This window comes from Sphingomicrobium sp., from assembly GCA_036563485.1.
Taxonomy (GTDB): Bacteria; Pseudomonadota; Alphaproteobacteria; order Sphingomonadales; family Sphingomonadaceae; genus Sphingomicrobium.
Map to the genome: position 1 here is coordinate 1,453,675 of DATCMI010000001.1, position 57,671 is coordinate 1,511,345.

Consider the following 57,671-nt stretch of genomic DNA (forward strand, 5'->3'; position numbering starts at 1 on the left):
TGATCTCGCCATTGGCGTTGATCGCGGGCGAGCCCGACGAGCCGCCGATCGTGTCGGTCGACGCGGCGACGTCGAGGATCGTCGCCGGCGGGATCTTGCCCTTGGCTGCGGCGAGGCGTGGCGGAAGGTCGAACGGCGGAGCGCCGCTTGCGCGGTCCCACAGGCCCGCGAAATTGGTCGAATAAGGAACGGTGCGCCCGTTGTAGGTCCAGCCCTTGAGGCGGCCGTAGGTCAGGCGCAGCGTGCCGGTGGCGTCTGGATAGAGGCTCGTGCCATAGACGGCGAAGCGGCCGCGGGCGAGGCGCTCGCTGGCCTTGTCGGTGACCGACTGCACCTTGGCTTCATATTCGGTGCGCGTAGCGCGCGCGACCGGCTCGAACGTGCGGACAAAGCGGATCAGCGGGTCGTTGGACGCGTCGACCGCCTCCAAGCCGCCGGCCCATAGGGCCTTGCGAAAGGCCGGATCGCCGAGCTTGGTGCCGTGGGCGAGACGCTTGGCGAGCGCTTCGGGCGATTCCTTCCCGAGCACGGCGCGGACGCGCGGGTCGTCGACGGTCAGGATCTCGCGCAGCTTCGACAGCCACCAGGCGAGCTGGACTTCGTCGACATTGGGATAGACCGGGCGGTCGGCGCCGAGGGCGTTTTCGATCCCCGGCAGGCGGGCCTCGCCGAATTCGGGCAGCCGCTCGGCATTGGGCTTGGCGCGTTCGAGGGCGCCGCGGACCAGCAATCCGGCATAGTTGAACAATTGCGAGCCGCCGCCGCTGCGCGCTTCGAGCAGGAAATAGCCCGGGTAGAGCGCGCGCATGGTCGGCTGGATGGCGGCGAGGTCCGCCCACGGGTCGCCGATCTCGGCGGCGAGCTTCGGGTCGGCGGCGACGCGGCGTCGGAAGTCCTGCTCGGCGCGGGTGCGCTCGGCCATGAACTTCGCGTCGATCAACGCTTGCTGGCGGCCGTAACCGCGCTTGTAGCTGTTCTCGAGACCATAGAGCGGCCCCTGCGCCTGGAAGGCGTTGGCTTTGCTCTGCTCGCTAAACTGCAGGAGGCGGCCGCGAAGCTCGCTCATCAGCAGCTGGTCGAGCGGCAGGGTGACGTCGGCGACGGTGCGCAGCTGGTCCTGAGTCATCAGCCGCAGCGTCGCGCCGGGGCTTCCCGACAGGAACACCGGCTGGTTCTCCTGCGGCGGCGCGGCGTTCCACTTCAGATAATTGGGCGTCGCGGCGGGCTTGCCGTCTTCATAGGCGCGAAGGAAGGCGCCATCGATGGCGAAACGCGGGAAGCTGAAATTGTCGAGGTCTCCGCCGAACGCGGACGCGCGATGTTCCGGCGCGAAGACCAGGCGGACATCGGTGTAGCGGCGATAGTCATAAAGCTTGAACTGGCCGCCGCGGTAGAGGGTCACGACTTGGCAGCGACGCTTGGGATCCGAGCCGCAGGCTTCGGCCTCGATCTTCGAGGCCTCGGCGGCGCGGGCCTTGGTGAAGGCTTCGCCTTCGAGGCCGCGGCCGGCCGCCTGCATGCGCGCGGTGACGTCGGTGATGTTGGTCAGAACTTCGGCGGTCGTGCCGGGACATTTGGCTTCGCCGGCGCGGCTGGCGGGGGTGAAGCCGGTCTCGGTATAGTTGCGCTTGGGCGTCGAAATGTCCTCGACGCAGCCCGAGGCGACATGTTCGTTGGTGAAGATCAGGCCTTCGGGCGAGACCAGCCCGCCCGATGCGCCGCCGATGCGGACCGAGGCGAGGCGGACGCGGTCGAGCCACGCCTGGTCGATGTTAGTGCCGAGCGCCTGGTTGGCGCGGGCGATTGGGAAATTGTCGAAGGTCCACATGCCTTCTTCGGCGGACGCCGCGGCGGGAACGAAGGCGAGGACGGCGCAACTTACACAAAGGCGGCTCAGGCGCATGACGACTCCGGCTGATGGTTCGTGAAAAGGGATAGCGGGGAGGGGAGCGGCGAACAAATGGCGAGCGGCTAGTCGCGATAGGCGGGGAGCGACCAGCCGCGCTGGATTGCGGCGCCGCGAAGGATGAAGCCGGCGGCGGATGCGAGAAGGGCCGCGCCCCAGCCGACGAAGCCGAACAAAGCGAAGCCGACGAAGATGCCGGACGCGAGCGCGGCGGCGGTGACGTAAAGTTCGGGGCGCATCAGGATCGACGGCTCGCCGGCGAGGACGTCGCGGATGATGCCGCCGACGCAGGCGGTCAGCACGCCCATCGCGAATGCCGGGACGGGGGCAACGCCGAAGGCGAGCGCCTTGGCGGCGCCATAGGTCGCGTACGCCGCCATGCCGGCGGCGTCGAACCACAGGAGCGCACCGCCCGGGATCCAGCGGCGGCCGACCGCCCAGACGAGCAGCGCCGCGGCAATGCAGATGAGCAAGGTCGCGTTGGTGTGGACCCAGAAGACGGGCGCGCGGATCAGCAGGTCGCGCAACGTGCCGCCGCCGACTCCCGTGACCACCGCGAAGAAGAAGAAGGTGACGAGGGTCTGGCGCTTTTCGGCAGCGAGCAGGGCGCCCGAAACGGCGAACACGGCAATGCCGAAATAGTCGAGCAGGACGAGCGGGGAGGGGATGGCTGCCGAGTCCACGGAACCGTCATTGCGAGGTGCGGCGCGACGAAGCAATCCGCCTGCGCGATGGATCGCTTCCCCCGGCTCGTTGGCCGGGGTCGCAATGACGCGTAAGGGGAAGGGATGACCGACACGAAAAGCGCAAGCGCGATCCCGACGCTGGAAGACTGGCAGCATTGGACGCTGGTGATGGGCCGCGCGCAGCAGATGCTGATGGAATATTGGGCGAACAGCGCGAACAAGGACCAGCCATTCCCCGCATGGGACCCGAGCGCATTCGGGTTCGGGACCACGCCGGCCGCGGGCGATCCGATGGCGCTCATGAATGCAGGCGCGCAGGCCTGGGCCAAGGGGCTCGAAAGCTGGGGCAAGATGCTCGGCGGCGTGCCGGTCGGCGGCGCTGACGAGCCGGACCGCAAGGACCGCCGGTTCGCGGCGCCGGAGTGGCGCGACAACCCGGTCTTCGACATGATCCGCAAGACCTATTTGCAGATCTCCGACCAGCTGCTCGGAACGGTCGAGAAGATCGACGGGCTGGACGCGGCCGCCCAAGAGAAATTGCGGTTCGCCACGCGCAGCTTCGTCGATGCGATGAGCCCGTCCAACTTCGCCCTGACCAACCCGCAAGTGCTCAAACGGACGCTGGAGACGCGCGGCGAGAATTTGCTGAAGGGCCTCGCCAACATGCTCAAGGACATTGCGTCGGGGCAGCTGACGCAAACCAAGCAAGGCGTGTTCGAGGTCGGGCGGAATATCGCGACGACGCCGGGCAAGGTCGTCAAGCAGACGCCGCTTTATCAGCTGATCCAGTACACGCCGACGACCGACAAGGTGATGAAGACGCCGGTCGTGATCTTCCCGCCGTGGATCAACCGCTTCTACATCCTCGACCTCGCGCCGGAGAAAAGCTTCGTGAAGTGGTGCGTTGAAAACGGCGTCACTTTGTTCATGGTGAGCTGGAAGTCGGCCGACGAGAGCATCGCCGACACGACGCTCGACGATTATGTGCTCAAAGGTCAGGTCGATGCGATCGAGACGGTGCGCGACCTTCTGGGGGTCGGACAAGTCCACACCATCGGCTATTGCGTTGCGGGCACCACGCTGGCGGCGACGCTCGCTTATCTCGAGAGCAAAGGTGAGGCGGACAAGGTCAAGTCGGCGACCTTCCTGACGGCGCAAGTGGACTTCAGCGAAGCCGGCGACCTCAAGCTTTTTACCGGGCCGGAGACGATGGGCCTGCTCGAGCAGCTGACGGCGGAAAAGGGCTATCTCGACGGCCGCTACATGGCGGCGACTTTCAACCTGCTCCGCGGCCGTGACCTGATCTGGAACTATGTCGTCAACAATTACCTGCTCGGCGACGAGCCGGCGCCGTTCGACCTGCTCTACTGGAACTCGGATACGACCAACCTGCCGGCCGGCTGGCACCGCGCCTACCTTGAGGACCTCTACAAGGGGAACAAGCTGGCGGAATGCGGTGCGATCAAGGTCAAGGGAACGCCGGTCGACATCAGGCGCGTGAAGACGCCTTCTTATGTGCAGGCCGGGCGCGAAGATCATATCGCGCCGCCGCAGAGCGTGTGGAAGATCATGGACCATTTCCAGGGCGAGAAGAGGTTCGTGCTGGCCGGGTCCGGGCATATCGCGGGCGTCGTCAATCCGCCGGCAGCGCAGAAGTACCAATATTGGGTCAACGACCAGCCGTGCGGGACGCTCGACAGCTTCGTCGAAGGCGCGACCGAGCATAAGGGCAGCTGGTGGCCCGATTGGCTGGCGTGGCTGAAGAAACAGGATGGCGCGACAGTGAAGGCCGACGGCGCCCGGGTGCCCGGCGCGGGCAAGCTCAAGGCGATCGAGGATGCGCCGGGGAGCTATGTCAAATCGCGCTGACGGCGTGACGCTGCGCACCGCGCGGCTCGACGAGCGCGAACAGCTGGAGGACCTGCAGCGGCGCGCATCCCTCGCGCTGCCGGACTATCGCGAGCAATTGCTCGCTCATCCGGACGCCATCGACCTGCCCGAGGATCAGATTGCGAAGGGGCAGGTGATCGTCGCCGAACTCGGCGGCCGCGTCGCGGGCTTTGCGGCCGTGGTGGACGGCGAGCTTGACGGGCTGTTCGTCGAGCCGGAGTTTTGGAAGCGCGGCATTGGCCGATTGTTGGTCGACGCGGCAACACACGACGCGCGGCGCAAAGGGCTGGCGCTCAGCGTAGTCGCAAACCCGAGCTCTCGCACATTCTACGAACGCTGCGGCTTCAGCCTGGAAGGCGAAGAGCAGACGCGGTTCGGACCGGCGCTGCGGATGACGCGCTAGGACTCAGCACTTTTCATATTTCCAGTTCCGCCGCTTGCCTTCGCTTAGCCATTCGACGGCGGTGGCGATGCGCTTGGCTCTCGTGGCGTCCTGCTTCGCCTCCGCGATCCATTCGAGATATTCGCGGCGGCAGGACGGCGGGAAGGCATCGAAGGTCGCTTTCGCTTGGGGAGCGTCGGCGAGCGCGGCGGCGAATTGCGAGTGCATCTCTGGTGCCGGCTTGGCAGCCTTCGGCTTGCGCGGCGCCGGGGCGGACTTCGCGAGGTCCGCGGCTTCGCGGATCAGCTGGTCGAGATCGGCATCGGGCGGCAGGTCGTCGAGGGATTTGAGCTTGCCGAACTGGCCCATGGCGCCGGGCTTTGCAGCGCCATCGCCAATCTCCTGCCCGCGCCAGAAGTTGAGCGCGGCATGGGCTTTGAACGCGGCTGTCATGACGACGATCTTTCCGCCAAAGGTGTAGGCGGGCATGCCCCACTTCACCGTCTCTTCGGCGTCAGGAAGCGCGGCGTGCACGCGCGCCCGAACCTTCTCGAGGATCGGCTGGGCGAACGGCTGCGCCTTGGCGATATAGGCGTCGATGCGCGGGTCGGTGGCCATGCTCGCCTTCTACCATCATCCGCGCTGCGACGCGCGCTTGGTCTTGAGGGTCGGGGCGGCGCTTGCCGGATCGTCCGGCCAAGGGTGCTTGGGATAGCGGCCGCGCATGTCCTTGGCGACCTCGCGCCAGCTTCCCGCCCAGAAGCGGGGCAGGTCCTTGGTGGTCTGGATCGGCCGGCCGGCGGGCGAGGTGATGGCGAGCGTCAGGGGGACGGCGCCATTGGCCAGCATCGGGTGCTGGGCGAGGCCGAACAACGCCTGGGCGCGGACTTCCACAATCGGGCCGCCGGGCGCGGCGTAATCGATTACGTGGCGACTTCCGGCGGGGCTGGCGAATTCGGCGGGTGCGAGGCGGTCGAGCTTTCGTGCGGCGTCGTAGCCGAGCAGGGTTTCGAGCGCGGAGGCGAGCGCGTGCGGCGGGATGTCTGACAGGCGGCGCTTGCCGGTGAGGAGCGGGGCCAGCCATTCGTCGGCGCGGTCGAGCAGCGTTTCCTCGTCGAGCGCCGGGATGCTGTCGTCGAAGCGGTGCGCGAAGGCGGCGCGGTGGCGGAGCTGGGTCGCGCGTTCGTCCCATGGCAGCAGGTGTAGCCCATGGTCGCGGAGGCCTTCGAGGAGGGCAGCGGCAATTGCTTCGAGATCAGGCTCTGGGTCGGGTCCCGACGACAGGCGGATTGCGCCAAGGCGGCGGCTGCGCGTCGGGGTGACCGAGCCGGTCGCAGGGTCGAAGTCGCCGTCCTGGCGGATCTCGATCCGGTCGGCGAAGAGGTCGAGCACGTCTTTCTCGTCGATCGCCGCGGCGGAGAGGATGCGGGCACCCGATGCGGCACCTGCTACTTCGCCGACAGCGAGCCACTGGCTGCTTGCCAGCGGGGAGGCGGGGTCGAGGCGAAAGCCGCGGCCGCCCACTGACTGCCAGCTTTCGCCCGAGGCGTCGCGACGGCGGGAGACGCGATCGGGGAAAGCGAGCGCGAGAGCTGCGGCGATATATTCTCCCCCTCCCGCTGGGCGGGAGGGGGTCGGGGGGAGGGAGTGTCTGTCGCGCTGAACAGGCCCTCCCCCAGCCCCCCCCGCAAGCGAGAGGGGAGTCCTGTGCAGCCAATTGGCCGCCATCTTTCTGGCCGCCTCGGCACGGGGCGAGTGGTCGTTCTGCCAACGGCGCCAACGCAGTTCGAGGTCCGGGTCGTTGCCGCCGAGGCCCCGCTCGGTGAGCAATGCGGCGACGTCCGCGGCGGCGGCGCCAATGCCGAGCGCGCTCGCATCCATGAGCATGTGGGCGAGGCGCGGCTCTAGCGGCAGCGCGGCAATGGCGCGGCCGTGGTCGGTGATGCGGCCGTCTTCGTCGATGGCGCCGAGGGTCGTCAGGCGCTTGCGCGCTTCGTCGAGCGCGGCGGCCGGCGGCGGGTCTATGAAGGGCAGGCGGCGCGGGTCGGCTTCCCCCCACAAAAGGGAGCTGAGAAGGAGCGCAGAGAGGTCGGCTTCAAGGATTTCGGGCGGGTCGTGGGCCGGCATCGAAGCGGTTGCGGCTTCTTCCCACAGCCGGATGGCGACGCCGGGCGCCTGACGCGCCGAGCGGCCCGCGCGCTGGGTGGCGGCGGCGCGACTTGCCCGTTCGGTGACGAGGCGAGTGAGGCCGGCGCCGCGGTCGTAGCGCGGGCGGCGGGCGAGGCCGCTGTCGATGACGATGCGCACGTCCTGCAGCGTGACGCTGGTTTCCGCGATGCTGGTGGCAAGGACCAGCTTGCGCCTGCCCGGGGGCGGCGGTGCGAGGGCGGCGCGCTGGGCCGCCGGGTCGATGCCGCCGTGGAGCTTATGCAGGTCGACATCGACCGCCAGCGATCCGAGCGCGTCGGCGGTACGCTCGATCTCGGCGACGCCGGGCAGGAAAGCGAGCAGCGAGCCTTCATGCTCGCCGAGCGCGCTTCGGATAGCGGACGCCATTTGCGGCTCGATCCGCGCGGCGGCGTCGCGGCCGATGTGGCGGATCTCGAGCGGGAAGCTCTTGCCCTCGCTGGTGATGACAGGCGGCTCACCGAGCAGGCGGCGGAAGCGGTCGGCATCGAGTGTCGCCGACATGGCGAGGAGCTTCAGGTCGGGACGGAGCGCGCTTGCGGCGTCCAGCGCGAAAGCGAGCGCCAGGTCATTGTCGAGGCTGCGTTCGTGGACTTCGTCGAACAGGACGGCGGAGACGCCGGCGAGTTCCGGGTCGGCTTCGATGCGCGCCAGGAAGACGCCGTGCGTCATGGCGATGACGCGGGTCGCCTTACCGACCTTGCTGTCGAGGCGGGTTGCGTAGCCGATCGTTTCGCCGGGCTTTTGCCCGAGCGCCGCGGCCATGAACTCGGCGGCTGCGCGGGCGGCGAGGCGGCGCGGGACGAGCAGCAGGATCTGGCCGCCGCACCAGGGCTGATCGAGAAGCGCGGGCGCGACCTTGGTGGTCTTGCCGGCGCCCGGCGGGGCGATCAGCAGCGCTCGATCGTGCTCGCGCAATGAGGCAAGCAGTTCGGGGAGGACTTCGTCGATCGGCAGGCGCATTGGCGCGCGCGCTAGTAAGCGCGGGCGACCGCGAATTCGGCGGCTTCGGTCAGCGCCGACTTGGCCTTGCTCGCGGGGAACATGGCGAGCGCGTCGATGGCCCGGCGGGCATATTGGCGCGCGCGCTCGACCGTGTCGGCAAGCGCGTCCGTCGAATTCAGGAGGCCGGTCGCATGGGCGAGGTCCTCGTCCGAGATGCGCTCGCCGCCGATCGCCGCGCGCCAGAAGCTGCGGTCCTCATCGCTGCCGCGCGCGTAGGCGAGGATCACCGGAAGCGTCATTTTGCCGTCGCGGAAGTCGTCGCCGACGCCCTTGCCCATGGTGGCGGCGTCGGATGCATAATCGATGACGTCGTCGGTCAGCTGGAAAGCGATGCCGAGATTGCGGCCATAGGCATCGAGCGCAAGCTCGGCGGCTTCGCTGGCCTCGGCGACCACCGGTGAAACGCGGCAGGCGGCGGCGAACAAAGCGGCGGTCTTGGCGCTGATGATGTGGAGATAATGGTCTTCGTCGGTGTCGACCTGCCGCTGGGCGGTGAGCTGGTCGACCTCGCCTTCCGCGATCACGGCGGAGGCGTGGCTGAGGATCTTCAGCACCTTGAGGCTGCCGTCCTCGACCATCAGTTCGAAGGCGCGGGAGAAGAGGAAGTCGCCGACCAGGACGCTGGCCGGATTGCCCCAGATGAGGTTGGCGGTGCGCTTGCCGCGACGCATGCCCGAGCCGTCGACGACATCGTCGTGGAGGAGCGTCGCGGTATGGATGAATTCGACGGCGGCGGCGAGCTTGTGGTGGCGGGTGCCGGGGTAGCCGAGCAGGGTGCCGCTCGCGAGGGTCAGCATCGGCCGCATGCGCTTGCCGCCGCCGGCGATCAGGTGGCCGGCAAGCTCCGGGATCAGCGCGACCTTGCTCTGCATGCGCTCGAGGATGACGGCGTTGACGCCGTTCATGTCGGCGGCGGTGAGCGCCATCAGCGCGTCGAGCGAGGGCGGACGCTGGCCGGTCAGCGGGTGGACGGTGGCGGACACGGCGCCGCCCTAGCCGGGCAGCGCCGTTTTTCCTAGCCGCCTACCAGACGTGGACGCGCTGCTCCGGCGGCAGATAGAGCTTGTCGCCGGGCTGCACGTTGAACGCCTTGTACCAGGCGTCCATGTTCCGGACGACGCCGTTGACCCGGTACTTGGACGGCGAGTGCGGGTCGCTGAGCAGCTGGGCACGGACCGCGCCTTCCCGGAACTTGCTTTCCCAGCTGTAGCCGTAGGCGATGAAGAAGCGCTGGTCGCCGGTTAGGCCGTCGATGACCGGCGGCTCGCCATGTTCGGCGACGTAGCGGCGGTAGGCAGCATAAGCGATTTCCAGGCCGCCGAGGTCGCCCAAATTCTCGCCGAGCGTCAGCTGTCCCTTGATGCGGACGCCCGGGATCGGCTCATACTCGTCATACTGCTTCACGAGCGCCTGCGCCTGCTTGTTGTAGGCATTGGCGCTGGCCGGGGTCCACCAGTCGCGCAGGCGCCCTTGCGCGTCGTAAAGCCTTCCCTGGTCGTCGAAACCGTGGCCGATCTCATGACCGATAGTCGCGCCGATGCTGCCGTAGTTCGACGCCGGATCGGCGTTCGGGTCGAAATAAGGCGGCTGCAGGATCGCGGCGGGGAAGGTGATCTGGTTGGTCGACGGATTGTAATAAGCGTTGTTGGTCTGCGGGAGCATGTCCCAGAGCGATTTGTCGACCGGCTTCTTCATCCGCTCGACGAGCAGGTTCCAGTCGAAGTCGGACGAGCGGATGACGTTGCCGAGCAGGTCGTCGCGGCGCACGTCGAGCGACGAATAGTCGATATATTCCTTCGGGTGGCCGGTGCGCGGGTCGAAGCTGGCGAGCTTCTCAAGCGCCTGCTTTCGGGTCGGCTCGTCCATCCAGCTGTTGGTCTTGATCTTCTCTTCGAGCGCGGCGCGGATGTTGGCGATGAGCTCGCCCATCTGGCGGTCGCTTTCCGGCGGATAATGTTCGTCGACGTAGAATTTGCCGACGCCTTCGCCGAGCGCGCCGTTGACGATGTCGACGCCGCGCTTCCAGCGGTCGCGCTGCACCGGCACGTCGCGCAGCGTCTTCGAATAGAAGTTGAACCGCGCTTCATCGAACGCGGCAGGCAGATATTGCGCATGGTCGCTGACGAAGCGGTAGGCGAGCCAGTCTTTCCAGGTCGACAGCGGCGTCGAGGCGACCAGCCTGGCTTCGTCGCGGATGGCGCTCTTCTGCGCGACGACGACCCGCTTCTCGTCGGCGAGCTTCAGCTCCTTGAGGAACGGCGTCCAGGCGAAGCTCGGCGCGTACGCGCGAAGCTGCGCCAGTGTCATCGGATTATCGGTCGCCTTGGCGTCGCGGCTCTGCTCGGGCGTCCACATCACCTTCGCAATGGCGGTTTCAAGCGCCATGATGCGGTCGGCCTTGGCGGCCGCATCGGGAATGCCAGCGAGTTCCTGAACCTTCGTCACATAGGCGCGATAGGCGGCGCGGAACGCGTCATATTTGGCGCCCTTGAGCAGATAATAATCGCGTCCGGGCATGCCGAGGCCGCCCTGGTAGAGGGTGACGACATAACGGGTCGGATCGTCGTTGGCCGGCTGGATGTAGGGATTGATCGGCGACGCGAACCCGGCGGCGCCGAACAGCCGCGCAAGCTCCGTCTTGGTGCGGACATCGGCGATCTGCTTGAAGTAAGGCTGGAGCGGTCTGGTGCCGAGCTGCTCGATTGCCTGCGTGTCCATCCAGCTGCCGTAGAAATCGCCGATCTGCTGGCCGAGCTTGCCCGACGTCTGCGGGTCCCTGGCCTTGGCTTCGATGATCGAGCGGACGTCCTTTTCGATCTGGTCGTTGAGCACGGAATCGATGCCGACAAAGGTGCGGTCGGGCGCAATCTCCGTGCGCGCCGCCCACGCGCCGTTCACGTAGTTCCAGAAGTCGTCGCCGGGCTTCACGGCCCGGTCCATGGCCGCTGCGTCATAGCCCCAGCTGCCGAACTTCGGCGGCGCCGCGTCAGCCGTCGCACCGATCGCCAACAAGCTCGCGGCCGCGAGCGCCAAAACCCTGAACTTCATCGATAAACTCCTACCCCGGTGTGGCCGGCAGAATGGCGGCAGCGCGATGGTTCGTCAAAAGGCCGTTCGACGAACGGCGGTGGCGCTTAGCCGGCGGGCAGCGTCAGGCGGGCAAGGAGCCCGCCCAGGTCTTCACTCTCCTCGAGCGAGATCCGGCCGCCGTAGATTTCGGCGACGTCGCGGACGATCGCGAGGCCGAGGCCGGTGCCGGGCTTGCCGGTCGTGTCCAGACGCGCGCCGCGGGTGAAGAGCTCGCCGCGGCGCTCTTCGGGGATGCCGGGTCCATCGTCCTCAATGACGATATCGACGAACTTGCCCTGCGGCTCGACCGTCACGAACAGGCGCCCACCACCATATTTGGCGGCGTTTTCGATGAGGTTGCCAAGCATTTCGTCGAGGTCCTGGCGCTCGACGCGAACCTCGGCCTCGCGGGCGCCGGCAATGTCGATCGTCACATGTTCGTAGAGGCGGTCAACCGCGCGCTGCACCGCCTGGACGCTGTCCCAGACGCGGCTGCGCGCCTGGGCCGCGGCTCGGCGGCCGATGGCGCGGGCGCGCGCGAGATGGTGGTCGACCTGGCGGCGCATCACCACCGCTTCGCGGCAGACGGTGTCGGCGAGGTCCGGCGAGCGCGCCGTCGCGGCATTGGTGATGACGGTCAACGGCGTCTTCAGCGCATGGGCGAGGTTGCCGGCGTGGCGGCGCGCTTCCTCGGCCTGGTCTTCGCTGTGACTGAGCAGCTGGTTGATTTCTTCGGTCAGCGGGCGGATTTCGGCCGGGAAATTGTCGCCCACCCGAGTCTTTTCGCCGGAGCGGATCGCGGCGACTTCGCGGCGGACGCGGCGCAGCGGCCAGAGGCCGTACACGGTCTGCAAGGCGGCGAGGATCAGGAGGCCGAAGCCGAGCGCGGCGAAGCTCCAGAACAAGGTGGCGCGAAGGCGGCTCATCTGCTGGTCGATGGTGTCGCGCGACTGGGCCACCTGATAGCGCCACCAGACGTCCGAGCCCGGCAGCCGCACGTCGCGCTCGGCGATCCGCAGCGGCTCGGCGTGGCCGGCGGTCGAGAATTCGTCGCTGTTGTAGAGATGCGGGTCGACGTCCTTGTGACCGCCCGAGACTTCGAGCCGCCGGTCCCACAGCGACCGGGACGGGAAGGTTTCGACGCCGGTGCCGCTGATCTGGAAGTAGAGGCCGGAATAAGGTTCGACGAAGCGCTGGTCGGCGGGCGGGCGGTTGAACCGCACTTCGCCGTCGGGGCCGATCTCCGACGACGCGACCATCGAGTTGAGGATGAAGAGGATCTGGTTGTCGAAGCTGTCGACAATCGAACGCGACAGCACGCGGTCCAGTGCATAGCCGCCGGTCAGCAGCAGTGCCGCGATCCACAATGCGGCGACGCCGATCATACGACGGGTTAGCGAGCCGATGCGCGGACGCCTCGGCTTGGCTGCGGCAGGCTCCGCCTCCGCCGCTACAGGTGCGGCGGATAAGCGGTTCAAGAGGCCGGCTCTTCCAGGCTGTAGCCGAGGCCGCGGATGGTGGTGATCACGTCAGCGCCCAGCTTCTTGCGGATGCGCGTCACGAATACTTCGATGGTGTTGGAGTCGCGGTCGAAATCCTGGTCGTAGATATGCTCGATCAGCTCCGTGCGGCTGACCACCTTGCCTTTGTGGTGCATCAAATAGGACAGGAGCTTGTATTCCTGCGCCGTCAGCTTCACCGGCTCGCCGGCCTTGGTGACCTTGCCCGAGCGGGTATCGAGGCGGATGTCGCCCGCGATCAGCTCGCTGGACGCATTGCCGGACGAGCGGCGGATCAGCGCGCGAAGCCGCGCGATCAATTCCTCGGTCTGGAAAGGTTTGGCGAGATAGTCGTCGGCCCCCGCGTCAAGGCCCGCCACCTTGTCCGACCAGCTGTCGCGCGCGGTCAGGACGAGGACCGGCATCTTGCGGCCTTCCTTGCGCCAGCGGTCGAGGACGGTGAGTCCGTCGACTTCGGGGAGCCCGAGATCGAGGATCACAGCGTCGTAATTCTCGGTGGAGCCGAGATAATGGCCGTCTTCGCCATCGGTGGCGAGATCGACCGCATAGCCGGCGCCTTCGAGCGTCGAGCGCAGCTGGCGGCCGAGATTGGGTTCGTCTTCGACGATGAGAACGCGCATCAATGCTCCCCGGAGCTGTTCAGGTTCATGGCCCCAACACGCGTTGCGGCGAGAGGTTGCTTTAACGAAACAACTGGGAACGGCGGCGGAAAAGTCAATGCGCTGCCGGAACGAGCCTTCAGGGCGCGGAGCGACGGATGATCCGGCCGGTCTGGGGATCGACATCGACCCAGATCACGCGGCCATCCTGGATGAACTTCATGCGGTAGGTGCCGCCGTTGAGCTCCGGCCCGAGATAGTCCGCACCGCCCATGAACGGGATTACGCGGCGCTCGAGCTGCGGCAGCGGCATGGAGCGGCCCTGCAGGCGTCCCTTGAAGGCCTGCTGCGATTCGCGCGGGGGATCGGCCAGCGCCGGAGCGCTGGTCAGGCCGGCAGCAAGAACGCCGGCAACGAGAAGGGTACGCAAAAGGTTCATCACTCGACTCAAGCTGTCGAAGTCCTTTCTACCAGCGGCCATTGAATTGACTATGAACACAGGACCTTGGGCCCGTTCAGGTGCCGGGCGTTGCCGATCCGCCACATAAGGGTTCACGACAGCGTTGGTCCTTCGCTAGGGCGGCGCCATGGCCGCGCCGATCCTTACCTATGAAGACCTTGGATTGATCCAGGGTGAAGGCTGGCTGTTCCGCGGCCTCAACCTGTACGTCGGCGAGCGCGACCGGCTGGCGCTGATCGGCCGCAACGGGGCCGGCAAGACGACGCTGCTGAAGTGCCTTGCCGGGCTCATCGACACCGACGAAGGGCGGCGCACCATCGTGCCGGGCACGAAGGTCGTGCTTCTGGAGCAGGACCCGAAGATGGACGGCTTCGAAACGTTGCACGATTGGGTGGTCGGCGGCGACGGAGCGCCGGAAGCGCATGAGGCGGCCGCGATCGCGGACCAGCTCGGCATCGACCTGTCACGCCCGACGTCCACGGCAAGCGGCGGCGAACGGCGGCGCGCGGCGATCACGCGGGCGCTGGCCCAGGATCCCGACGTCCTGCTGCTCGACGAGCCCACCAACCATCTCGACCTCGGCGCCATCGAGTGGCTCGAGGACTGGCTGAAGCGCTTCAGGGGCGCGTTCATCGTCATCAGCCACGACCGCACCTTCCTGACGCGGCTGACGCGCAGCTGCATCTGGCTCGACCGTGGCGACCTGCGGCGGGCGGAGATCGGGTTTGGCGGTTTCGACGCATGGACCGAGCGGGTTTACGAGAAAGAGGCGCGTGCCGCCGAGAAGCTGGATGCGAAGCTGAAGATCGAGCTTCACTGGCTGCAGCGGGGAGTCACGGCCCGCCGGCGGCGCAACCAGGGACGGCTGGCGAAGCTCAACGAGATGCGCGCGCAGCGGGCGGCGATGCTTGGCGCGGTCGGCGCGGCGAAGCTGGCGCTGGCCAAGGACGACGTTCGGTCGAAGACGGTGATCGACGCGGAGAATGTGTCGAAGTCGTTCCCCGCATCTGTTCGGGCTGAGCCTGTCGAAGCCCTGTCCGTTAACTCTCAAAAAGAAATCAGCCCTTCGACAAGCTCAGGGCGAACGGACTTGGAAGAGCGGGTCATCATCCGCGATTTCTCCCTGCGGGTGCAGCGGGGGGACCGGATCGGCGTCGTGGGGCCGAACGGCGCGGGGAAGACGACGCTGCTGAAGCTGCTCACCGGCGAAATGGAGCCGGACAGCGGGACGGTGACGCTGGCGAAGACGCTGCAGGGAATCATCATCGACCAGCAGCGCAAGCTGATGGACCCGTCCAAGCGGGTTAAGGACGTGCTGGCTAACGGCGGCGACTGGATCGAGGTCCGCGGCACCAAGAAGCACATCAAGGGCTATTTGAAGGAATTCCTGTTCGACCCGGCGATTGCCGACGCGCCGATCGGCTCCCTGTCGGGCGGCGAGCGGTCGCGCCTGCTGCTTGCCCGCGAATTCGCGCGGGCGGCGAACCTGCTGGTCCTCGACGAGCCGACCAACGACCTCGACCTCGAGACGCTCGACCTGCTGCAGGAAGTGATTGCCGAATATGAAGGCACGGTGTTGCTGGTCAGCCACGATCGCGATTTCCTCGATCGGACGGTGACGATCACGCTGGGCCTCGACGGGTCAGGCAGGATCGATGTGGTTGCCGGCGGCTATGAGGATTGGGTGCGGCAGCGGACCGAGGCGCGTCCTGCACTCCCATTCAGGGGAGGGGCAGCTCGCGTTAGCGAGCGGGGTGGGGGCGACGCTAAGAACAGCCCCACCCCTGCCCCTCCCCTGAAGGGGAGGGGAAAGCTCAGCTACAAGGACCAGCGCGACCTCGATCGCCTTCCCGCCGAGATCGAGCGGCTGCAGGGGGAGATCGCCAAGGCCGAAGCGGCACTGGCCGACCCGGACCTCTATGCGCGCGAGCCGAAGCGCTTCGCCGAACTTACGGGCGCCATCGCCCGCCACCGCGCCGAAATCGAAGCCATGGAGCTGCGCTGGCTCGAGGTGGCGGAGATGGCGGAAGGGCTGGGCTAGGCCCTATTTGGCGGCGCTCGCTTTAAGCGCGTCGGCGACCAGCATGTTGAGCTGGTTCTCACAGCCCTTTTCGATCAGCAGCTGGGCGAGCGCGACCGGATCCTTGGGCACTGCCGCGAGCGTGACGACTTCCAGCTTGCTCTTGTCAGCGCCGTTCGCCGGAGCGATCTCGAATTGAGCACCGGTCGACACCGGCATCGCGGTCGGCCAGGCCGCGAGCGCCTTGCCGGCGGCCCACTTCAGCTGCTGCGGGGTTCCGTCGGCGGTGCGGATCTCTACCGTCGCAGCAGCTTCGCTGTCGGGCCGCCACAGCTGGACCTTCTTCGCATCCGCGACGCACACCTTGCCGCTTTGCGTGACATCGATGTCCCACAGGCTGGGGCTGCGCGCGGTATCGCCGGTGCGAAGCGCGCCGAAGCGGCCGCGTTGAGCGGCGGCGCTGTTGAGGCTCACCTGGGTCGTGTCGAAGCTCCCCGGGCCACGCAAGGTGCGCGCCGAACCGGGGCCGAGGATGGTCACCACGTCGCCGCCCTTCAGCGTGATCTTGGTGCTCGCCGAGAGAGTCTTCCCCGGTGGGTAGGCCTTTGCCGAGGGACCGAGCGACTTCACGACGACGACGGCGGCAACGGCTCCGGTCGAAGCCAGGCCAAGGGCAGCAGCTGCGGCATAGATGAGCGGCTTCATTCGCATGACTTGGACCTTCCTCATTGCGCGTTCGCGACATTGTACTTGAAAGCTTCCTCGCGCGTCAGGCACCGCCGGCTCGACGTGTCACCGCTGCCGCCGGAAACGGCTTTCTGCTGGTACATGACTTCCGTCAGCAGCTTGCGGGAGACGCCCATCCTGATGAGGAAATCATTGTCTTCGCTGGCGAGCAGCGCAGAATCCTGTTCGACCTCGCCGATCATCCCGATCGCATGGTCGGCGCCCTTCTTGAGCTCGGAACGCACGGCATCCTTGTCGCCGACGTGGGTGAACATGTGGACCACGAAGTGGGCGCCGGGATCAACGAAGCGGATCGCGCCGCCCATGAACATGAAGTTGCAAGCCGAGAAGCAGGCCCAGCCCGGTGGGATGCGCGTCGGGATCATCGAACTGCGAATGACCTTGCCCGCGGCATTGCCGGCGCGGGCGTTGCCGCCGGGCGAGCGAAGCCAGATTTCCTGCGGGTCCTCTGCCTTGATCGCTTCTTCGAGGCGAAGCGCAACATCCTCGTCGATCTGCCCCTCGGCCTTGAGCACGCGGACGCCGTCAATCGTCTCGGTGGAGAATTTCATCTCCGGATAAGTCGACCAGTTGAGCGACTTCGGACAGCTCGGGTTGGCAGGATCCATCGGGTCTGCTGCCGACAGGTTCAGCAGCAGCAAAGGTGCGGCGAGCAGCGCCTTCAACCAGTCGGCGAGCATGCTCAGGCCTTGGCGAAAGCGCTTGCGCCCTTGGCCCGGCACATCTTCTTCGGGACCGTCGTTTCCTCGCCATCGACGATGACGACATCGGTGACCGTCAGGCAGGTGCCGCCGTCGGCGAGCTGTTCCTGGCCCGTGACCCTGGACACGCCCGACACGTTGGCGCGGCTTTCGCTTGTCCAGCTGACTTCGGTTCCGACGCCGCCGCGGACCGCGTCCTCCGTGGCTTTGGCGGCCTGCTGCTGTTCCTTGCAGTCCAGCATCTTCAACAGCTCATCGCCGAGATAGGAGGTGACCGGGGCCGCGAGCGAGATGACTTGGCTGGGCGCGCCGACGCGGCCGAGCACGCTGTTGCCGATGTTGCCGAGCAAGCTGCCGAACATCGAGCGCTTCGCTTTCTGTACCGGATTGTCGCACTTGCCGGTCGACTGGGCCGCGGCGGGAGCCGCGGAAAGGAAAGCAACAGGTGCAAGGGCAATACCCCCCGCAAGCAACAGGATACGCAGCATCTGAAAAACACCCCCTTGAGCCGGCGGCCCTAAGCCACTGACATCCCATCCGATACCACAGACGGGGCGGCTTGCCATGCCCCAGATTGCAAAGCTGCCCGGTCAGGCCTGCAGCTGGTATTGCTTCAACAGGTCGTAGAGGGTCGGTCGACTGATGCCGAGCAGCTTGGCGGCGCCGGAGATGTTGTTGTCGGTGCGGCTCATCGCCTGGCGAATCGCCTTGCGGTCGGCGACCTCGCGCGCGGCGCGGAGATTGATCGGCAAATGATCGTCGGCGCGGGCGGATGAGGGCAGGTCCAGGTCGGCGACGGTCAGGCTCTTGCCGTCGGCCATGATGATCGCGCGCTTGATGCGGTTCTCGAGCTCGCGGACGTTGCCGGGCCAGGCGTAGCCTTCGATTGCCTCGATGGCGTCGGGGCTGAGCGACTGGACGGTCGGGTTGAGCTCGCGGGCGAAGCGATTGACGAAATGGCGGGCCAGCAGGACCGCGTCGCCCGAGCGCTCGGCCAGGGCGGGGATCGTCACGACGATTTCGGCGAGGCGGTAATAGAGGTCCTCGCGGAAGCGGCCCTCGGCGATCATCGCGTCGAGGTCCTGGTGAGTCGCGCAGACGATGCGCGTGTCGACGGCGATCGGCTGGCGGCCGCCGATGCGCTCTATCACCCGCTCCTGGAGGAAGCGCAGCAGCTTGACCTGGAGCGGGAGCGGAATGTCGCCGACCTCGTCGAGGAACAGGGTGCCGCCCTGGGCCAGCTCGACCTTGCCGACGGTCGACTTGACCGCGCCCGTGAAGGCGCCGCGTTCGTAGCCGAACAGCTCGGCCTCGAGCAGGTTTTCGGGGATCGCGGCGCAGTTGATGGCGATGAACTCGCCCTTGCGCCCGCTCTTGTCGTGGACGGCGCGGGCGAGCAGTTCCTTGCCGGTGCCGCTGGCGCCCAGGAGCATGACGGAAACGTCGGCGGACGCGACGCGCTCGATAGTGCGCGCGACCTTCAGCAATTCGGGGGCGGCGGTGATGATCGAGCCGAGCACGGCTGCGCCGCTGCCGCTTTCCAGCCGGCGCTTCTCTTCCTCGATCGCATGGAGATGGAACGCGCGGGCGACGATCAGACCGAGCTCGTCGATGTCCACCGGCTTTTTGTAGAAGTCGTACGCGCCCATGGCGATGGCGCGGATCGCGGATTCGCGAGCGCCGTGGCCAGTCGCGACGACGACCTTGGTATCGGGCTTCAGGCGCAGGATCTCGGCCAAAGCAGCGAAGCCTTCGTCGGTGCCGTCCGGATCGGGCGGAAGGCCGAGATCGAGCGTGACGACGGCGGGCTCGTGCGTGCGGAGCGCCTCGATGGCCTGGGCCCGGTTGCTCGCGCAGACCACCTGATAGCCGTCATAGGCCCACTTGAGCTGGCGCTGCAGTCCTTCGTCATCCTCGACGACGAGAAGCACTTTGGGTTCGTCACTCATGCGATCTTCCGTTCGGGTTCGGCGGCCATCTCGGCGGCCGGCAAGGTGATGGTGAAGGTGGTGCCCTGGCCGGGGCGGCTGTCGACGCCGAGGCGCCCGCCCATCGCCGCGATCAGGGAGCGCGCCTCGAATGCGCCGATGCCGAAGCCGCTCGGCTTGGTCGATGCGAACGGCTGAAACAGGCGGTTGCGGATGAACTCGCCATCCATGCCGACGCCCTGGTCGGCGATGGCGATGCTGACGCTGTCGTTGGCGGCGGAGACGCGGACGACGACCGGCGTGCCGCTGCTGGCGTCGAGCGCATTCTGGAGCAGATGGCCGACCGCCTGCTCGAGCGCGGGCGCGTCGAGGAGGGCGCAGGCGCCCGCGTCGCCGAGCAGCTGAACGTCGCGCTGGCGGCGCTTGGCGGCGATTGCCGCGGAGAGGATCGGCCGCAGCGGCCGCGCCTCGACGCGCTGCACGCGCGCCGAATTGTGCGGCGCAAGGCGCGCGAGCAGGTCGTTCATCTTGCCGACCGAGGATTGCAGCGTCGCGACCATGTCGGCGCGGAATTCGGGATTGTCCGCGTGGCGCTCGGCGTTGCGCGCAAGCAGCGACAGCTGGCTGACCAGATTCTTGATGTCGTGGAGGATGAAGGCGAAGCGGCGGTTGAACTCCTCGAAGCGCTGGGCAGTGGCGAGCGCTTCCTGGCCAAGCGCTTCGGCAAGCGAGCTGGCGGCCTGATTGCCTGCCGTCTTGAGGAGATCGAAATCCTCCCAGTCGAGCGGGCGGCGATAGTCGGGCGCGGCGAGGATCACGAGGCCGATCAGCCGCTGCTGGTGGAGAAGCGGGACGGCGGCCCAGGCAGCTTGCTCCCCAAGGAGCCATTCGGGGACGGACAGCTTCTTGTCGGCCGTGGACGCCCAGCCGTGCCGCAGCGCGTCAAACTCGACGATGCGCCCGGACGCTTCGACGTCGCTCCACAGCTGCGCGGTGTCGGCCGAGATCTCGGTAGGAAAGCCGTCACCGGGCCAATCGGAGGAGGCGGCGAGCGCGACGCCTCCGCCGTCATTGGTGAGCAGGACGCCGCCGGGCGCATCGATGATGTCGGCGAACGCCTTGACGATCCGCTCCCCGAGCGGCGGCGCGTCGAGCCCTTCGCGGCCGAGCGTTTCGGTGAAGCGAAGCCATTCGCTGCGATAGTCGTAGCGATGCTCGAACAAATGCTTGGCGACCTTGACCTTGGCCCAGCTGCGGGCGCGCGGGCTCGGCAGCAGGACCATGGCGGTGACCGTCATCGCGGCGAGCGCCGCGATCATTAGGCCGGTCGACCAGTCGGCGCTTGCGCCGCGAAGGGCGGTGGCGAGGATCGCCATCAGCGCGAAGTAAGCGCAGATCGCCAGCAGCGAGAGGGACTGGAAGGTGGCGGCGCGCGACAGGCGAATGCGCCAGCCGCTGTCGCCCCGGGTCGCAAGCATGAACAAGGGTGCGGCGAATGCCATCGCCAGCCCGCGCCACTCGAGCAGCCAGTACGGATTGCCCGACCCGAGATAGAGCATGGTGTAGAGGTTGAGGTCGTACATCCACATCGCCGCGAGCCCGAGCATCGCCGAGCGGATGTGCGATCGGCTCGCCGGCGCCGCCTGACCGTAGACGTTGTGGACGAGGACCAGCGCGCCGGCCGCGGCGGTAGTGCGGAGGATCAGGCCCGTCTGCGCAAGGGCCGCCGTCGGCGCGAACAGCTCAAGCGTGTCGCCGATGAAGGAGAGGCCCACGACGGCGGCGACGGCGCCATAGACGAGCTTCAGCCCATGCTCACGGTCTTCGCCGGCAGCCGAGAGGCTGTAGAGCATGCTGATCCACAGCAGGTTGCGGGCGCTCTCGGCGTAGCTGGTGACGGTGTCGCCAGGAGTGACGCCCGACAGCCAAGCCCAGCAGGCGGTTAGCGCGAACGCGGCGGCGAGCAGTCGCTGCGCGGGCTGCCGCGCGGCATCGCGCAGCCGCCACAGCGTCAAGGCGCCGAACAGCGCCGCAGCCAGCGCGTGGCTCCAGAAGTTGATGAGGCCGTTCACTCGGCCCTCACTGTCAAACCCGCCGACATGCGGACGGGTGTCGCTAAACTTTACAAAGAAGTAGTGAACGGCCGCGTTTTACTAGGCGGCGGGGACCAGCTCCATCACGTCCACCTGGGACTCGAAACGGGGCTCCGGCATGACCAGCCGCCAGCGCCGATCGCCGATCCGCTCGAGATGGCCGGCGACGTCGCGCGTCGAATCCTGGCCATATTGCATCGCCCGCGTCTCGTCGCCGAGCACGAGCGTGCCAAGGAACACCTGGCGCACCGCATCGCCGGGGAAGATTAGACCCACGTAGCGTTGGGAGCCGGTCAGCTTGTCGAGCCGCTGCAGCTGGCGGTCGGCGCTGATCCGGCAGCGGAAGGCCGGATAAGCGACATAGTCGAGCATGCCTTGCGTTTTGGCGCCGAGCTTTATGACGCGGCAGCGATAATCGCCATTCGGGATCGCGGGCGAATTCAGCGCCGCATCGGGGTCGAGCAGCGCGCCTTCGCGGGCGATGTCCTGGGCGTGGCCGCTCTTCTTCGCGGCCGCGACCGCTTTGACGAAGGTCGAGCGCCAGCCGGCGAGCCGCTGGCGGTCAACGGGCGCGGCCACTTCGCGCCACGCGCTCGTCCAGCGCGGGATCAGCCCGGACGGCTGCTCGAGCACATTGCAGCCGGAGCAGACGAAGAGGGCGGAAAGCAGGAGGGGCATGCGCATCGCCGGTAAGCCTAAGCAGCGGTCCAGCCGCCGTCCATGCTGACGTTGGTGCCGGTGATCGAGGCAGCCTCGTCGCGGCACAGGAAGAGCGCCAGCGCCGCGACCTCCTCGGGCGTGACGAAGCGCTTGGTCGGCTGGCCCGCGAGGAGCACGTCGTTCATCACCTGCTCGCGCGTCATGTTCCGCGCCTTCATCGTGTCGGGGATCTGCTTTTCGACGAGCGGCGTCCAGACATAGCCCGGCGAAATGCAGTTCACGGTGATGCCGCTCGTCGCCACTTCGAGCGCGACCGTCTTGGTGAAGCCGGCAATCCCATGCTTGGCCGCGACATAAGCGCTCTTGAAGGGCGACGCGACGAGGCTGTGGGCGCTCGCGGTGTTGATGATCCGGCCCCACTTCTTCTGCTTCATCGCCGGCACGGCGAGGCGGGTCGTGTGGAACGCCGACGACAGGTTGATCGCCAGGATCGCGTCCCATTTCTCAGGCAGGAAATCCTCGACGGGCGACACGTGCTGGATGCCGGCATTGTTGACGAGGATGTCGGGGCCGCCGAGCTCGTCGGCGCAGCGGCGCATCATGCGCTCGATTTCGTCGGGTTTCGACATGTCGGCGCCGTCGTGGATCGCACCGAGCTCCGCGCACAATCGTTCGATCTCCGCAGGATCTCCGAAGCCGTTGATCATCAGCTTCGCGCCTTCGCCGGCGAGCGTTTTGGCGATCGCCAGTCCGATGCCGGACGTGGACCCGGTGACGAGCGCGACTTTGCCTTGAAGAGTCATGGCTGCTCCAATGACGGCGTAGGTCGGAAATGCAACCGCTCCGCCGCCTGCGCATTACGCAAGCGCAACAGGAGGCATGCGATGCGGCTAGGTGGCGGCGGCGACAAGGACTTTTTCGACATGACGGGCCGCAGCGGCGGCGGCGGATTCGGCGGCGGCGGCGGCAACATGCTCGGCTGCCTGCTGCCGCTGATCGCCAGCCGCTTCGGCATGGTCGGAGTCCTGATTTTGCTGCTCGGCTATTGCGCGCTTCAGTCGTTCGGCGGCGGCGGCGGCGGCGGGATCCTTCCCGGCGGCACCGGCTCGCAGCCGACCCAGTCGGGATCAGCCGGCCAGTCCCGGCTCGATCCGGAAACGGCGCGGTTCCTGCCCGCGGTGCTGTCGAACACGGACGCGGTGTGGACCGACCTGTTCCGCCGCAGCGGGCAGACCTACCGCGAACCGCAGATGGTCGCCTATACGTCGGGCACGCAGACCGGCTGCGGCTTCGGTCAGGCGGCGATGGGGCCGTTCTACTGCCCGAACGACAGCCGCATCTACCTCGACCCGACCTTCTTCAACGAGCTTCAGAACCGCTTCGGCGCGTCGGGCGATTTCGCCCGCGCTTATGTGATTGCGCACGAGGTCGGGCACCATGTCCAGAACCTCGAAGGCACGCTCGACCAGGCGCACAATTCGCAGGCGCGCGCCAGCAAGGCCGAAGGCAATGCGATTCAGGTCGGCGTCGAGCTCCAGGCCGATTGCTATGCCGGCGTATGGGCGGCGCGCGCCAAGGCGCCGGACGGCACGTCGGCGCTCGAGCCCGGCGACGTCGAAGAGGGCATGAGGGCGGCCGAAGCGATCGGCGACGATACGCTTCAGCGCCAGTCGCAGGGCCGCGTGGTGCCGGAGAGCTTCACGCACGGCACGTCGGCGCAGCGGATGGCCGCGCTCCGGACAGGGCTGCAGACCGGCGACCCCGCCGCCTGCAAGTTCAACCGCTAGACGCGCACCAGCATCTTGCCGGTGTTCTCGCCGGTGAAGAGCCCGAGGAAGGCGTCGGGCGCCTGCTCCAGGCCCTGCTTGACGGTGTGCTTCGGCTTGACCGCGCCGCTAGCGACCCAAGCGCCCATGTCGCGGTAGAATTCGCCGAGGCGGCTGACATAGTCGCCGTAGAGGAAGCCCTTGATGGTGATCCGCATGGCAATGGTGCGGATGATGTAGCGGAAGGCCGCGGGCTCGCTGCTGTTGTAGCCGTCGATCATGCCACACAAAGCGAAGCGGGCGTGCAGCCGGGCCCGGGCGAATGCGGCGTCGAGATGGTCGCCGCCGACATTGTCGAAATAGACGTCGACGCCGTCGGGCGCGGCATCCTTGAGCGACTTGATGATCGGTCCGGCGGTATAGTCTATGGCCTGGTCGGCGCCGAGCGAACGGACGAAGTCGCATTTTTCCTGCCCGCGCGCCGAGCCGATGACCGTCATGCCCTTCGCCTTGGCGATCTGCACGACGGCCGAGCCGACCGCGCCGGCGGCGGCGGACACGAACACGATGTCGCCTTCCTTCGCCGCGGCGGCATCGAGGAGGCCGAAGTAAGCGGTGGCGCCCGGCATGCCGAGAACGCCGAGGAATGTTTCCGGCGGTGCGCCGACGTCCGGGATCTTCTGGACGCCCTTGGTCGGGATCACCGCTTCGTCGCGCCAGCCGGCCATGTGAACGACGAGGTCGCCGGCTGCGAAGCCGTCCGCCTTGCTCTCAAGGACTTCGCCGACCGCGCCCCCTTCCATCGGCGCATCGATCTGGAACGGCGGGATGTAGGACTTGGACTCGTTCATGCGGCCGCGCATGTACGGGTCGACGGACAGGAAGCTGTTGCGGACGCGGATCATGCCGTCGGCAAGCTCCGGCAAAGCATAATCCTTGAGCTCGAAATTATCGGCCGTCGGCATGCCCTGCGGCCTGCTCTTGAGGTGCCACGCTCTTGCCATCCGCTGTCTCCTTCAGCTCGCTGCTAGGGGCGGAGCGCGGGCATGAAAAGGCCCGGCGGCGAAGGGGACGCGCCGCCGGGCCCGAGGGAGCCTCCTGGTCGAGGCTAAGCGTTACCGGTCGCGATCGCGGGTGCGGTCGCGGCCACGTTCACGGTCGTGGTCGTGGTCGCGGCCATGCTCGCGGCCGCGCTCGCCGTAAGTGCCGGAGAAGCTGCGTTCGAGGATGTGCGGCCCGTCGCCGCCACGGTCCTCGTGGCGCTCGAACAAGGCGCGGCCCCGTTCCTCGTCGCGCCACCGATTACGGGCGTCGCGCGCCGAACAGTCGAGGATCACGCGCTCGCCTTCGACGCGGTCGATGGTCGAGCAGCCGATCGAATGATGATGCCCGCCGGCGTCGCGGTCGGACTTGGTCAGGATGATGCGGTCGCCCGCGACCTTGTCCACGGTGCCGACATGCTCGCCGTCGCTGCCGACGACTTCCATATGCTCGCGGATGCGGCCGAGAAGCCCGCGCTTCTCCTCGCGCTTTCCGCGCCAGCCGGAAAAGTCGTTTTCGAAGCGCGACTGATGTTCACGGCGATAATCGTGATAGTCGCGATCGATCTCGCTCATGTGGCGCTCGCGCCAGTCGCGATAATTGGGATCGAAGTCGCGATCGTCCTTGCGCGAGCCGGCGAAGCTGGTGCGGCGATATTCGTCGCGGCTCCACGGCCCCTCCGACCGGTCGGATTCGCGGCGGAAATCGCCGAAGCCGCGTTCGCGGTCGCGATCACGGTCATTGCCGCGGTCGTGGCCGCCGAAGCTGCGCTGGCCGACGCCGCTGGCGGCGAAGAATTGGCGCGATTCGTGGTCGCTGCCGCGGCCATAGTCGCCGGCCATCGGGCGATATTCCCGCTCTTCGCGCGAGCGGCCCTGCTCGCGACCGCGACCATGCTCTTCCTGGCTACGGTAGCGGCGCTCATCGTCACGCTCGCCGCCGCCCCAGATGTTGCGGCGCCAGCTGCTGTTATAATCGCTTTCGCTCGATCCGCCGCGGCTGAACACGCCGCGGTTCTCGTTGAAGTTCCGGTCGGAACCGCGATGGCGATCGCTCATCTGCGAACGTTCGCGGTCGTAGCCGCGGTCGCGCCCATGCTCGCGTTCGCCGCGCCACATGCCGCGTTCTTCGCGATGATCGTCGCGGCCGTGCCGGTCGCGGTCGCTGCCGCCGCCGAACCAGGACGAAATCTCCTCGCCGGCCCGTTCGAAGAAGCCGCGTTCGTCGCGGTCATGGTGCGACCGGTGGGGGCGGTCGTGCCGGTCGCGGCCGCCGAACCATTCGCTTTCGGAACGCTCGTCGCGCCGGTCGCGCTCGTGCTCCCTGTCGTAGCGGTCGTAAGCCATCGGGGTGTCCTCCTTTTGCATGCGTCAGTCGGCCGGCGGCAGCCGGCTTGAATTGTCAGCAGGGAGAACGAAGGTCGGGCAGGCGACGTTCCTGCGCGAGCGCTTGGAACGGCCGTAGAATCGGCGGGCCGAATGTCCTGTGGGACAAGCGTTGCAAGGGGAAAAACAAGCGGCTAGGGGAGCCGCTCTTTCCGTGACCCGTCCCATCGGGTCCGAAGGCCGGCTGAAGGCGCGGGGCTGTAGCTCAGATGGGAGAGCGCTGCAATCGCACTGCAGAGGTCAGGGGTTCGATTCCCCTCAGCTCCACCAGCCGCCGGCGTTGTAAATCAATGACTTACCTTGTCAGGCGGCCAGCGGCTGGTCTTGCTGCGTATCGCCAGCGTATCGCAAGTGGACCTTCGTGCGCTTCGACAGCTCGTCGAAGAACGCATCGATCTCGGCGACTGCTTCCTGCAGATAATCGGGTGACAGGTGCTCGTAGTTGCGCGCCGTGGTCCCCTGGGGACTGTGGCCGGCAAGCTTTTGCCGTTGTTCGGAGGGAACCCCGCGTTCGGCCAACCAGGTTAGCATCGTGTGCCGAAGTGTTTTCGGTGTGGCTCCTTGAACGCCTGCGTCATCGCAGACGCTGTTCCAACTCGTCTTGATGCTTGAAGTGTCGCGCTCGAAGTGCGTCGGACCGCCGGGGATGCGGTTCTTCTCGGCGATCGGCACCTTGTATTTGATTAGTTTGCCCTGGATCCCCTCGACCCACGGCCGCACGGCCTTAGCGATTGGGACGATGGCGCGGCGCTTCCGCGCATGCACCTTGCCCGGCTGACGGGGATCGATCAGGTTCCGCTTAAGGTCGATGTTGGCGTCGGTGAGCTCCAATACGGCTTCCGGCCTACCGGCGGTTCCAAGCTCCAAGACAATGAAGCGGATGACATGCTCTCGTTCCGGCTTCCCCGCACACTGGTCCATAATGGCCGCGACCTCGTCGATCGAGAGGACACGATCCCGCGGAGGTGCCTTCTGGTGCGTGGGAACACTCGCGATGAAAGGCGGGTGATCGATGCGCTGGACCTTCCAAGCCCAGGACAGCGCGCCGCGGAGTGCAGCAAGGTCACGATCGATTGTGTGCCCACCGACGCCCGATGAAGCGCGCCAAGTGCGAAAGCGCGCTTGGAGGTCAGGCGTAAGCTCAGTGACCGTCGGCGCCTTAATGCGGCCGTGCCTGCGTTCTTCTTCAAAGAAGACAATCCACTGATCCACGGAATAGATATACCGATCGGGAGCAGCGAGGTTGGAAACATGGTGCTTGAGCCACTCGGCCATGAGCGCCTCCACCAGCGCTTCTTCCTTCGTCTGCTTCTTCGGTTGGGTGTATGCGATATGGTGAGCCGCGAGCGCGTCTAGAGCTTCTTGCGGCGGCGCATCAGGGCTGCCTCCTCGCGCAGAACTAGCGAGGCGCCTCGTGACGCCGCGTCCATTGGAATCACATTCGAGCCAGCAGATGTTCCAGGTGCCGCTGTCCGGCCGCTGCCAGAGCCAGAAGTCTCCAACCTGATGTCGTTGTCGTTGACGGTTACGGCGTCGCATGCGGCTCTCATCTCCTTTGCTTCCATTGCGCTGATCACGCCGTAGACCTCCTCCGACAGCAGAAGCCGCACATGCTCCGGCTCCAGGTGGAGCTTGCGGCCGGTGCGAGCGGCACTACGCAGTCGCTCCGTGAACCCAAAGATCGGGTGGGAGAGATTAGGCTTACTGGGCCTTTCGTGAGGGGTTGCCGGTGTCATCACGATTGTGTATACTCGCACAACCATGACAAATCAAGTGCGAGATACCATGCACTCACTAACAGGCGACTATCCTCTGCAGGGCACGCGGGCGCAGGTCATGCTCGAGACTGCTATGAAGGCTGCGCAGGCGGCAGGACGCTCCCAACGGGATGTAGCAAGCCAGCTCGGCTACAAATCATCCGTTGTGTTAAGCCACATGACTGTTGGGCGTGTGCCAATCCCGATTGATCGGGCGAAGGACATCGCCAAAGCACTCGATCTCGACCCAAACAACTTGTTGCTCGCGGTTCTGGAGCAGCGCTTCCCTGAAGTCGACTTCACGACGCTCTTCAACATCTCCTACTCGTCCGAGAAGACTGTGCGCCGGCTGGAGTCGATCGCCGGATGCTCGCTTGACGAGCTACCATCGGACACTCGCGCTGTCCTCGAAGAGGTAGTTGCTGCTCGCAACCCGCGTCGGCGCTGGCTCGCACCAGCCGAGCTGACGACGGTCGAGCTTGTCCGTGACCTCCGGCCGGACAGCGCTGTCAGCGGCCTCGCGGATGAAGATCGGCGTTCGATCGAGAAGGCCCTGCGCCGGTGATCGAGCAGCTGGCTTCCCCGATGTCTACCGTCTCTAGGAGGAGAGGCTTGGTGGAGTGGGCAATGACAAGCTCCACCCACTCGATCGATCTCGCGCCAAACCGGCACGACGCTATCACTCCGTTGATTTTGCAGCGTATGCTCGCCGGCTTCTGCCTCGGAATCGATCGGTATGTATTACAATGCAAGCATGTGCACTTGCGGAACTCGCATGATCGGCTCCGCCTGATCGCGTTCCCAGAGAAGCTGGACACGAACCCCCACCTGCATTGCTTCGCTGATCTGTCGGATGAATATCTTGGTGAGCGCCGGATGTTGCCGTGGGAGCGCAAGTTGGAGGACATCTGGCGCTCGGTTGCTGGGCAGTCTGCAAGCCTGGCCATTGATGCCAATCCTGACGACGGCAAGGCGTGGTATTCCACCAAGGAAGCCTACCGCCGAGACCATTATTACCTACACTCTTGGGACTTCCACCGCAGCGACAAGCTCGTGAAGCGTCCCTCCGCCGCCTGCTTGCAGCGGACGCCCGCGCGCCGAAAACCTCGGACGCACTAAATAGCCATCGGCATCGATGCGTCCCCGATCGTCGCGCGGACGCGGAGCCCCGGCACGAGTGAATCTTGTGATCACAAGATGCTCGCGACGAACTCCCGGTCCGTCAGGTCGGACGCTGCGGCGAAGAGCGGCGCGGTGATCCTGAACCGTGGAAGACTACAGGGAGTAGGTGCTCCTTCCATGAAGCAAGTGTCGTAAGAAGAATAGGCGAGCGCCGCAGCGAAGCGAAGGTGCCGCCTGGTAGCGGCCAGCGGCCGCTACCGACTGCGACAGAACCCAAGCGAAGCCAACTAGAAGCCGCCCGCTTCCATGAGAGCGCAGGGTTACGATGACCTCATCGTCAACAAACCACTGAGGTCTTATACCATGAGGTTATTCTTCTGCTCCACGGGTGTGGGGTGCTTTGAGTTCCTATTCACGAGCGACCATCAACGAGCGACGGAGCTCCTGGGCATCTACATCGTCCTGGCAAAGCTCAGTCCCTCCAAGCTTTGGCTCACGGAGCTCACTCTAGACACCGTGAGTCCCCCACACCGGCAGCACCTACGGGAAGCCCTATCCTGGGGTCTTGAGGGCTTCGCGTCTTACGAAGACGGTAAAGGCTGGGTCATTCGTCCTGTCCAAGATGAGTTCGATGAGCTGGTAGCCAATGCGAGCGCGGGGGTGTCGGCGTGATGCGCATCTTCCAGATGAGGGATCTCGGTGAGATCGAGGCGTTCGTCCTGGCTGTCGATTACGACCGAGCCTCGGCGATCTTCGAGGGTCACCTGCTTGCCCACGGTGGCGATCCTGATGCCGTCCTCTATCGTGAGGTGGAGCTGCAGCACCTGGAGGAGCCCGCGAACGACGCGGTTTACGACGCGCTGGAGCTTGACCGCGAGGGCGTGGTCACTTGCGACGCCAGTGGGCAGTGGGCGTTCGTTGGTCGTCTCTGCGATCACGGGAACGGCAAAGGGTAGCTCGGCACGGAGCGCTGGCAGCCATAGGGCGTGTCGGCGCTCCCGACTACCACTTGGTGCAGCCCGCAACATTCACTGACGAAAACGCGCTTTTCGCGAATAGCCAGTCACAGCGGGTGCGATTTTGTTGCAGTTTTCCGCCATTTCTGCCTGTAACATTTTTTCGCGCATGGTTGACGACAATAAGCGTTTCATGGCGGTTGTTCTTCGTTTGTGCTATAATCACTCCATGTCGCAAGCACCCCGAAAATCGATCACGAACGAGCAATGGGACGAAGCCGCAGCGTCGTATGAACTCGGCTACCGCAACGGCGCTCAGATCGCGCGAGATCTCGGCGTTTCGCCGGCTACCGTATGCCGCGAGTTCAGGCGCCGAGGTGCTCGCAAGGGCTGCCGAGTGGGCGAGGTCGTCGCGGAGCTCGTCGCTAAGCTCGATGCCGAAGCGGCGGATCGGCAAGCGGCAGCCGAAGCGAAAGCCGCTTCCATTAGCGCCTTAATGGGTGAGCTGATCGATACAGTATTTGCCGCCAATGAGGCTGCTGATCTGACGCTGGCCAATCCCGACATCAGGAGGATCGAGAGGGCCCTACGCCAGTTGACCAACCCATTAGTTTAGAAGCCGAGCAAAGCTATGCGCCTCTGCATCGGTGCTTTTGATGAGTTCGTAAGTCATGCCTGACGCAACGGCCATCTGCTCAGCGAATTCCCGTTTCGCTTGCACCAGGGGCGTATCCACCTGATAGTCGGCTTTGACCTCGACGATGACCATTTTTCCATCGTCCTTCTCAAAAAGGAAGTCTGGATAGTAGGTCCGCACGGTCTTCGAGTCAGGGTCGATATATTGGATAAAAAAGTCTGACTGGCCATGGGTGAGCATGCCAGTGAAATAGAGCTTTCGGACCTTGGCCTCGCGGATGAGGTCCCAGAATAGGGTCTGCTCCGGCTTGGAATCGAAGCAATAGGTCTCCAAGTGGAAGCTTTTGTGAGCGAGGGGCTGTGCAGCGGCATCCGTCTGCCGCACCACCTTATCCTTGGCGGCCGTGACTCGATAAAATCCTTCCGCAGGAATCTTGACGAGTTCGACCTCGTGTTCCTCAGCCTCTTCGGTGGGATTCAGACTGTAGAGATGCCCGAAAAGCCTTGGGATGATTAGGTCGTATAGCAATTCGTTATAGGCATTCACCGCGTCAACCGTGGCCGCGAGACCTTGCTTCGATGAAGCCAAAAGCGACTCCATCTCCAGTGGACTGCGGTTGAGATAACGCGCAACCTCGGAAGCGATCATCAGAGGCGAGTAGGTCAACTTCGCTCTTTTCGATGTTAGGTCGGTAACCCGATCAGTGGCCTTGGCCGGCCCTAATTCGGTCCGCTGAATTGCAAGCAGCCGGTAGCGATCGGTCAGATCCGCCCAGGCAGCCTTGTCAGCCATGTTGAATCCAAGATCCGCTTCTTCAACAACAGCCTTTTCCTCCAGATGAAAGCTGCGACGAACGCGCTTGATCTTGATTTTGACCGGATCGTTGACGCGGATCTGAATGGTCTCGGTGTCTTTCCCAGCGCTCTTCAGATCCTCAACCGTCATGCGGAAGTTCTGCTCGAGCTCATTGTCGAGGACCGCGAGATTGGCTTCAGAGAGATAGATGTGCCCGGTGTGCTGAGCATCACCGATTGCGCGCAGACAGCGCATCGAAGCTTGGAGGACGAAGACTTTGGAAGTGGGCTGCCGATAGAGCGCCACGCCAAAGAGCGAGCGGCAGTTCCACCCCTCTCGCCCTTTGTTAACGAGAATGACGAACTGCTTATCGCATTCGGGATAGTCGAGCCTTCGGAAGGCTCGCTCGTCGTCGTTCGTGGTGTAGTTTGCGTCGCCCACATTCACGAGGATGCGGGTGGTCGGGATCCCTCGATCGATCAGTGCCTTTTCGACTGCCGGCTTCAGTTCGTTCACAGCCTCGTCAATGGTAGCGGCGAAGAAAGCCATTTTGGGGCTCAGACCCTCCGGCTGCAGCCCGTCAGTCTTGTCGCAAAAATCGTCCACCGCGATCTTTACGAATTCGGCCGAGCGCGCGTTCGTGTAACCCTGGAGATCGACCTTCTTGAGGTATTGATTGCTGATCGCCTCCTTTAGGCCATAGGCGTAGACGACCTCCGGCAAGACCACTCGGCCGACATACGGTGTGCCGGTGTAGTTGAAGCAGGCCACCACCTGGGTGCCCGCCGATTTCAGTTTGGCGGCGAGCTTGTCGATAGTAGTGCGAAGGCTCGTGTCCGTAGGCTTGGCGCCAATACCCATGTCCTTGGCCAGGTCCTTGCCGAAAGCGTGGTGCGCTTCATCGACATAGATGCCCAGCTGTTCAAGGCGAGTCAGCTTCTCGAAGCGCTGGTTGGTAGTTAGCTCCGCTTCATCCTCCGGCTGATCAAAGCCGTAAAGATCGGCGGCTTCACCATAGACGCTGCCTGCGTCCTTGAAGACCTCGGGCGTGGCCCGAAACAGCGTGTCAATCGCGGTATCTTGCTTGTGCCTCTTCTTGAGGATGATCTTCTGCACATTGGACACAATGACATTGAAGCGTGACTGGTCGAGAGTATCCAGTGAGGTTCCCGCCTCCTCAAGGTAATGGAAACGGATGTGCGTCGTGAGGAAGTTCACATACTCGGGCGGGACGACGCGTTCGAGAGGGAAAGACTCCAGCTCTCGTAGGGATTGAAGGACGGTCTTGTCCGGCGAGCAAACAAGCGCGTTGTGGCAGTATTTTTGGTCCTTTGGCCATTTGTTGGCAAGAATGAATTCGTAGAATATGCAGGTCGCCATGAGGATGGTTTTGCCGGTCCCCATGGTCAGCGCGAAAATGTAGTTCGGGTAGGTGCGCCGGTTGCGCTTCATCATCTCGAACACGAGTTTGTATTGTTCGCGCGTTACTTCTTCGAAGAGGGACACCTGTCCTTGCGTGTTGCCGACGCCGCCTTCCGCTCGGTCGGCGAACTTTCCTGCACGGTCGAACCAATCTTTGAAGATTTGCTCGACGCGAGAGTTGTCGAGAAATTCCTTCAGAAAGACATAGATCTCAAGCGCCTCGAACTGTGGAGTGCGAAGAAACGCTTTCGGGTTGTGATCCGGGTCATTGAAGTCGAGGAACTTCTTAGTGAGATCGCGATAGTCACGGCGGATCGCACGGCGGTTCTGGCGGTAAAAAGTCCAGAGAAAGTTGAAAAAAGCAAATTCCCCGAGCACCGCCTGCTGCGTGTTGGCCTTGCTTGCCTTAGCCATCGATCTCGCCCTCCCAGCTTTCGGAGAGCAGGTCGGTAATCTTCACGCGGATGGTGCCCGCGTCAGCCGGGACTTGGTAGCGGCCCAAAACGAGATCATTCTCGTCCGGCACATCAACAACGGCCGGCTGCAGCACAGCACCGTCGTAATTCCAGTCAACCATTATACTGTCTACGAGCTCACGCCATTCGCCAACCTGCTCCTGCTGGATGGATAGTTTTTGGAGAAGGTTCATCGGGTAGAACTGCTCGACGATCAGCTCGCCGTTTACGATTGCAAGCTTCGCTTCGGAATCTCGTTTGAACTCGAGCTGGGACCGATCACGGAGGATGTCCACCACCTCCACATCGATCCTAAATGGTTTAGCTTGAAGTTCTAATTCAGCTTTCAAGTCTGGCTCATGCCCCATGCAAACGAGCAAGATCTTTTCGACGGGCTGGTTCGGTCGCTCATCCTGCCGGCGTTGAAAGACGCGCTGGTCGAAACCAGAAATGAGGTCGCCCAAGTCAGCCTTGGTTGCGATACGGTTGACCGGCATGATTTTGACCATGCGGCCGTCCTTCTCCCCATCGTAAAGTGCGTTCGAAATGGGTTGCACCTCAAGAGCCTCAATCAGTAGGCTTCTGGCCTCCACGGGGTTTCGGAACAGATCATAATTATTCACAGAATACAGCTCGAACCCGGCACCACGGAAATCCTCGTCGCCTTCGCGAACCTCCGGCAGGTTACTCAATCGTTTTGAGGTGAGATTGATAGCGCCCAAATTGATATCTGCACCTATGAACCTTCTTCCGAGCTTCTGCGCTGCAGCCTGCGTTGTTCCAGAGCCGCAAAAGAAGTCCGCCACAATGCTGTCTTGCTTAGACGAGGCCAGTATCATCCTCTCAATGAGTTTTTCCGGCTTTTGGGTGGGATATCCAAGCCGCTCGGGGTCGCGAGAACCCAGGAGTTGGATGTCCCACACCGAACCGCAAGGTTGTCCAAGCGGATTCAGGTAGGTTCTTCCACCACCGGACTGCGCTTTGTAGCGCCGGCCCTCCTCATCGACGCGATTATACTGTGCTTCGCTGTCAGGCGTGTGCGGAACCCTTACGGCATCGCCGTTGAAGAAGTGCTCCGATGATTTCCGCGCAAAGAATATGTTATTGTGCTTACGGGCAAACCATTCAGAAGCCATCGTGCGGCTGTTGAAGGACCAGATGATCTCATTGATGACATTGGAGGGGCCGAAAACTTCATCAAGAATAAGCCGCAAATGCGCACTCGTCCTCCAGTCACAATGTAGATAAAAACTACCTTCTGGCGAAAGCAGCTCTCTGATGAGAACAATCCTCTCAAACATGAACTGAAGGTATTCGTCGTTATTCCAGATATCAGTATACTGCTTTTCTTCAAAGTTTGACCGGGATGTCGAAGAAGTTCTTCCCCTTACGGAAATAGTTTGAAGATAATCAGCCTTACTGTCGAAAGGAGGGTCTATGTATATTAGATCTATCTTTCCGCGAAACTCCTTAAGCAAGTGGCTCATCACTTGCAGATTATCTCCCCAGTATATTTTGTTGCGCCAACCATTAACTTCTTCTCCGTGAACTTCTTTAAGTTGAGCGGGATAGAAGTGCGTAGAGCTAAACGGACGCTTCCCGCGCCAGTGGAGCATTGGGTAGCCCTTGATGGGCTCAAACTTGTATCCTTCGACTGATCCTCGGCCGACATGTTCAAGCTGTAAGCTGTCCTGACTCTCGTCCACTCGCAATCACCCCTCCAAAAACTTCCAATTCTTCATGTCGCAATAGAACCGAGCGTCGCAGTCCTCGCACCTCTTCCCCGGCCGCGATTTCATCCGGTAATCCCGAGCCTCAATTCGCCCGACAATTCGGTCGAAGTCCGCGATGGTCCGGTCGATCGCCTTGCTGTCCTTGTCCCAGCTGATGAACGGGTTACCGCTCTCTTCGCCGGTATAGTAGAGGTGGGTGCGACTGACTGTCTGGCCTGTCCGTTCCTCCACCAGGTGCGCATAGACCTCTAGCTGTTTTCGATATTGCTGAAGTCGTTCTCGGTCGCGCACGAGGTCCGGCTTCTTTTCGGCCTTAAAGTCGATAAGCTCGACCGTATCCCCTTCACCTCGGATCAGGTCTACCGATCCGCTGAGGATGTATGTGTCCTTGACCATGGAGATATCGACCTCGGCTTCTTTGAGCCGATCAAAATGCCGCCTTTCCCGTTTCACATAGCGCTCGACATGGCGTAGCGCGGCGTCCTTCGCGAGCTGGTTCAGATACTGGCGCTCACGCCGAGACAGGTAATGGTAATTCGTCTCGAACCATTCCTGCACCTGGTTGCTGGTGACAATGTGTTCCTCGCCGCGGAGAACGGCCTTGTGAACATCCTCGATCGTCTGGTGGACGAGCGTGCCGAACAGCTGCGCGCTGGCACGAACCGGCGTGAATTCGAGCTCGCGAAAAAACCGATATTGTTCCGCGCAGGTTTCGAACAGCGCAATATGGGAAGTGAAGCTGTATTGCCGCTTGAGGAGGATCTCCTTCACCGGCTCGAAGTCGATCCGCTCCGGGTGGAAGGTAGGGTCGCGCCAGCTGGGCAATGCGGTCCAGATGGGAGCGAAATACTTCGAGGGTGACCGTCCGTGTCCATCCCTCTCTTCGGTGGCCAGAACAAGTAGGTTCTGGGCTCGCGAGAACGCGGTATAAAAGAGGCGACGGAAGTCGAAGTTCTTTATCCGGTCAAGCGGCTCGAACGGTGGCTTTGCAAGGTATGGCTCCATCGCGACATCGATGTCCGTCCATTGCTTGCGCGGAACCGCCTCGAGTGAACCGCAAACCACGACCGGGAATTCGAGGCCCTTGGACTGATGGATCGTGAGGAACGAGACACATCCGCTCGGCGCGTATTCACTATCGTCCTCATACTCATCAATGCCGCCGTCGTAGAGGAACCGGAGGAATTGATTGAAGAGGTTGAGGAGGTCGCGCTCGATGTAGTCGGGGTTCAAAACGGTGATGAAGTGGAGGTATTCAAACTTCGTCAGTAGCTGGGAGAGTAGCGCCAGGTTCCGAGAGGCGCGACCCTTGTCCACGCCGTTCATGACTTCTTCGTCAAGAAAGCGGCTGAAGAGTGGGAATTGGAGTAACTGATAGAAGAGCCCGGTGAAGCCGTAGTCGGCCGGTTCGGTCAACCCGATGTGGCGCTTGGCGGCGCGACGAACAAACGCCAAGAGACCCGCATTTTCAGGTTTCCGCAGCTCGTTGGCAAAAGCTTGGAAGCACTGATGATCGTAATAGTCCCAGATCTGCAGCTCCATGCCTTCGCGAGTTTGGCGGATGTCCGGAAACTGGGGGAAGAGGAACACGAGCGCCCCGATCATAAGGCACACCTCCTCCCGCTCGAAAAAGAGATTTGAGCGCGGCGAATAGACAGGGATGCCACTCGCTTCGAGATGACGCGCAAGGCTGAGAACCCTCTCGTTCTTTACGGACCGAAAGAGGAAGGCGACTTGGTTCCAGTCGGTGAGCCCATTGTCCCGAAGCGCATGGAGGAAGGCTACTACCTCGTCATGAAAGTCGCGTTCGTCACCCTGACTGAGCTTCAGGACCGATCGCGTTTCGGGGAACTGCCCGTCCCGCGCCATGATCGTTTTGTCGAAACGGAAGGACTTACCTCGATGCTTCCAGTCTTCCTCGGCGATCCATCGATTGTAGAAATCGATGATCTCTGGCGTGGAGCGATAGTTGATTGTTAGTCGCGCTTGCTTGCACCGGCCGGGGCCAAAGGGATTTGGGAACTCAAGGATGTTGCGGATCGTCGCGCCGCGAAAGCGATAGAGTCCCTGATCGTCGTCACCGACCACACAGATGTTTTCGTCATCCGCTGCCAGCAGTAGGAGCAGCCGCTCCTGGATCGTGTTCGTGTCCTGATACTCATCCACCATCAGGTGCGTCAGGCGCTCTCGAACTTGCGCGAGAACCTCAGGATTGTCCTCCAAAAGCCGTAAGGCTTCAGCCTGGATGCCCGAGAAATCGAGCGCGTTGTGCTCAAGCATTAGGTCCTGGTAGACTTCCGCCGCTTGAGCGAGGGCCACGATTGCCGGCTCTTTGGCGCTCCGTAGAGCAGACACATCGAGCGCTTCCTCAGCTACCTTATTCAGCCACTTCATCAGCTGGGTGGCCCGGTTCCACCGGCCGGATTGCTCGTTGCCGATGACGAATTCGATGTCTGGGATCCGGTCGAACTTGTTGAGCCGCTGATACAGAAAATACTGCTGGTCGAATTGATCGAAGAGCGAGAAGTTACGCTTGAGGCGGGTGAACTCCCGGTGGTCCTTCAACAACCGCAGACAGATTGAATGGAATGTGCCGATATACATCTCATTGATGTTGAATGAGATGCTGAGCTCAAGAAGCCGGTTAGAGACGCGGGTGATTAGCTCGCGGGCAGCCTTTTCGGTGAAAGTTACGACGAGCAGCTGCTCCGGTTTCTTATTCTCGTGCTGGATGAGGCGAACGATCCGTTCAACGAGCGTGAAGGTCTTACCGGATCCCGGACCAGCAATGATTAGAACCGGCCCTTCGGTCGCTTCGATAGCCGATTGCTGATTTGGATTCGCCGCCGCCATGCGAGCAACCATAGATAGCCACTCGCCACCGAGCCAACCCACATTGCAGCGTCGCGAGCGGGGAATTTCGGAACGGACGCAGAAGCTTGTGCAGATCTAGCTTACCAAAAGTAGCTGGTGCGAAACCGGTAAGCCTGAACGGGGCAAGCTTCCGGAGGTCCTAGAGCTGAATCAGTCACCGCACCCGGATGGCGCCAATCAGGCGGGACGGAATTCGCTTGTGCCATCCACTTCCTAGAACTCGATCACTGCTGCTTGCCAAATCTAGTCTGCTCTGCGTCCGACGGAGATGAAAGGCAGTGCCCTCCATAGTCATATACCCACGCTTCGAGTGGGTTCGCCCCATGGTCGAGGAAAGAGACAGTCGCAAATCCGCCGTTGGACATCGGCGAAAGCAATGCTGGAGCTTGGACAAGCTCTTCAAGCGGCAAAGGGGAACGCAATCGAAAGAATGTCTCGTCGGGGAGCCTTCGGCAACTGAGAACATGCCACTCGTCCTCTTGTCGCACGCGGTCAACGACGATCGGTGTCCAATCATCAGTTTTCCACGCGGGCGGGGGCCTTGTCCCTCGATCTGCCGGCTGGCGCTTAGCTACTCGACCAACCGAAAGCGGGGTGTTGTCAGTGCAAGGATGTTTCGGCCACGGAGGGCCAAGATCATCGAAGTATACGCGGCCGCCGTATGGGGATTGGTAAAAGAACACCGATGCTCCGCAAACAGGGCACGCCGTATTCGGAACCGTGAAACTCTTATAAGTCCACCGAACGGACCACGACCGGACCCGGGCTGGTGGTGCCGAGCGCGAGTTATGGTTCCCCCAGCCGCCGATGCACCAGCCGCATGTGCAATTGGAATAATGATTGTGGCCGGTCACGAATGTGACAATTCGTGCGCGAATCTAGACCGAACCTGACCTCTGCCGAGTAGCTTGCTGAAACGGCGAAAATCGCGGTGTTCGCGCTGCCAGCGACCCGCGACCACGGACGGGTGGACTCCCGCTTCCTCAGCGACGTCCATGACTGCCGCTATCGAGGCGAACTCGTCCAATCCAGCCTTGTCCCAGGTTTCAGTTGGAATGAGCGCAACACTTGCAAGCCTGTCAGCTTCCTCTTCGAGATCAGACGCGCCGTGGACATCCAAGTCGTCGATGATGATGTCATGACCGTTCAAATGTTTCTCGACATGCGCGAGCTCGTGCATGAGAGTGAACCAGAAGTTGTCGATGCGGTCATGTCTAAGAGTAAGGCCGACGACGGGCACATTGTCATGGCGTTTCAGGGCAGCACCATCGAGATGCGTTCCTTGAAAGTGAGGCATCACCACGAAACAAATTCCTAGCTCCGCGAGAGCGGGCTGCACCTGATCGATACCGTCAGCGTGGGCGCTTAATTGTGCAATTGAACGCGCGACATTCAAGGTGATCTTTTTCCGCTTAGCAACCTTCTGCGCCTTCGATTTGAGCAAGACTGCCGCGCACCACGCTTGAAGTGCGGCTGCATCGAACTTCGCAGTGCGCTCAGTCCTTGTCTTCCGAAGCATCGCATGTGCCGGCGTTCCGCAGAAGGCTCGACCGAGGAACGCCCCAAAATCCTCGGACGGATTCATGAGTGAGCATCGCATCAAGGATCGGACGACGGCTGGGGTCGGCTGCAAGCGCTGTCCCTCGCTATGCTCTTCTTCTTGAATGAGCACGCTAGCGGGAATGCCCAAGTGAGTGTGTAGCGCCCGAACCATGTCCATGGACAATGACCTAGCGCCTGACAGAACTTCCGACACACGGGACCGAGAGCCGAGCAAAGGCTCCAGATCACGAGGGGTCAGACCTTGTTGTTCCATTCGGAAGCGGATCGCAGCCACAGGCGTAGGTGCGGCTACCGGAAACGCCTTGCTCTCATACTGGCCGACCAAGGCGGCGAGCACCTCGAGTTCGTCGCCTTCCGGCGTCCCTTCCTTTGCATCAATCAGCTCCTCGATGCGCTCAACTGCAGCTTCGTAGTCGCCTTCGGTCCTGATCGGCCTGATCATCGTCTCGCTCTTCGTCATCTCGATGCTCCCCCTCCGACAGTTGCAGCGTCGATCTCATCATACTCGGCATGAGTGCCGATGAACTTCACGAGAACGACACCGATCTCGTAGTTCACATGAACAATGAGCCGGTATTTGTTGCCGCAGATATTGAAGATCACGCGACGGTCCGCGACGAAGCTCGCGCTCCGATAGCGCGACTTGATGTCGTTCGGGGACTTCCATTTCGCCGCACAAGCTTCCGCGAACCACGCCTTCAGCGGCTGTTCGGCATCGCCGCAGCCGGGCCGTTCCCAGAATTCCTGAAGCTTCCGCCTCGTGATCACATGCACTCCCTACACATACAAAGTGGCGCCGTCAAAAGAATGTTCCCGAAATGGGAACAATCATATTGCCGAAGCGGTTTTGATCAGGCATCTGGTTGTGCAGGCGAATCGAATCGGAAGGACTTGGCGATGGCCGACAAGGAAAAGGGCGAGGGCAAGGAACTCCACATCTTCGTGAACAGGAGGAAGTTCGGCACGGAGGATGGCGTGACAGCCTCAATGACGGGCGCGGCTATTGCTGCCCTTGTCGAGGTGGCGGCTGACAATGCCGTCATCAGGGAAGGAAATAACGAGAACGGAACGGAGATCGCCCCTGGAGATCCGGTCACGGTGAAAAACGGGGCCCACTTTTTGGTCACGCGCAGGATCGTCGACGGAGGCTGATTAATGTCCGACGACGCTGAGAAGCGCGTAAGAGCGGAGCTCAAACGCCTGGCGGACGGCGGCCAGGCTGCTGAGCTGATTGGGGACGCAAGTCCGAGGCGCGCAGTTCTTTATCGTGGCGTCCCGTGCACGCTAGGTGCCGGCAATCCGTCAGCCCTGGATGTGCTAGTGCCCGTTCCCGAAGGGTATCCAGGGAGCGCCATTGATGGCGCTGCATTGGCAGAAGGCGAGCAGCTCTTCGCTCGCCTCGCCGGTGGCAGCAACCCGCAGGGTGTGTTTACGGCTGATGGGCAGCGGTGGGTTGTGGCAAGTTACCATCCCCACGCAGGTGGCGGCGGTCCGCCATGGGACCCGACCCGCCACGGCTACCACACATATATCGACCACCTGGTTGCCTGGCTGTCAGTTCTCAAATGATCAGGTGTTCACGACGCGCAATCCTTCGGCTGGCAGACCCAGCCGTGGCGGAACTGCTGCCCTTAGTCTTTCGTCGCTACCCGCGTGATGAGTGGGGGTCGTTCGCTCGTTTCGGATGGCGCCCCATCGGCGACGAGCTCCTGGTCACTCTGGCGGCCATTGATCCGCCTGGCGCGGGCGACATGGACGAGCGGGTTCCGAATGTTCGGTTCAACGAGAGCTATTCATTACGAATGGCTCTAGCTGCCGAACAGCATGACCTCGCGGTGGGAGTGGTTCATTCGCACCCACGCCGAGGCATTCCCCGCCCAAGCGACATCGATGATGATATGGACGGCTATTATGCGAGCTACTTTGAAGCCTTCACGGGTGGGCGCCCCTATATCAGTCTAATTGCCTCAGAGGTCGGGGGCAAAATCGCCGTGTCTGGCCGCATTCAATGGCAGGGCCATTGGTATGAAGTGGACCGGGTTTTCGCCCTCGACGCTCGTGTGCAATGTTGGCCCGGCGGTCGGCGGCCGCTGCCGGAAATCAAATCAACGGGGAGGGCTGCGCGATTTGTGAGCGCTTATGGTGCCGAAGCATACGAGCGCATGAGAGCGGCCACTGTTGGGGTTGTTGGGGCCGGGGGCACCGGCTCGGCGGCTATCCCTGTGCTCGCGCGCGCCGGGGTGGGTCGAATTATCGCGATTGATCCTGATGTTATCACTGAGTCCAACCTCGAACGGGTGCATGGTGCTTACCCTGGCCATGTGCAGGAGCGCACCGCGAAAGTGCAGGTTGCTTCGGAATTGGTAGGTAAGATCGATCCGAGCATCGAGTTTATCGGCATCAAGGGTCGGGTGCCTCAAAGTGAGGTCGTCGATGCTCTGGCTCAAGCAGATGTGCTGCTCGGCTGCACCGACCAACATTCGAGCAGGCTCGCACTTAGCGAACTGGCTTACCGTTATCTGATTCCAGCGATCGATACTGGCGTCGTGCTTGAAGGCGAGGGCGGCCGAGTGACAGCACAGGTCGGGCAGCTTGTGCGGTTTCTGCCAAGCGACCGCTGCGCCATCTGCAGGGGTGTTGTTCGGCCCGAGCTAATTGGGTTTGAACTGATGAGCGACGAGGAAAAGGCCCGCTGCAAGGCGGCGGCCGCGGAAGCGGAGGCGAGAGGCGAAGATCCCAATCCTTATTGGAAGTCTGTTCCCCAGATAAACACCGTCGGATCAGTGACAACGACCATCGGTGCGCTTGCAGCGAACTACGCGATTGGTTGGATAACAGGCCGCTTCAAGCCGCCGTTCAGGCGGCTGCAAATGAACCTTGTCGACCCATATCTTGGAACGGCCGAGTGCGATAGCGCGCGGGCAGGGGACTGCACCTGTCAGCGCGTGAGAGGATGGTCCGACCAGGGTGCAGTTGAAGCTATGATCTCGGCCCCCACTCACTGGGACCCGCCGGTGCGGGTGCGCAGTTCGATGCCTCACCAGGGTTCGTCCCGCGCGTGATCAGGGCCGAGCAGACGCAGACTGTCGCGGATCGTGTATCGCAAGCGTATCGCAAATCGGCCACTTTAAGCTTGAAAGCAGGCGTTCGGCGGGCGCCGACCCACGGAAAACTGCGAAAAGCTGCTCCAGTTCATGCAATCGCACTGCAGAGGTCAGGGGTTCGATTCCCCTCAGCTCCACCAGCCGAACTGGCGATCAGGAAAATACAGCTTCGCCGTTGTCGATGCGGACAACTGTCGCGCATGCGCGACGACGATCGAGGCCGCGCGCCCGTGACGCGGAAGCTGAAAACTGCAATCCTTCAACGCCGTCGTAGCAGGGGTAAACAGCCGTTGTGAGGGGTGTCCGAGCGGCTCCCTCAAGGAACTTAACGCGCTGGTAAGCTTGCGAATTATTCTGCTCGACAGATTAAGTCGGCCCTGCAGCGGCCGACGCTGTTCAACGTCAGCCTTGAACGAGGCTTGGCCGGCCGGACGCTGCAGCGAGCCAGTTGTACATGACTTCGGCAGTGTAGGCGCGAAACTGCCCCGGTTCGGCCCGAACGTTGACAGGACGGCCGAAGCAGGTCCTCGCATAGCCGATCATCACGTGGCGTGCTGCGGCTTCCTGAGCCGAGCCGGGCGGGGCCCTAAGCAGGCGCCCGGCTGTTCCAGGGCTGATCTGAAGCATGCAGCTGACCACATCAAAATACTTACGGTCGGCGGATACGCTTTGCTGGCCGCGCCTTCGTTCGCGAGCGGCGAACCGGGCGCGTGTCGCCGGATCGAATCTCAGCCGACGCGCAAGCTCGACAGGATCGCCGAGGCGTTTGACCGTACGTTCGAATATGGCTCCCCGGTCGTAGATCGAGCGGCATATTTTCCCATTAGGGTGGAGCTGCGCGTTGCAGGCACCGAAATAGGGAGAGGTCGGCGGCGGCGACGGGTATCCAACGTAGCAAGCCTGGTTGCGCCTGATGAAATCATGAAGCGCTCGCTCGGCGATAAGGTCGGCTGGGCCGCGGTCCACAATGTCGCGGAGATCCTGCGGCCGCGGCGTGTCGGCGCATCGCATGAAAAGCTCGACGTCCGACGAAATCATCCTGGTGATGAGCCCAAACTCGGTGAGACCCTTTGATTTCACGGGCAGATCGGCCGGGTCGACGCGCCCGGTGACGACGATCGCATCTTCGTCGGGCGGTTCACCGGGCGGCGAGTTCGGCTGCGCTTGCTGCGCCGCCGACGTGGCAGGGCCAGAGAGGAGCGCGAATGCGATTAGCAGTTTTGCGGCTAACTCCCCGGAACGCATTTTCTTACCTCCAGGACAGCTCAGCACCGGTACAAGCTACTAAAGACTGTTCGGCTGTAAAGCGGGGCAGGAGGCCGCGCCCGCACCAAAGAAAAGGCCTCGCGATCACTCGCGAGGCCTTCCTTAGATTCGACGACCAATCGATCAGTCGTTGTCGTCACCGGTGAGGAACGCCGGCGCGAACTTCGGCTCGCCGCCTTCGTCCTGCCCGCCTTCTTCACGATCCCGGCGCGGACCGCGGTCACCGCGACCTTCGCCGCGCGGGCCACGGTCACGATCGCCGCCACGGCCGCCACCTTCACGGCGCGGGCCACGGCCGTCGCGGCGGCGGTCGCCGTCACGTCCGCCACGGTCGCCGCGATCGCCCCGCGGGCCACGGTCTCCGCCTTCACGCGGTTCGCGCGGCGGGCGGGTGTCCTCGAGCTCGGCACCGGTTTCCTGGTCGACGAGGCGCATCGACAGGCGGACCTTGCCGCGCTGGTCGACCTCGAGCAGCTTGACCTTGACCTCCTGGCCTTCGCTGAGGACGTCGCGGACGTTCTCGACGCGCTCGTTCTTGATCTCGGATACGTGAACCAGTCCGTCCTTGCCGGGCATGAAGGTCACGAACGCGCCGAAATCGACGATGCTCGCCACCTTGCCGGTGTAGATGGTGCCGACTTCCGGCTCCTGGACGATGCCCTGGATCCACTTGCGGGCAGCTTCGATCTGATTGACGTCGGACGAGCTGATCTTGATCACGCCCTCATCGTCGATGTCGACCTTGGCACCGGTCTCCGCGACGATCTCGCGGATGACCTTGCCACCCGTGCCGATCACTTCGCGGATCTTGTCCTTCGGGATCTGCATCGTTTCGATCCGCGGCGCGTGGGCCGAAAGCTCGCCACGCACTTCACCAAGGGCCTTGGCCATTTCGCCGAGGATGTGCGCGCGGCCATCCTTCGCCTGGGCAAGGGCGACCTTCATGATCTCCTCGGTGATGCCCGCGACCTTGATGTCCATCTGCAGCGCAGTGATGCCTTCGGACGTGCCGGCGACCTTGAAGTCCATGTCGCCGAGGTGATCCTCGTCGCCCAGGATGTCGCTGATGACGGCGAAGTCGGTGCCTTCCAGGATCAGACCCATAGCGATGCCCGCGACCGGACGCTTCAGCGGAACGCCGGCGTCCATCATGGCCAGCGAACCGCCGCAGACCGTCGCCATCGACGAGGAGCCGTTGCTCTCCGTAATATCCGACAGAACGCGGATCGTGTACGGGAACTCCTCGTTCGACGGCAGCATCGGACGAAGCGCGCGCCATGCGAGCTTGCCGTGGCCGACTTCACGACGCCCCGGCGCGCCGAAGCGGCCGACTTCGCCGACCGAGTAGGGCGGGAAGTTATAGTGGAGCATGAAGCGCTGGTAGGAGAGACCCTCCAGACCGTCGATCATCTGCTCTGCGTCCTTGGTACCAAGCGTTGTCGTGACGATCGCCTGGGTCTCACCACGCGTGAACAGCGCCGAACCATGGGTGCGCGGAAGGAAGCCGACCATGGCCTCGATCGGACGAACCGTCTTCGTGTCGCGCCCGTCGATGCGGCGGCCTTCCTTGAGGATGGCCGTGCGGACGATTTCCGCTTCCAGCTTCTTGCCGAGCTTGGTCGCCTTCAGCGCGGTCGCCGGATCGGCATCCGCATAGGCTTCCTTGAACGGGGTCTTGGCGGCGGCGATGGCCGCAACGCGCTCGGCCTTGCCGACCAGCTTGTAGGCTTCTTCCAGGCCGCTTCCGGCGAGATCGCGAAGCTTCGACAGGATCGTCTGGCTGTCCTCGTCGGCCGGAAGCTCCCAAGGCTCCTTGGCGGCCTTTTCGGCCAGGCTGATGATGGCCTGGCAGACCTTCTGCGACGCTTCGTGGCCGAACATGACGGCCTTCAGCATCTGGTCCTCGGAAAGCTCCTTGGCTTCCGATTCGACCATCATCACGGCGCCGGGCGTTCCGGCGACGACAAGATCAAGATCGCTGTCGTTGAGGTCCGTGTTGCTCGGGTTGAGGATGTACTCGCCATCCTTGAAGCCGACGCGGGCAGCGCCGATCGGACCCATGAACGGCACGCCCGAGATCGTGAGTGCTGCGGATGCGGCGATCATCGCCACGATGTCGGGCTCGTTCTCGCCGTCGTAGGAGAGGACCTGCGCGATCACCAGGACTTCATTGTAGAAGCCTTCGGGGAACAGCGGGCGGATCGGACGGTCGATCAGGCGGCTGGTCAGCGTTTCCTTTTCGGTCGCGCCGCGCTCACGCTTGAAGAAGCCGCCGGGAATGCGGCCGGCAGCGGAGAATTTTTCCTGGTAGTGGACGGTCAGCGGGAAGAAGTCCTGGCCCGGCTTCACCGACTTGGCGGCCGTCACGGCGCAGAGGACAACGGTTTCGCCAAGGGTCGCGAGAACCGCGCCGTCGGCCTGGCGGGCAACGCGGCCCGTTTCGAGCTTGAGGGTCTTGCCGCCAAGATCGATTTCTACAGTCTTGATATCGAACATTTGATTTCCTTCACCCCGTGGCCGGATGCCGCGGGGACAGCATTGGACGGACAATCCGGTCCGTCAGCGGGTCGGGGCCAGTTGAGCCCCCAAGGCCTTACCGCCGAATTGCGGTCGGCCCCGATATGCAAAGGGCGCCCGAGCGGGCGCCCTTCGAGTTACTTGCGAAGGCCGAGCTTCGCGATGAGATCGGTGTAGCGCTGTTCGTCATTGCGGCGAAGATAATCGAGCAGCGAGCGGCGCTGGTTGACCAGCATCAGCAGACCGCGGCGCGAGTGATTGTCCTTCGCGTGAGTCTTGAAGTGCTCGGTCAGGTTGAGAATTCGTTCGGTGAGGATCGCGACCTGGACTTCCGGCGAGCCGGTGTCGCCCTTGCCACGGCCATGTTCCTTGATGAGCGCTTCCTTGCGCTCCGCAGTGATAGACATTCGTTTTTACTCCGCGACATCGAGTAGATTGAAGCCCCTGACGACCTTGAGGCCGTCGGCCGTTGCTTCGACCAGCGCGACGGGCACTTGGCCCGATGTCGCCAGTTGAAGCCCCGGCGTTGCGGGGAACCCGAACAGAATCTGACCATGACGGAGCAGACGGGCCTGATCGGGGGTGACGGGGAGGGCCGGGATGTCGTCCAGCGCCGTTTGTAGCGGCAGTACCGTCCTCGTCAGTGCGCGCGCCTTAGCGGCTTCCTCCAGAAAGTCCAGCGAAATGGCCTGTTCGATAGCGAACGGGCCCGCGCGCGTACGACGGAGGTAGGAGACGTGGCCGACGGTGCCAAGCGCATGTGCGATGTCCCGTGCAAGGGACCGGATGTAGGTGCCCTTGGACACGGTGGCGGAGAGGGTAAGGCTGTCGTGCGTGCTCGCGAATGGCCGCAGTTCGCTAATGACGACACGGCGCCGCTTCATCTCGACCTGTTCGCCGGCACGAGCCCGGGCATAGGCGGGCTTGCCGTCGATCTTGAGGGCCGAATAAGCGGGCGGAAGCTGGTCGAGCTCGCCGGTGAAGCGCGGCAAGATCGTGGCGATCTCCTCCAGGCTGGGGCGAACGTCGCTGGTGGCGACGACTTCGCCTTCGGCGTCGAGCGTGTCGGTCTCCTCGCCGAACAGAATGGTGAACTCATAGGTTTTCGTCGCGTCGAGCATCCGGCCGGCGACCTTGGTCGCCTCGCCGAGCGCAATCGGGAGGACGCCGCTGGCCAATGGGTCGAGCGTGCCGCCATGGCCGACCTTGGTCTTCGGCTCACCGGCCTGGCGAAGGATGCGCTTCACCGCGCTCACCGCCGTCGTCGACCCGAGTCCGAGCGGCTTGTCGACGATGATCCAGCCGTGGATCAACGGGGAATGTCGAGGCTGAGCTGGCGCGCTTCGCCTTCGCGCAGCCGCTCGAAGAAGTGACGGCGGCACAGCGCGATATAGCGGTCATTGCCGCCGATCTCCGTCTGGGCTCCGGCGGCAACCGCATGGCCTTCGGCATCGACGCGCAGGTTCATCGTCGCCTTGCGTCCGCAATCGCAGACCGCCTTCAGCTCGATCAGTGCGTCGGCAAGCGCAAGCAAGGCGGCGCTGCCTTCAAACAGGCTCGCCTGGAAGTCGGTGCGCAGGCCGTAGCAAAGCACCGGGATGTTGAGCTCGTCGCTGACCCGGCACAGCTGGAGGACGTGCTCGCGGGTCAGGAACTGCGCTTCGTCGACCAGGATGCAGTGAAGCTTCCGCTTCTTCAGCTCGTCCGTAGTCGCCGCGAACAGGTCGATCTCTGGCGAGTAAGTGTGCGCCGGCGCGGACAGTGCGATGCGCGACCCGATGGTGCCGGTGCCGGCGCGGTCGTCATGCGCCGCGGTCCACAGCATGGTTTCCATGCCGCGCTCGCGATAGTTGAAGTCGGCCTGGAGCAGGGTCGTCGATTTGCCCGCGTTCATCGCCGCATAATAGAAATAGAGCTTGGCCACGACGGCGGCTTAGCGCGCAGCGGAGCGGCCCGCCAATAGAGGCGCGACAGCGCGGGCGCGATCGGTTAGTCTCTCCCCATCGTCGGCCGCGTGATCCCTGCATGAGACATTGGTTCAAGGACAGCAGCCTGCAATCGCTGCTGAAGAACAGCAGCTATCTCGCGATCTCGCGCATCGCAGCGGGCCTTGGCGGCGTCGCTACGCTCGGTTTTGCCGGTCGCGCCTTGGGCCCGGTGCTGTTCGGCGTGCTGATCCTGATCCACAGCTATGCGCAGCTTGCGAACGGGCTTGCCAAGTTCCAGTCGTGGCAGTTGGTCATCCGCTACGGCTCGCCGGCGCTTGCAAGCGGTGACCGCGCAACCTTCCAGCAGGCGACCGGCTTCGCGCTCGCGCTCGACCTCGCCAGCGGCTTCGGCGGCATGGTCATCGCGATGGCGCTGCTTCCATTCATCGGCACCTGGTTCAAGATCCCGCCCGAGTACATCGGCTATGCGGTGCTCTACTGCCTGATCGTTCCAGCGATGGCGGCCGCTGCACCGGTGGGCGTGCTGCGCGCGGTCGACCGCTTCGACCTGATCGGCTGGCAAGGGACGGTGACGCCGATCGTCCGCGTCGTTCTCGTCGCGGCGGCGTGGGCGACGGACGCGCCGTTCGCCGCTTATCTGGCGGCATGGTTCATCAGTACGATGGCCGGCGAACTCTACATGTGGATCATCGCCTGGCGCGAAATGCGGCGTCGCGAGCTGTTGGCCGGAATGAAGATGACGCTGCGGCCTCGCGAGCTCCCCGGTGCGTGGCGGTTCGCCGTGAACGTCAATCTCGCCACATCGATGAACGCGGCGCGCGGGCCGCTCAGCCAGCTGCTGGTCGGCGTCATCCTCGGCCCCGCCGCGACCGGCCTGTACCGCATCGCCAAGACGCTCGCCGAAGCGATCGAGAAGCCCGCCGACCTGCTCAACAAGGCCTTCTACCCAGAGGTGATGCGGCTGGACCTTGCGACCAAGCGCCCATGGAAGCTGATGATGCGCGGCGCGGCCTTGTCAGCGATGGTCGGCGCCCTCGTGTGCCTGTTGATCGTGGTTGCCGGAAAGCCGCTGATCACGGCGATCTTCGGAGCAAAATATGTCGGCAGCTACGCGCCGACGATCATCATGCTCGTCGGCACGTTCCTTGGCGTCATCACGTTCCCGGTGACGCCGATGCTCTATGCCATGCACAAGACCGGCGCGCCGGTGATTGCAAAACTGGTCGGCATCGGCATTTCGCTGATCGCGCTTTACCCGCTGTGCGTCCGTTTCGGGCTGACCGGTGCGGCCATATCCTATGTGCTCGGGTCTTTGATTTCGATCGGGATGACCGTGGCCGTCCTCTACCGCGCTTATCGCGGCCTTCACCCGGTCAGACCGGCCATTCGTCCCGCAGAATAGCGAACAGCACCGTGTCGCGGACGTGGCCGGTCCAGGTGATCCGGTCGGCGCGAAGCACGCCTTCGCGCACGGCGCCGAGCTTCTTCATCGCCGCCTGGCTGCGGCCATTGCGAATGTCGACCCGAAACTCGACCCGGCGGATGCCGCAGGCGAAGGCACGCTCCAGCATCATGTCCTTGACGCGCCGGTTGAACCCGGAGCCGCGCAGGTGCGGGCGGTAGTAGGTGCCGCCGATTTCCAGCACCTGCCGGCCCTCGTCGATGCCGATCAAGCTCGACATCCCTGCAAATTCCTCGCCGTCGAACAGCACGAAGGTGCGGTTGCGCGGATTGCCTGCGAACCGGTCTATGGTGGTGTCAAAGTCTTCCGGGCCGAAGTTGGTCGAATAGATGCGCCAGATGTCCCGGTCCTCGGCGCATGCCGACTTCAGCGCTTCGCGATGATCTTCACTGAACAATTCGGCGCTGCACGCGTCACCCCGCATCGGTGCGGCGAGCCGTTCGAAATCGATCATTCCTCGTCAAGATCCTGGGCGACATGCTCCGATCGCAGGAGGCGATCGATGTGCGTGCCCTCGTCGAAGCTTTCGTCGGCGATGAATTTCAGCTTCGCGGCATATTTCATTCGCACCCGGTGCGCGACTTCGCGCTGCAGGAAGGCCGTGTTCTGGCGGAGCGCCTTGAGCACCGCTTCCTCGTCCTGACCGAGCAAAGGCTTCACGAACACCGTCGCGTGGCGGAGGTCCGGGGACATCCGCACTTCGGTGACGCTGACCAGGTGCGATTGAAGCACCGGATCATGAACGTCACCGCGCTGCAGCAGTTCGCTCAGCACGTGGCGCACCTGCTCGCCGACGCGAAGCAGGCGGACCGACCGGCCCTCGGCAGTTTCGTTGCGGCGCATGGGCTAGAGCGTCCGCGCGCGCTCCTCGACCTCGAAGACTTCGAGGCTGTCGCCGGCCTTGATGTCGTTCGTGTCGGCGAGGAGCACACCGCATTCGAGGCCGGCGACCACTTGGGGCACGTCGTCCTTGAAGCGGCGCAGCGAGCTGATCGTGGTCTTCGACACGATGACGTCCTCGCGGGTAAGGCGGGCGTTGAGGCCCTTCCGGATGATGCCTTCGAGGACCAGCAGGCCCGCGGCCTTGTCGCGCTTGCCGGCCGGGAAGACTTCCTGGACGCGGGCACGGCCGACGACCGTCTCGATGATCTCCGGACCCAGCTCGCCCGCCATCGCACCCTTGGCCCAATCGGTCAGGTGGTAGATGACGTCGTAGTAGCGGAACTCCACCTTGTTCCGCTGCGCGACCTCGCGCGCCTTCGCGTTCGGGCGGACGTTAAAGCCGATGATCGGTGCGCCGGTGGCGCTCGCCAGCGTGACGTCGCTTTCGGTGATCGCGCCGACGCCGGACTGCAGCACGCGCACCTTGATCTCGTCCGTCGAGAGGCGGTTGAGCGCATGGACGATCGCTTCGACCGAACCCTGCACGTCGGCCTTGATGACCAGCGGGAACTCGATGGTCGTCGAGGCATGGTTGGCGAACATGTTCTCAACGCTGACCGGAGCGGAGGTGGTGCGGCGCTTGTCGAGCACGCCCTGGCGGTAGGCGGCGACTTCGCGGGCGCGGGCTTCGTTTTCCACGACGGTGAACGGGTCGCCGGCGGACGGCACGGCGGACAGGCCGAGCACTTCGACCGGGGCGGACGGGCGCGCTTCCTTCACCTGCTTGCCCTTGTCATCGACCAGCGCGCGGACCTTGCCGCTTGCGGCACCGGCGACGAACACGTCGCCGACGCGCAGCGTGCCGCGCTGCACGAGCACGGTCGCTAGCGGACCACGACCCTTGTCGAGCTTGGCTTCGATGACGGTCGCTTCGGCAGCGCGATCCGGATTGGCCTTGAGCTCGAGAAGCTCGGCCTGGAGCTGGATCGCGTCCAGAAGCTTGTCGAGGTTCGTCTTCTTGAGCGCCGAGACTTCGACGTCCTGCACGTCGCCGCCCAGATCCTCGACGATGATCTCGTGCTGCAGCAGCTCTTCGCGGACGCGCTGCGGCTTCGCTTCCGGCTTGTCGATCTTGTTGATCGCCACGATCATCGGCACGCCGGCCGCCTTGGTGTGGTTGATCGCTTCGACGGTCTGCGGGCGCAGGCCATCATCCGCCGCCACCACCAGGATGACGATATCCGTGACGTTGGCGCCGCGGGCACGCATTTCCGAGAAGGCTTCGTGACCCGGCGTATCGAGGAAGGTGATCTTCGACTTATCGGGCAGTGCCACCTGATAGGCGCCGATATGCTGGGTGATGCCGCCTGCTTCGCCAGCCTGAATGTTGGCGCCGCGGATCGCGTCGAGCAGCGACGTCTTGCCGTGATCGACGTGGCCCATGATTGTGACGACCGGCGGACGCGGCTGGAGCGTCTCGGGCGCATCGACGTCCTCGGACGTGTCGATGTCGACGTCGCTTTCGCTGACGCGCTTGATGTTGTGCCCGAACTCGGTGACCAGAAGCTCGGCCGTGTCCTGGTCGATGGTCTGAGTAAGCGTAACCGGGCTGCCCATCTTGAACAGCGCTTTGACGAGGTCGGCACCGCGCTCGGCCATGCGGTTGGCGAGCTCCTGGACGGTGATGGCTTCCGGCACGACGACGTCGCGGACCTGCTTTTGGGCAGGGCCGGTCTCCATGTGGTGGCGCTTTTCCTTTTCGCGGGCGCGGCGAAGCGCGGCCAGCGAACGGGCGCGGCTGTCGTCCTCGCCGGAAAGGGCGCGGGTGACGGTCAGCTTGCCGCGCTGGCGCTGGTCGTCCCCACGGCCACGGCTCGGGCGCGCAGGTTCGGGACGCTTGGGCGCCGGGGCGGACGCCGGGCGGCGGAAGCCGGCGGTGCGGTCTTCCTCGCGCGCGGCAGGCGCAGCCGCTTCAGCCGGCGCCTCGGCGGCGCGCTTGGCTTCTTCCTCGGCCTGCCGGCGGGCTTCTTCGGCAGCCGCTTCCTCGGCCTTGCGATTGTCTTCGGCGCGGCGGCGCTCGTCCTCGCTCTGCTCGGTGCGCGCCCGCTCCTCGCGGCGGCGGGCTTCCTCGAGCGAGGCAAGGCGGGCTTCCTCGGCTTCGCGAAGGAGCTTGGCCTGCATCTCCTTGCGCGCGGCAATGTCGTCCTGGGGCGACGTGCGGCGCGGCGGGGGCGCAGCAGGGGCGGCAGGCTTCGGTGCCGGCTGGGGCGCCTCGGCGACCGGTTCCGGCTTCGGCGCCTCGGCGGGCGCAGCTTCGCCCGGCTTGCCGAGGATGCGCCGCTTCTTGACCTCGACCACGACCGTGTTCGAGCGTCCGTGACTGAAGCTCTGCTTCACCTTGCCAGTCTCGACCGTGCGCTTGAGGCCCAGCGGCGGCCGGGTGCCAAGCTTCGGTTTATCGGTCTGGTCTGCCATTCTATTCCTTCATCAAATCTTCGTGGGCCGAGCCTGTCCTCAAGGCGGGTTCGCCGCCTTTAAGACCTCAGTCCGGGCCAGTGAAAGCCAGCCACCGGGCAAGCGCGTGACGGACACGCGACGCGGCGGCAGGATCGGTCAGGGCGACATGTACCACATTTTCGCGCCCGAGCGCCATCGACAAGATAGGGCGCGGCTCAGGGAATATCACCCCCTGAGCCTCTCCGCCGCCGACCCGCCACGCCTGGTCCATGCGCTTGCGCCCGTCTTCGCCGGCGTCGGCGGCGTGGATCAGCATGTGGACCTTGCCGGTGCGGGCAGCCGTTTCGACGCGCTCGGCGCCGGTGACGAGCTTGCCCGAGCGAGCCTCCATGCCGAGGCGGTCCAGAGTCGCTTGGCGAAGCGCGGCCGCGGTCCGTTCGCCGAGATCCGACGGGACCTGCACGTCGCCGGTTTTGAAGGCGCGGGCGAGCGCGGCCTTGAGCTTGCCCTTGGCGTTCGCCTCGTCGAGTTCGCCGCGGCCGACCCCGATCCAGGCGCCGCGGCCGGGTGCCTTGGCGCGAACGTCGGGCGCGACGGTTCCGTCCGGGCCGAGGGCGAGCCGGATCAGCTCTTCCTTGGTGCCCTTGCGGCGCGAGAGGACGCACGTCCGTTCCGGGACGTGGGGTTCCTTGTTTGCTAGCGCGCGCCTTTCATCGGGTTTGGTCCGCAAGTGCGTCCTCCCCCTGACGGCGCTTGCGCCACTCGTCGGTCAGCATTCCGGCGAAGCCCCAATTTTCCTCAGCGACCTCGGCGATGACGACATGAATATGTTCGGGCTTCTTGCCCAGAGTGTCGACGAGCGAACGAGTCACGTCAGCGACGAGCGCGCGTTTTTGGTCGCGCGTCGCTCCTGCCGTGATCTCGATCCGCACGTAAGGCATCAGGCCGGCGTTTCCTCCGTCGACTGGCTTTCGCCGGCTTCGCTCGAAGCTGCATCCTCGTCCTCGAACCAGTGGGCGCGGGCGGCCATGATGATCTCATTGCCCTGCTCGTCGCTGAGCGCAAAATCAGCAAGGATGCCGCCCTTGTCCTCTGGACGATTGCTCGGCTCGCGCTGGCGGCGCTGTTCCGGGCGCTTCTTCTGGACCAGCTCGTCGGTCGCCAGGTCGGCAAGGTCGTCGAGCGTCTTGATCCCCGCCTTGCCGAGCGTGACCAGCATCGCTTCGGTGAGGTGCGGGATCTCGGCCAACGCATCTTCGACGCCGAGGGCGCGGCGCTCTTCGCGGGACGCGGCTTCGCGGCGGTCGAGCGCTTCGGTCGCGCGGCTCTGGAGTTCGGCGGCGATGTCGTCGTCCAGGCCTTCGATTGAGGCGATTTCGTCCTGTTCGACGTAGGCGACTTCCTCGAGGCTGGTGAAGCCTTCGGCGACCAGCAGCTGCGACAGCGTCTCGTCGACGTCGAGCTCGGTCTGAAACATCTCGGTCCGCTCGACGAACTCGCGCTGGCGCTTCTCGCTCGCGTCCGCCTCGGTGAGGATGTCGATCTGCGAGTTGGTCAGCTGCGACGCGAGGCGGACGTTCTGGCCGCGACGGCCGATGCCGAGGCTGAGCTGGTCGTCAGGGACGACGACTTCGATGCGATTGTCTTCTTCGTCGATGACGACGCGGCTGACGGTCGCCGGCTGAAGCGCGTTGACGACGAAGGTCGCCCGGTCTTCCGACCAGGGAATGATGTCGATCTTCTCGCCCTGAAGCTCCTGGACCACGGCCTGGACGCGGCTACCCTTCATGCCGACGCAGGCGCCGACCGGGTCGATCGAGCTGTCGTGGCTGATGACGCCGATCTTGGCGCGGCTGCCCGGGTCGCGGGCCGCGGCCTTGATCTCGATGATGCCGTCGTAAATCTCGGGCACTTCCTGCGCGAACAGCTTCTTCATGAAGTCGGGGTGGGCGCGGCTGAGGAAGATTTGCGGGCCGCGGGCTTCGCGGGCGACGCGCAGGATCACCGAACGGATGCGATCCCCGACGCGGACCATTTCGCGCGGGATCTGCTGGTCGCGGCGGATCACGCCCTCGGCGCGGCCGAGGTCGACGACGACGTGGCCGAACTCGACGCGCTTGACGACGCCGGTGATCACTTCGCCGACCCGGTCCTTGAACTCTTCATACTGGCGCTCGCGCTCGGCATCGCGGACCTTTTGGAAGATCACCTGCTTGGCGGCCTGCGCAGCGATGCGGCCGAATTCGATCGGCGGCAGCGGATCGACGATGAAGTCGCCGACGACGGCGCCCTTCTGGAGCTTCTGCGCGCCCTTTAGGTCGACCTGCTTGAAGTGATCCTCCGGCTCCTCGACGACTTCGAGGACGCGCCACAGGCGAAGGTCGCCGGTGTCCGGATCGAGCTTCGCACGGATGTCGTTCTCGGCGCCGTAGCGGGCGCGGGCGGCGCGCTGGATCGCGTCTTCCATCGCCTCAATGACGATGCCCTTGTCGATCAGCTTTTCGCGGGCGACGGCGTCGGCGATCGCGATCAGCTCGGCCTTGTTGGCGCTGACGGCAGCGGGTGCGGTGGCCATTAGTCTTCCTCTACTTCCTGGATTTCGTCGGCGCCTTCGGTGCTGAGCGGCGCGGTGGCGTTGATGAGTTTGTCGGTCAAGACCAGCTTGGCCGAGGCGATGTCGTTGAACGGCAGGAGATGCTCCTTGCCGCTCTTGTCGGTGAGCTTGACCTTGTGGTGCTCCACGCCCTCGAGCGTGCCGGAGAATTGCTTGCGGTTATCCCGCTGCTCGGCGAGCGTGATCCGGGCCTCATGCCCCGCCCAATCCTGAAAGTCCTTCAGGCGGGTGAGGGGACGATCGATGCCCGGCGAGCTGACCTCAAGCCGATAGGCGCCCTCGATCGGGTCGGCGAGGTCGAGGAATTCGGACAGCCGGCGCGAGATGGTCTCGCAATCGGATATGTCGAGCTGACGGGTGTCCGGCCGTTCGGCCATGATCTGGAGCGTCGGATCGGACGTGCCGCCGATCATGGCGATGCGCACGAGGTCGAAGCCCAAGGCCTTCACCTCGGGTCCGATGATCCGTTCAAGTCCGGCGATATCCGCCACGCGCGCTCCATTCACCAACCAAAACACCCCTCGGACCGGCCCGGAGCCCCGGACCAGCCTCAGCATCAATGACGATGTCGAGGAGATGAGGGCGATATATGCCCGTGCGGCCGAGTCCGCAAGCGATGCTTAGCCGGCGAGCGCGCGGTTCTCGGCGCGAATGCGGATCGCCAGGACGGCCGCGTTGAGCAAGGTGAAAATCAGCGCCACCAGCCACAGGCCGAAGACAAGCGGCAGGACGGCAATCTCGCCGATGACGACCCAATAGTTCGGGTGGTTGACGAAGCGATAGGGACCGCGGCGGACCAGCGGCGCGCCGGGAAGTACGATGATGCGCGTCGTCCACCGCCGGCCGAGGGTCGCAAGCACCCAGATGCGGGCGAGCTCCAGGAGCACGAAGATCGCCAGCCAGAAGCCGTCCACGCCTCGGCCCGGCGCCAGCCACCACAGAGCGGCAAGCCAGAGGACATGGACCGCGACGATGAGCGGATAGTGGCCGGGCGCATGCTCCAGGGCGCCCTGGGCGACGAGACGGGCGGTGTTGCGACTGGCGAGCCACAGCTCGACGAGCCGCTCGGCAGTGACGAACAGCAGGAGTGCGACGGCCAGCCTCACGCGGCTTCGAGCAGCAGGCCCGAGCAGGTGAAGCCGGGTCCGAAGGCCGTCATCAGCGTCTTGTCGGGGAGGCCTTGTTCGAGCAGCCGCTCGAGCACGAACAGCACGGTCGGCGCGCTCATATTGCCATAGTCGCGCAACACTTCGCGCTCGAGGTTGAGCTCGCCCTGGTTGAGTGCGAGCGCGGTTTCGATGGCGTCGATCACCTTCGCGCCGCCGGGGTGTGAGCAGAAGCGGCCGATGTCTTCGCGGGCAATGCCGAGTTGGGCGCACATATCGGCCAGAGCGGCGGCGAGCTCAGCCTCGATGAAGGGCGGGATCGCGCGGTCGAAGACGACGCCGAGCCCCGGATCCTCGACACGCCAGCCCATGATCCCGAGCGAGTCCGGCCACAGCTTCTCCGCCGAGCCGGCGATGCTTGCGGCGCCATCGCCGCGCGCGCTGACGACCGCCGCCGCAGCGCCGTCGCCGAACAAGGCGGTCGCCACGACGGCGGCGGGGTCGTTGCTGTCGAGGCGGATCGAGATCGAGCAGGTCTCGACCGTCACGAACAGCCAGTTGCTTCCAGGTTCCGACGCCGCAAGGCGCGCGGCAAGCGCGAGACCGCTGACCCCGCCCGCACAGCCGAGGCCGAAGACGGGAACTCTGCGGACGTTGCCGCGCAGTCCGATCCGGGGGCCGACACGCGCCTCGAGGCTGGGCGTGGCGATGCCCGTGGTCGAGACGGTCACGACGCCGTCGATCTGGTCGGGATCGAGGCTCGCCTTGGCAATCGCCGCAACTGCCGCTTCCTCGAACAGGGCCTCGGCAGCTTCGAGATAGACGGCATTTCGCTCGGCCCAGCCGTGCGGCGCGGCATACCATTCGTGCGGTGCAACCAAATGGCGCTTGGCGATGCCCGCATTGTCGAACACGCCCGATAGCTTGTCGAACAGGTTCTTGCGGGTGAAGGCGT

The 57,671-nt window shown here is 64.1% G+C and carries 49 protein-coding genes and 1 tRNA gene (2 of these 50 only partly in view); 12 read left to right on the forward strand and 38 right to left on the reverse strand.

All coding sequences use genetic code 11. The annotated features are described in order from the left end of the window. Both VIL42_07560 and VIL42_07565 read right to left on the reverse strand, forming a co-directional pair. Positions 1 to 1,903: the 5' portion of a S46 family peptidase gene (locus VIL42_07560; GenBank protein ID HEY8592706.1), read on the reverse strand. 161 nt of this gene lie to the left of the window's left edge; 1,903 of the gene's 2,064 nt are visible here — the first part of the coding sequence; the start codon lies at positions 1,901 to 1,903; its stop codon lies off the left edge, out of view. Between the two features lie 68 nt (positions 1,904 to 1,971). Beyond that, positions 1,972 to 2,589, reverse strand: a complete 618-nt coding sequence (locus VIL42_07565) for a trimeric intracellular cation channel family protein (protein ID HEY8592707.1) — start codon at positions 2,587 to 2,589, stop codon at positions 1,972 to 1,974. A 105-nt stretch (positions 2,590 to 2,694) separates the two neighbouring features. Here VIL42_07565 and phaC point away from each other — a divergent pair, with 105 nt between their 5' ends. Both phaC and VIL42_07575 read left to right on the forward strand, forming a co-directional pair. Then, on the forward strand, positions 2,695 to 4,461 hold the full coding sequence (gene phaC, locus VIL42_07570) for a class I poly(R)-hydroxyalkanoic acid synthase (protein ID HEY8592708.1): 1,767 nt from the start codon (positions 2,695 to 2,697) through the stop codon (positions 4,459 to 4,461). Next, positions 4,445 to 4,885 (forward strand): GNAT family N-acetyltransferase, encoded by a 441-nt coding sequence (locus VIL42_07575; GenBank protein HEY8592709.1) that lies wholly within the window; start codon positions 4,445 to 4,447, stop codon positions 4,883 to 4,885. Before phaC ends, VIL42_07575 begins: the two co-directional genes overlap by 17 nt. Positions 4,886 to 4,888: 3 nt before the next feature. On the opposite strand, the gene VIL42_07580 is transcribed toward VIL42_07575, so the two are convergent. The 7 genes from VIL42_07580 to VIL42_07610 form a co-directional block, all read right to left on the reverse strand. Continuing rightward, complete coding sequence (locus tag VIL42_07580) at positions 4,889 to 5,482, reverse strand: YdeI/OmpD-associated family protein (protein HEY8592710.1); 594 nt, start codon at positions 5,480 to 5,482, stop codon at positions 4,889 to 4,891. 15 nt (positions 5,483 to 5,497) lie between these two features. Beyond that, positions 5,498 to 8,014, reverse strand: a complete 2,517-nt coding sequence (gene hrpB / locus VIL42_07585; GenBank protein HEY8592711.1) for an ATP-dependent helicase HrpB — start codon at positions 8,012 to 8,014, stop codon at positions 5,498 to 5,500. Between the two features lie 11 nt (positions 8,015 to 8,025). Next, positions 8,026 to 9,039, reverse strand: a complete 1,014-nt coding sequence (locus VIL42_07590; GenBank protein HEY8592712.1) for a polyprenyl synthetase family protein — start codon at positions 9,037 to 9,039, stop codon at positions 8,026 to 8,028. A gap of 40 nt (positions 9,040 to 9,079) precedes the next feature. After that, a complete protein-coding gene (locus tag VIL42_07595) occupies positions 9,080 to 11,104 on the reverse strand; it encodes a M13 family metallopeptidase (GenBank protein HEY8592713.1) in 2,025 nt (674 codons plus the stop codon). An 86-nt stretch (positions 11,105 to 11,190) separates the two neighbouring features. Next, entirely contained in the window at positions 11,191 to 12,531 is a 1,341-nt protein-coding gene (locus VIL42_07600; protein HEY8592714.1) for a HAMP domain-containing sensor histidine kinase, read from the reverse strand. Between the two features lie 68 nt (positions 12,532 to 12,599). Next, positions 12,600 to 13,265 carry a response regulator transcription factor gene (locus VIL42_07605; GenBank protein ID HEY8592715.1) on the reverse strand — a complete coding sequence of 222 codons (666 nt, stop codon included), beginning with the start codon at positions 13,263 to 13,265 and terminating at the stop codon, positions 12,600 to 12,602. Between the two features lie 118 nt (positions 13,266 to 13,383). Further along, positions 13,384 to 13,683 (reverse strand): hypothetical protein, encoded by a 300-nt coding sequence (locus tag VIL42_07610; GenBank protein ID HEY8592716.1) that lies wholly within the window; start codon positions 13,681 to 13,683, stop codon positions 13,384 to 13,386. A gap of 148 nt (positions 13,684 to 13,831) precedes the next feature. On the opposite strand from VIL42_07610, the gene VIL42_07615 reads away from it, so the two are divergent. Continuing rightward, positions 13,832 to 15,745 carry an ATP-binding cassette domain-containing protein gene (locus tag VIL42_07615; GenBank protein HEY8592717.1) on the forward strand — a complete coding sequence of 638 codons (1,914 nt, stop codon included), beginning with the start codon at positions 13,832 to 13,834 and terminating at the stop codon, positions 15,743 to 15,745. 3 nt (positions 15,746 to 15,748) lie between these two features. On the opposite strand, the gene VIL42_07620 is transcribed toward VIL42_07615, so the two are convergent. From VIL42_07620 to VIL42_07650, 7 genes are all read right to left on the reverse strand, one after another. After that, positions 15,749 to 16,429: a hypothetical protein gene (locus VIL42_07620; GenBank protein HEY8592718.1), complete on the reverse strand. Its 681-nt coding sequence runs from the start codon at positions 16,427 to 16,429 to the stop codon at positions 15,749 to 15,751. 20 nt (positions 16,430 to 16,449) lie between these two features. Next, positions 16,450 to 17,151, reverse strand: a complete 702-nt coding sequence (locus VIL42_07625; GenBank protein ID HEY8592719.1) for a hypothetical protein — start codon at positions 17,149 to 17,151, stop codon at positions 16,450 to 16,452. Between the two features lie 2 nt (positions 17,152 to 17,153). Beyond that, positions 17,154 to 17,660: a hypothetical protein gene (locus VIL42_07630; protein HEY8592720.1), complete on the reverse strand. Its 507-nt coding sequence runs from the start codon at positions 17,658 to 17,660 to the stop codon at positions 17,154 to 17,156. A gap of 102 nt (positions 17,661 to 17,762) precedes the next feature. Further along, the gene (gene prsR / locus VIL42_07635) at positions 17,763 to 19,121 is read right to left on the reverse strand and encodes a PEP-CTERM-box response regulator transcription factor (protein HEY8592721.1); all 1,359 of its coding nucleotides are present in this window, start codon (positions 19,119 to 19,121) and stop codon (positions 17,763 to 17,765) included. Beyond that, the gene (gene prsK, locus VIL42_07640) at positions 19,118 to 21,172 is read right to left on the reverse strand and encodes an XrtA/PEP-CTERM system histidine kinase PrsK (protein ID HEY8592722.1); all 2,055 of its coding nucleotides are present in this window, start codon (positions 21,170 to 21,172) and stop codon (positions 19,118 to 19,120) included. The genes prsR and prsK overlap by 4 nt, the downstream gene beginning before the upstream one ends. Before the next feature lie 81 nt (positions 21,173 to 21,253). Further along, a complete protein-coding gene (locus VIL42_07645) occupies positions 21,254 to 21,877 on the reverse strand; it encodes a DUF4893 domain-containing protein (protein HEY8592723.1) in 624 nt (207 codons plus the stop codon). Between the two features lie 11 nt (positions 21,878 to 21,888). Next, the gene (locus VIL42_07650) at positions 21,889 to 22,656 is read right to left on the reverse strand and encodes a 3-hydroxybutyrate dehydrogenase (GenBank protein ID HEY8592724.1); all 768 of its coding nucleotides are present in this window, start codon (positions 22,654 to 22,656) and stop codon (positions 21,889 to 21,891) included. 81 nt (positions 22,657 to 22,737) lie between these two features. On the opposite strand from VIL42_07650, the gene VIL42_07655 reads away from it, so the two are divergent. Then, entirely contained in the window at positions 22,738 to 23,640 is a 903-nt protein-coding gene (locus tag VIL42_07655; protein ID HEY8592725.1) for a neutral zinc metallopeptidase, read from the forward strand. On the opposite strand, the gene VIL42_07660 is transcribed toward VIL42_07655, so the two are convergent. Together VIL42_07660 and VIL42_07665 are read right to left on the reverse strand one after the other, a co-directional pair. Further along, complete coding sequence (locus tag VIL42_07660) at positions 23,637 to 24,623, reverse strand: NADP-dependent oxidoreductase (protein ID HEY8592726.1); 987 nt, start codon at positions 24,621 to 24,623, stop codon at positions 23,637 to 23,639. The two genes, VIL42_07655 and VIL42_07660, sit on opposite strands and share 4 nt — an antisense overlap. Before the next feature lie 111 nt (positions 24,624 to 24,734). Continuing rightward, complete coding sequence (locus VIL42_07665) at positions 24,735 to 26,006, reverse strand: DUF2171 domain-containing protein (protein HEY8592727.1); 1,272 nt, start codon at positions 26,004 to 26,006, stop codon at positions 24,735 to 24,737. A gap of 233 nt (positions 26,007 to 26,239) precedes the next feature. Here VIL42_07665 and VIL42_07670 point away from each other — a divergent pair. Next, a tRNA-Ala gene (locus tag VIL42_07670) sits at positions 26,240 to 26,315 on the forward strand. 33 nt (positions 26,316 to 26,348) lie between these two features. On the opposite strand, the gene VIL42_07675 is transcribed toward VIL42_07670, so the two are convergent. Further along, entirely contained in the window at positions 26,349 to 27,584 is a 1,236-nt protein-coding gene (locus tag VIL42_07675) for a site-specific integrase (protein HEY8592728.1), read from the reverse strand. A gap of 297 nt (positions 27,585 to 27,881) precedes the next feature. On the opposite strand from VIL42_07675, the gene VIL42_07680 reads away from it, so the two are divergent. The 4 genes from VIL42_07680 (at position 27,882) to VIL42_07695 (ending at position 30,496) form a co-directional block, all read left to right on the forward strand. Continuing rightward, positions 27,882 to 28,367: a helix-turn-helix domain-containing protein gene (locus VIL42_07680; protein ID HEY8592729.1), complete on the forward strand. Its 486-nt coding sequence runs from the start codon at positions 27,882 to 27,884 to the stop codon at positions 28,365 to 28,367. Positions 28,368 to 28,414: 47 nt separating this feature from the next. After that, positions 28,415 to 28,921: a hypothetical protein gene (locus VIL42_07685; protein HEY8592730.1), complete on the forward strand. Its 507-nt coding sequence runs from the start codon at positions 28,415 to 28,417 to the stop codon at positions 28,919 to 28,921. Between the two features lie 689 nt (positions 28,922 to 29,610). Continuing rightward, on the forward strand, positions 29,611 to 29,880 hold the full coding sequence (locus VIL42_07690; GenBank protein HEY8592731.1) for a hypothetical protein: 270 nt from the start codon (positions 29,611 to 29,613) through the stop codon (positions 29,878 to 29,880). Between the two features lie 124 nt (positions 29,881 to 30,004). After that, positions 30,005 to 30,496 (forward strand): hypothetical protein, encoded by a 492-nt coding sequence (locus tag VIL42_07695; protein ID HEY8592732.1) that lies wholly within the window; start codon positions 30,005 to 30,007, stop codon positions 30,494 to 30,496. Here the strand turns inward: VIL42_07695 and VIL42_07700 are convergent. From VIL42_07700 to VIL42_07720, 5 genes are all read right to left on the reverse strand, one after another. After that, positions 30,488 to 33,148 carry a type III restriction endonuclease gene (locus VIL42_07700; GenBank protein ID HEY8592733.1) on the reverse strand — a complete coding sequence of 887 codons (2,661 nt, stop codon included), beginning with the start codon at positions 33,146 to 33,148 and terminating at the stop codon, positions 30,488 to 30,490. The genes VIL42_07695 and VIL42_07700 overlap by 9 nt on opposite strands. Next, a complete protein-coding gene (locus VIL42_07705; GenBank protein HEY8592734.1) occupies positions 33,141 to 34,895 on the reverse strand; it encodes a DNA methyltransferase in 1,755 nt (584 codons plus the stop codon). The genes VIL42_07700 and VIL42_07705 overlap by 8 nt, the downstream gene beginning before the upstream one ends. 6 nt (positions 34,896 to 34,901) lie before the next feature. Continuing rightward, the gene (locus tag VIL42_07710) at positions 34,902 to 37,775 is read right to left on the reverse strand and encodes an ATP-dependent DNA helicase (GenBank protein HEY8592735.1); all 2,874 of its coding nucleotides are present in this window, start codon (positions 37,773 to 37,775) and stop codon (positions 34,902 to 34,904) included. Positions 37,776 to 38,646: 871 nt separating this feature from the next. After that, on the reverse strand, positions 38,647 to 39,801 hold the full coding sequence (locus VIL42_07715) for an ImmA/IrrE family metallo-endopeptidase (protein HEY8592736.1): 1,155 nt from the start codon (positions 39,799 to 39,801) through the stop codon (positions 38,647 to 38,649). Positions 39,802 to 39,815: 14 nt separating this feature from the next. After that, positions 39,816 to 40,127 (reverse strand): type II toxin-antitoxin system HigB family toxin, encoded by a 312-nt coding sequence (locus VIL42_07720; GenBank protein ID HEY8592737.1) that lies wholly within the window; start codon positions 40,125 to 40,127, stop codon positions 39,816 to 39,818. 129 nt (positions 40,128 to 40,256) lie between these two features. Between VIL42_07720 and VIL42_07725 the strand changes: the two genes are divergently transcribed. Next, the gene (locus VIL42_07725) at positions 40,257 to 40,511 is read left to right on the forward strand and encodes a hypothetical protein (GenBank protein HEY8592738.1); all 255 of its coding nucleotides are present in this window, start codon (positions 40,257 to 40,259) and stop codon (positions 40,509 to 40,511) included. A gap of 461 nt (positions 40,512 to 40,972) precedes the next feature. Then, positions 40,973 to 42,421, forward strand: a complete 1,449-nt coding sequence (locus tag VIL42_07730) for a ThiF family adenylyltransferase (protein HEY8592739.1) — start codon at positions 40,973 to 40,975, stop codon at positions 42,419 to 42,421. 444 nt (positions 42,422 to 42,865) lie between these two features. Here VIL42_07730 and VIL42_07735 read toward each other — a convergent pair whose 3' ends face one another. From VIL42_07735 to VIL42_07755, 5 genes are all read right to left on the reverse strand, one after another. Beyond that, the gene (locus VIL42_07735; protein ID HEY8592740.1) at positions 42,866 to 43,708 is read right to left on the reverse strand and encodes a hypothetical protein; all 843 of its coding nucleotides are present in this window, start codon (positions 43,706 to 43,708) and stop codon (positions 42,866 to 42,868) included. Between the two features lie 144 nt (positions 43,709 to 43,852). Further along, positions 43,853 to 46,225, reverse strand: coding sequence for a polyribonucleotide nucleotidyltransferase (gene pnp, locus VIL42_07740; protein HEY8592741.1), 2,373 nt, complete (start codon positions 46,223 to 46,225; stop codon positions 43,853 to 43,855). A gap of 158 nt (positions 46,226 to 46,383) precedes the next feature. After that, the gene (gene rpsO / locus VIL42_07745) at positions 46,384 to 46,653 is read right to left on the reverse strand and encodes a 30S ribosomal protein S15 (protein HEY8592742.1); all 270 of its coding nucleotides are present in this window, start codon (positions 46,651 to 46,653) and stop codon (positions 46,384 to 46,386) included. Positions 46,654 to 46,659: 6 nt separating this feature from the next. Further along, entirely contained in the window at positions 46,660 to 47,556 is an 897-nt protein-coding gene (gene truB, locus VIL42_07750) for a tRNA pseudouridine(55) synthase TruB (protein HEY8592743.1), read from the reverse strand. Further along, positions 47,556 to 48,170 carry a thymidine kinase gene (locus VIL42_07755; protein HEY8592744.1) on the reverse strand — a complete coding sequence of 205 codons (615 nt, stop codon included), beginning with the start codon at positions 48,168 to 48,170 and terminating at the stop codon, positions 47,556 to 47,558. The genes truB and VIL42_07755 overlap by 1 nt, the downstream gene beginning before the upstream one ends. 101 nt (positions 48,171 to 48,271) lie before the next feature. On the opposite strand from VIL42_07755, the gene VIL42_07760 reads away from it, so the two are divergent. Next, the gene (locus VIL42_07760) at positions 48,272 to 49,597 is read left to right on the forward strand and encodes a lipopolysaccharide biosynthesis protein (protein ID HEY8592745.1); all 1,326 of its coding nucleotides are present in this window, start codon (positions 48,272 to 48,274) and stop codon (positions 49,595 to 49,597) included. Here the strand turns inward: VIL42_07760 and VIL42_07765 are convergent. The 9 genes from VIL42_07765 to VIL42_07805 form a co-directional block, all read right to left on the reverse strand. Further along, positions 49,569 to 50,111 carry a GNAT family protein gene (locus VIL42_07765; protein HEY8592746.1) on the reverse strand — a complete coding sequence of 181 codons (543 nt, stop codon included), beginning with the start codon at positions 50,109 to 50,111 and terminating at the stop codon, positions 49,569 to 49,571. The genes VIL42_07760 and VIL42_07765 overlap by 29 nt on opposite strands. Next, a complete protein-coding gene (rbfA, locus tag VIL42_07770) occupies positions 50,108 to 50,500 on the reverse strand; it encodes a 30S ribosome-binding factor RbfA (GenBank protein ID HEY8592747.1) in 393 nt (130 codons plus the stop codon). The genes VIL42_07765 and rbfA overlap by 4 nt, the downstream gene beginning before the upstream one ends. A gap of 3 nt (positions 50,501 to 50,503) precedes the next feature. Then, positions 50,504 to 53,014: a translation initiation factor IF-2 gene (gene infB / locus VIL42_07775; protein ID HEY8592748.1), complete on the reverse strand. Its 2,511-nt coding sequence runs from the start codon at positions 53,012 to 53,014 to the stop codon at positions 50,504 to 50,506. Between the two features lie 67 nt (positions 53,015 to 53,081). Beyond that, positions 53,082 to 53,726 (reverse strand): DUF448 domain-containing protein, encoded by a 645-nt coding sequence (locus VIL42_07780; protein ID HEY8592749.1) that lies wholly within the window; start codon positions 53,724 to 53,726, stop codon positions 53,082 to 53,084. Further along, positions 53,707 to 53,937: a 2-hydroxymuconate tautomerase gene (locus VIL42_07785; GenBank protein HEY8592750.1), complete on the reverse strand. Its 231-nt coding sequence runs from the start codon at positions 53,935 to 53,937 to the stop codon at positions 53,707 to 53,709. Before VIL42_07785 ends, VIL42_07780 begins: the two co-directional genes overlap by 20 nt. After that, positions 53,937 to 55,571, reverse strand: a complete 1,635-nt coding sequence (nusA, locus tag VIL42_07790) for a transcription termination factor NusA (GenBank protein ID HEY8592751.1) — start codon at positions 55,569 to 55,571, stop codon at positions 53,937 to 53,939. Before nusA ends, VIL42_07785 begins: the two co-directional genes overlap by 1 nt. Next, positions 55,571 to 56,101: a ribosome maturation protein RimP gene (rimP, locus tag VIL42_07795; protein ID HEY8592752.1), complete on the reverse strand. Its 531-nt coding sequence runs from the start codon at positions 56,099 to 56,101 to the stop codon at positions 55,571 to 55,573. The genes nusA and rimP overlap by 1 nt, the downstream gene beginning before the upstream one ends. Positions 56,102 to 56,230: 129 nt before the next feature. Continuing rightward, positions 56,231 to 56,716: an isoprenylcysteine carboxylmethyltransferase family protein gene (locus tag VIL42_07800; protein ID HEY8592753.1), complete on the reverse strand. Its 486-nt coding sequence runs from the start codon at positions 56,714 to 56,716 to the stop codon at positions 56,231 to 56,233. Beyond that, a protein-coding gene (locus VIL42_07805; protein ID HEY8592754.1) for a type III polyketide synthase crosses the window boundary here: on the reverse strand, positions 56,713 to 57,671 show its 3' portion. The gene runs 85 nt beyond the window's last position; only the last 959 of its 1,044 coding nucleotides appear in the window; its start codon lies off the right edge, out of view — the gene reads right to left on this strand; the stop codon is at positions 56,713 to 56,715. Before VIL42_07805 ends, VIL42_07800 begins: the two co-directional genes overlap by 4 nt.

Bases quoted from the DNA above. Each gene is read 5' to 3' on its own strand.
- phaC (HEY8592708.1), top strand. From the start codon at position 2,695: ATGACCGACACGAAAAGCGCAAGCGCGATCCCGACGCTGGAAGACTGG.
- VIL42_07575 (HEY8592709.1), top strand. From the start codon at position 4,445: ATGTCAAATCGCGCTGACGGCGTGACGCTGCGCACCGCGCGGCTCGAC.
- VIL42_07580 (HEY8592710.1), bottom strand. From the start codon at position 5,482: ATGGCCACCGACCCGCGCATCGACGCCTATATCGCCAAGGCGCAGCCG.
- hrpB (HEY8592711.1), bottom strand. From the start codon at position 8,014: ATGCGCCTGCCGATCGACGAAGTCCTCCCCGAACTGCTTGCCTCATTG.
- VIL42_07595 (HEY8592713.1), bottom strand. From the start codon at position 11,104: ATGAAGTTCAGGGTTTTGGCGCTCGCGGCCGCGAGCTTGTTGGCGATC.
- VIL42_07605 (HEY8592715.1), bottom strand. From the start codon at position 13,265: ATGCGCGTTCTCATCGTCGAAGACGAACCCAATCTCGGCCGCCAGCTG.
- VIL42_07610 (HEY8592716.1), bottom strand. From the start codon at position 13,683: ATGAACCTTTTGCGTACCCTTCTCGTTGCCGGCGTTCTTGCTGCCGGC.
- VIL42_07615 (HEY8592717.1), top strand. From the start codon at position 13,832: ATGGCCGCGCCGATCCTTACCTATGAAGACCTTGGATTGATCCAGGGT.
- VIL42_07620 (HEY8592718.1), bottom strand. From the start codon at position 16,429: ATGAAGCCGCTCATCTATGCCGCAGCTGCTGCCCTTGGCCTGGCTTCG.
- VIL42_07625 (HEY8592719.1), bottom strand. From the start codon at position 17,151: ATGCTCGCCGACTGGTTGAAGGCGCTGCTCGCCGCACCTTTGCTGCTG.
- VIL42_07630 (HEY8592720.1), bottom strand. From the start codon at position 17,660: ATGCTGCGTATCCTGTTGCTTGCGGGGGGTATTGCCCTTGCACCTGTT.
- prsR (HEY8592721.1), bottom strand. From the start codon at position 19,121: ATGAGTGACGAACCCAAAGTGCTTCTCGTCGTCGAGGATGACGAAGGA.
- VIL42_07645 (HEY8592723.1), bottom strand. From the start codon at position 21,877: ATGCGCATGCCCCTCCTGCTTTCCGCCCTCTTCGTCTGCTCCGGCTGC.
- VIL42_07650 (HEY8592724.1), bottom strand. From the start codon at position 22,656: ATGACTCTTCAAGGCAAAGTCGCGCTCGTCACCGGGTCCACGTCCGGC.
- VIL42_07655 (HEY8592725.1), top strand. From the start codon at position 22,738: ATGCGGCTAGGTGGCGGCGGCGACAAGGACTTTTTCGACATGACGGGC.
- VIL42_07660 (HEY8592726.1), bottom strand. From the start codon at position 24,623: ATGGCAAGAGCGTGGCACCTCAAGAGCAGGCCGCAGGGCATGCCGACG.
- VIL42_07665 (HEY8592727.1), bottom strand. From the start codon at position 26,006: ATGGCTTACGACCGCTACGACAGGGAGCACGAGCGCGACCGGCGCGAC.
- VIL42_07675 (HEY8592728.1), bottom strand. From the start codon at position 27,584: ATGCGACGCCGTAACCGTCAACGACAACGACATCAGGTTGGAGACTTC.
- VIL42_07680 (HEY8592729.1), top strand. From the start codon at position 27,882: ATGCTCGAGACTGCTATGAAGGCTGCGCAGGCGGCAGGACGCTCCCAA.
- VIL42_07690 (HEY8592731.1), top strand. From the start codon at position 29,611: ATGAGGGATCTCGGTGAGATCGAGGCGTTCGTCCTGGCTGTCGATTAC.
- VIL42_07700 (HEY8592733.1), bottom strand. From the start codon at position 33,148: ATGGCTAAGGCAAGCAAGGCCAACACGCAGCAGGCGGTGCTCGGGGAA.
- VIL42_07710 (HEY8592735.1), bottom strand. From the start codon at position 37,775: ATGGCGGCGGCGAATCCAAATCAGCAATCGGCTATCGAAGCGACCGAA.
- VIL42_07715 (HEY8592736.1), bottom strand. From the start codon at position 39,801: ATGATCAGGCCGATCAGGACCGAAGGCGACTACGAAGCTGCAGTTGAG.
- VIL42_07725 (HEY8592738.1), top strand. From the start codon at position 40,257: ATGGCCGACAAGGAAAAGGGCGAGGGCAAGGAACTCCACATCTTCGTG.
- VIL42_07735 (HEY8592740.1), bottom strand. From the start codon at position 43,708: ATGCGTTCCGGGGAGTTAGCCGCAAAACTGCTAATCGCATTCGCGCTC.
- pnp (HEY8592741.1), bottom strand. From the start codon at position 46,225: ATGTTCGATATCAAGACTGTAGAAATCGATCTTGGCGGCAAGACCCTC.
- rpsO (HEY8592742.1), bottom strand. From the start codon at position 46,653: ATGTCTATCACTGCGGAGCGCAAGGAAGCGCTCATCAAGGAACATGGC.
- VIL42_07760 (HEY8592745.1), top strand. From the start codon at position 48,272: ATGAGACATTGGTTCAAGGACAGCAGCCTGCAATCGCTGCTGAAGAAC.
- VIL42_07765 (HEY8592746.1), bottom strand. From the start codon at position 50,111: ATGATCGATTTCGAACGGCTCGCCGCACCGATGCGGGGTGACGCGTGC.
- rbfA (HEY8592747.1), bottom strand. From the start codon at position 50,500: ATGCGCCGCAACGAAACTGCCGAGGGCCGGTCGGTCCGCCTGCTTCGC.
- infB (HEY8592748.1), bottom strand. From the start codon at position 53,014: ATGGCAGACCAGACCGATAAACCGAAGCTTGGCACCCGGCCGCCGCTG.
- VIL42_07785 (HEY8592750.1), bottom strand. From the start codon at position 53,937: ATGCCTTACGTGCGGATCGAGATCACGGCAGGAGCGACGCGCGACCAA.
- nusA (HEY8592751.1), bottom strand. From the start codon at position 55,571: ATGGCCACCGCACCCGCTGCCGTCAGCGCCAACAAGGCCGAGCTGATC.